This window comes from Noviherbaspirillum autotrophicum (assembly GCF_000818395.1).
Classification (GTDB): Bacteria; Pseudomonadota; Gammaproteobacteria; order Burkholderiales; family Burkholderiaceae_D; genus Noviherbaspirillum; species Noviherbaspirillum autotrophicum.
Window position 1 is genome coordinate 484,853 of the sequence record NZ_JWJG01000028.1, and the last position, 56,341, is coordinate 541,193.

Genomic DNA, 56,341 nt, shown 5'->3' on the forward strand with positions numbered 1-56,341 from the left:
AGCTGAGCATTTTCGTGAAAATTTCTTCGCGATTAAGCTCATTGAAATTCTCATGGTAATTGTCCGGATAAAAATGATATTCGAGCAGATCCGGATTGATGGTCTTTAGCATGGTCTCGGTTGCGCCTGCATCGGCCAGCTTGTCATTGCCTGCGACGACTGCGAACAGCGGATAACGCCACGCTGAAAGCTTACCGACCAGTGCGGCCTGCGCCTGTTGCAGGGCATGGGCGAAGCGGAAGGTGACTTCGGTCGCACGCACATGGTCTTTCTCGTCCGCGAAATGGCGCGCCGTGATAATCGGATCGTGGGTCAGCACATTGGTCATGGACGCCAAGGGCACTTTCATCTTCGGAAAGAGCGCGGCCAAGACGGTGGAGAGTGAAACCAGCAGCTGGGGCACCTTGATTGCGTTCACGTAGTAGGGCGAGGAAATGATGAAACCCTTGATGTCGTGATCACCGGCAAAACGATCCAGGCCGAGATGGGTCGCGATCAGTGCGCCCATCGAGTGGCCCATCACGAAGATCGGCAGACCCGTGTAGTTACGCTTTACCCATTGCAAAAACAGCTCCGCATCATTCAGAAAACTGTCGAAGCCGGCAATGTCGACACGCTTCTTGCGATCGTGGCCGATCATGTCATAGCTTACTGTCGCGATGCCTTTTTCGCGGAAATACAACGCCGGCGTCACATAGTCGCCGGCATGCGCCATCCCTCCGTGCAGTGCGAGGATGACCGCTCGCGGCTGTTTGGGCTCCCAAATATGAATGCAGCGTTCAACATGGTCGCTGCATTTGAGTGTCGCTAGCCTGTTCTCGGAAAATCTCATCGCATACTCCAAATTATGCATTCACACCGACGTCCCAACCGTGGGCCGGGCGCCTAATACTTGATGCTATGATAATGCCAAGAGCCTGCCCATCATGGAAGGCTGACGTACGAAGCCAAATGCTTATCCTCGGAGGGCACGAGCTCAGGCACATCGAAAAACTATCCTGAATCAAGGTTTTTCATCGTTCCTGATGCCGGGCATTGGCTTCTTGCGAAAGCGCGATTTAATTATCGCGCGTGGCTCTCGTATGCGTCCCGCTCCGCACTCGGAACCGGCTCATCAAACAGCTTCGCTATGTAAGAACGGTGCGGCTGCGACAACGAGCCGAAGAGCGAGGGGCCATGAAAGCGAACAGAACGCGCCATAGGCGCTCATGGCACATCGGCCATGCGCGCCTTACTGCGTGAATTCAATCATTCCAAGGAAAACAATGAAACTTGAAACTCTTGCAGTGCACGCCGGCTACACACCTGACCCTACAACGAAGTCGGTGGCAGTGCCGATTTACCAGACCGTGGCCTATGCCTTTGATAGCGCGCAGCACGGTGCCGACTTGTTCGATCTGAAAGTCCCGGGCAATATCTACACGCGCATCATGAACCCGACCCAGGATATTCTGGAAAAGCGCGTTGCAGCTCTCGAGGGCGGTATTGGTGCGCTCGCCGTCGCGTCGGGCATGGCCGCCATCACCTACGCCGTACAGACCATCTGTGAAGCCGGCGACAACATCGTTTCGGCCAGCACGCTATACGGCGGCACGTATAACTTGTTTGCCCACACACTGCCGCAAATGGGCATCCAGGCGCGCTTCGCCGACTCGCGCAAGCCGGAAAGCTTCGCACCGCTGATCGACAGCCGCACCAAGGCGATCTTCTGCGAATCGGTTGGCAACCCGCTGGGCAACGTTACCGACATCGCCAAGCTGGCCGACATCGCGCATGCGCACGGCATTCCCCTCATCGTCGACAATACCGTGCCGAGCCCCTATCTGTGCCGTCCGTTCGAGCACGGCGCCGACATCGTCGTGCATGCGCTGACCAAATACCTGGGCGGCCACGGCAACAGCATTGGCGGCGCGATCGTCGACAGCGGCAAATTCCCCTGGGCCGAACACAAGGAGCGCTTCAAGCGGCTCAACGAACCCGACGTTTCCTATCATGGCGTGGTCTATACCGAGGCGCTCGGGCCGGCCGCCTATATCGGCCGCGCGCGCGTTGTACCGCTGCGCAATATGGGCGCAGCGATCTCGCCGATGAATTCCTTCCTCATCCTGCAGGGTATCGAAACGCTGGCACTGCGCATGGACCGCATCTGCGACAACTCGCTGGCGATCGCACGGCACCTCAAGTCGCATCCCAAGGTCGCATGGGTGAACTACGCCGGGCTGGAAGACCATCCGGACCATGCGCTGGTGCAGAAGTACATGGACGGCAAGGCATCCGGCATCTTGTCCTTCGGCCTGAAAACGGTGGACAAGGCCGATCCGCGCGCGGCCGGCGCACGGGTGCTCGATGCGATGAAGTTGTTTACGCGACTGGTGAACATCGGCGACGCAAAGTCCCTGGTCACCCACCCGGCATCGACCACGCACCGCCAGCTCAACGCGGAAGAACTGGCGAAAGCGGGCGTGTCGGAAGACATGCTGCGCCTGTCTATCGGAATTGAGCATATCGATGATCTGATTTCTGATTTGGATCAGGCACTGGCAGCGGCATAAAATAACGTCGTACCAACAAAGGCGCCGGCTCAGGCAGGGCCGCGCGCCGACGCCGCTCGTATCGTCACAAGGAGATTTCATGTCGCAATGGTTCGAAGATAACTCGCTGTCCATCGGCCGCACTCCGCTGGTGCGCCTGAATCGCATCACGGAAGGCGCTGGCGCCACCGTGCTGGCCAAGATTGAGGGCCGCAATCCGGCATATTCCGTCAAATGCCGGATTGGCGCGGCCATGGTGTGGGATGCGGAAAAGCGTGGCTTGCTCGGGCCGGGCAAGGAGCTGGTCGAGCCGACCAGCGGCAATACAGGCATCGCACTGGCATTCGTCGCGGCCGCGCGCGGCATTCCGCTCACGCTCACCATGCCGGAAACGATGAGTATCGAACGCCGCAAGCTGCTGTTGGGTTACGGCGCCAAGCTGGTGTTGACCGAGGGGCCGAAGGGCATGAATGGCGCTATCGCCAAGGCGGAGGAAATCGTCGCTTCCGACCCGGACAAGTACGTGATGCTGCAGCAGTTCAAGAACCCGGCCAACCCAGCCATCCATGAGGCCACCACCGGCCCGGAAATCTGGGAAGACACGGACGGCAAGGTCGACGTCTTCGTGTCCGGAGTGGGTACCGGCGGCACCATCACCGGCGTGTCGCGCTACCTGAAGAAAACCCGGGGCGCCAATGTGGTGTCGATTGCGGTGGAACCCAGCGCTTCTCCGGTGCTGACCCAGACCCGCGCCGGCGAACCCTTGAAACCGGCGCCGCATAAAATTCAGGGCTTGGGTGCCGGCTTCGTGCCAGAGGTGCTGGACATGAGCCTGGTGGATGTGATCGAAACTGTCAGCAATGAGGAAGCGATCGAGTGCGCACGCCGCCTGATCCGCGAGGAAGGCATCCTGTGCGGGATTTCCAGCGGCGCGGCAGTGGCGGCAGCATTGCGCTGGGCCAAGCGGGACGAGAACGCAGGCAAGAACATTGTGGTGGTGTTGCCGGACTCGGGCGAGCGTTATCTGAGCTCGGTGCTGTTTGAAGGCATGTTCGACGCCAGCGGCATGCCGCTGTAAGACTGATGTGGGGCACTTGGTGCCCCACATGGCAGCGCAGTCATGTTGTTCTTATGCAGTAGTTTTGGAAGGGTGCAACTTACATCCTGATGTCCGCGCGCCGCAAATTGATCTGGATCGCCATTGCGAAAAGGATTTCGGTAATTCATGCGCACCTCGCGCCTTGCCATAAGTGCAGCGATGTATCATGACGATATCGTCGGAACGTGCAATGCAGAACGCGGAGGTATTCAATGGACATTGAAAGCCGGACCCCGGTCCACTATGACGAAAAATCGATACGGCTGCACTGGATCACGGCGGCACTGGTGATCCTGCTGTGGTGTATCGGCATGACCATCGACTGGTTCGCGCGCGGTACGCCGCGCGTGACGATGCGCAGCCTGCACATCGTGCTGGGCGTGACCCTCGGCGCGGTGATCCTGTACCGGATCTGGTGGCGCAGCAGTGGCGGCGTGCGCCTGCCGCCGGCCGAGACCGGGAGGCTGCAGACCCTGGCGTCCGCCGTGCATTTCTTGCTGTATGTCAGCGTGCTCGCCGCCGTCTTGCTCGGCCTCGCCAATGTCTGGGTGCGCGGCGATACCATCTTCAACCTGTTCACCGTGCCGAAATTCGATCCGACCAACAAGCCCCTGCGTGAAACGGTGGAAGAGTTGCACGAACTGGCGGCGCATTCGGTCATCGTGCTCGCCGCCGTGCATGCTGGCGCCGCGCTGGTGCATCACTACCTGTGGAAGGATCAGGTGCTGCGGCGCATGCTGCCCGCACGCCACTAAGTGCCGGCAGGGGCGCTCATGCCGCCTTGCCCACGGCGAGGCCGTCGTCGTGGAAATGATCCGCCTGCGTGATCAGGCGGTCGGCATCGACCAGCTTGAGCAGGGTCGGCAGCGACGGATCGGCCAGGCAGGCAAACAGCTGCGCTACATCGATCGACTGGATCAGCAGCCGCCCGTCATTGGCCTTGATTACCTGCTTAACCAGCAAGCCGTCCGCGAGCGCGGCAAACGGCGTTGCCACGATGTGCGCCAGCGGGAATTCCGGTACGCCGTGCAAATCGTCCACCAACAAGCCCACGCACTGCGCGCCGTCGCGCACCACCACGACCTGGCAGCCATTGGCAAGCGGTGTCGGCTTGCCATGCATTAGATAAGCCAGGTCGAACACCCACACAAAACGCTTGTCCTCGCCTTGCTCCTCCAGCGCTAGCAGTCCGACGCGCTCGCGCCGTCCACCCATCGATACCGGCGAGATGGCCGATGCCGGGAAGGCCTGCTGCACGTGCTTGGCAGGTAGCGCGAACAGCGCGCCGTCGCTGAAGAAGGTGGCGTATTCCTGTCCGCCGGTCATTGCCAGGTCGGTTGCGATGGCGGTATCGGCGCGGTTCGCGCTGCTGCGTTCGCGCACTTCGCCAAACGGCGAAAACACCACGGCCAGCACGTCTTCCCGATAACCGTCGGACACCTTGAACTCGCGATAGCCATGGGACACCGTGCATCCCATCACGCAATAATGCCCGTCGTGCGCGACGATGCGCGACGCGCTGCTGCCGTTGGCGCGCTTGAGTAGCGCCGGGTCGACCTCGAGCTGCGATCCGGCCGGACGCGCCGGATCGGTGGACGACAGCACGCGGCCGGCGCGGTCGATAAAAAACGCCGTGGCTCCCGCCTTGTCGTGCAGCGCGCCGCGCAGCATCGCCGCAAATTCCGGCTCGGCATCGAACACGATGCCGATGCCGCCCACCACGCTGGTGTCGCGTGCCGGGTCGCGAATCGCCGCGTGGTAAACATAGGTCGGGCGGCCGCCGTACAAGGGCGTCGGCGCAAACGGCGTGACGTAGTACTCTTGCTCGCAGCGCAAGGCGCGCACCTTCGACAGCGTGTCGGCGTCGATGCTGCTGCCGATGACCGATACGCCGTTTTCGATCGGATTGGTGCTGGCAATGATCTCGCCGTTTTCGTCGTACACGAAAATGCGGGTGTACACGGTGTACAGCATGTGGATGTACTCCAGCACCTCGGTGACTTCGGCCAGCGTCTTGCTGCCGCGCTCGCGCGAAGACAGCGCGTTGCGCAGCTCCGGTGTCAACGCCCACCAGCGGCAGTCGTCCGAGCGTTCGTACAGGTTGCGGTCGAGCAGATCGACCAGCAGATGCGATTCGAATTCCGCATCGCGCAGCCTCGAGGCGAGCACCGTCTCATACAGATCGCGGATCGATTGCGAAAACAATTCGTTGCTGCGGTTACCTGTCTCGCTGATCTGGTCGAGGATGGTTTTCAGCTTCAGCAGCTCGCCGCGCTGCCCGGCGGTCATCACTTGTCCGTTCCACACCACGCGGCGGATGGTGTCGGCCGCAGTCATGATCTCGAACAGCGGCGGGCAGAACGAACGCGCATGCGACAGCAGGCCGTCGGCGAGGTCGCTGTCAAGTTCTGTGAGCGTGCACGCGTCGCCGTGGAAAGCGACATTGACCGGTACCATCACCTGCCCCTGCCAGCCGCGCGGCCCCAGGTAGCCCTGGTAGCCTGCGGCGCAAGAGGTGCTCACCAGGTATTCGCGCCCGCCATACAGCATCAACTGCGGCTGCGCTGCGCGGTTTACCGGCACGGTGGCGCCGAGCGGGATCCAGCGCTCGTCGGCGCTGGCGATCACGCGGTTGTCTGCATCCAGCAGCAGCATGTTGGAGCGGCCTTCCGGGTCGCGGTGCGAGCGGAAAATGCCCGCCATCTCTTCTTCGAAATGGAAGCACAGGCATAGCACGCCGACCGGCACGCCGCTGTCGGGATGGAGCATGCGGCGCGAATAGATCAACGCCTCCTTCTTGCCCGGCCGCAGGTCGCTGTGGCGGAAGGTTTCGACATAGGTGTCGGACGCGAGCGAGGCGGCGATCAGCGGGTCGGTGCTGCCTTCGAGCGGCGTGTCTTCATTGATCTGCACCAGCACATTGCCTGCGGTATCGAGCAGGATGATTTCGTCGTACACCGTATACTTGCTGCGATACGAGCGCAGCCGCAGCCGGATTGCGTCGGCGTCGTCGCGCAGGCCGGCGACGAACGCGCACAGCTCGCGGTCGGTTGCGAGAAAGCCGACGTCGGCGGTGCGCTCGTACAGGTTGCGCACCACGATGTCGATCACGTACTGCGCCTTGGTGCCGATCTCATCGAGCACATTGCCGACCTTTTCGCGCACCAGGCTGTTGACCAGTTCCTGCTCCAGCCGGGTGAAGCCGGCGCGGGTGGCGGCCATGGTCGGCAGGATCGCCTTGGCTTCGACCGGGCAGTTCATCTTGGCTGACGCTTCGATCATGCGCCACATCAGGTTCAGTTCGCGCAGCGATTGTTCGCAGCGCATCACGTCGCGCATGTAGGGGAGGAAGGTATCGACCGGGAGGGCGGCGGTATCGCTCATCGTCGTTTTTCTTGGTAAAGGGTGACATGCAGTGGCATTGCCGCTGTCCGGGTCGGACGGCGACTTGCCCCCTGAGCGGCACAAATTAGTGCGCTGCAGCAATATTGCAATTAGCACGCCAGCCAATCCACTGGCGCGCTTCGACAAGACTTTCTGTTCAGTCTCGGCAAGCGGCGGCGGGGCTCTGAGCCTTTCAAAAATACAACTTTTTCTTTGTAAATCAAGGGCGATGGCTTACTGCATGGTTGTCACCGTCGATCGTGCAGGAGTTGCGCCAACCGTATCGCAACGGTGTTTTTCATGGCGAACAGCGTAGGGCACACGGCTGCTTGCGCACAAAAATAGTGCTTCATTGCAACTTTTTAGGGCGCGCCGCAGGTGCCAACCTGCCGTGCAATGCAGAGCACAACGAAAATTCCTAAAAGATATATTTTGTTTGCATCTTTTAATCCACATGCTTAAAATTGCTCTTTATCAACGATTGCCAAACCGGTGCGCCTACCGGCGGACAGGGGGATGTCTTTCGCTTGAGCCCTTTTCAAACAGATCAGTAGGGAGTGTTCATGAACATCGACAAGTTCAAGCAGCAGCATATCGAAATCCTCACGTGCATCGCGACATTGCGGGATCTGGTCAAGAGCGGGATCCGCGACAATGCCGCCGACATCTCCCGCATGATCATTGGGATGAGTTCGACGATCAAGCTGCACCTCGCGGTCGAGGATACGATCCTGTATCCGGCGCTGCAGGCGACGAAAAATCCTGCGCTGGCCCGCATGGGAAAACGGTTTCAGGATGAAATGACGAGCATCGCGCTGTCTTACCTCGACTTTGCGCGCCGCTGGAACACGCCGGCGACCGTGGCCGGCAACCCGGAAGAATTCCGCGCCGACGCCAACAGCGTGCTCAAGGTGCTGTACGAGCGCATGCGCAAGGAAGACACCGACTTTTACCCGGTCATCGAGGCCAGCTGATTTCTCCCGCCTGGAACGACCGTGCCTACCCCCGCCGAGGAAATCGAGGTCAGCCCGTTTGACATGGTGCTTTGCCTGGCGCGCGCCATCGATTTCCTGCACCCGGCCGTGTCGGAACATCACCTGCGGGTCGCCTACGCGGCGTCCTGCGTGGCCGAGGAACTCGGCCTGAGCGGCGTGCAGATCGAGGATGTGCTGATCGCCGGCGCCCTGCACGACTTGGCGGCCGTCAGTTCGCCGGCCTGGGCCGGATTGCTGGAGGAAGCCCTGACGCAGGATTTGCTCAGCCGTACCCAGATAGCGCAGGAAGTGCACCGGCACGGCATGCAGGGCTATCTGATGCTGCGCGACTGCGTGCCGTTTGCCCAGGCCGCGCACGCCATTCGCTTTCATCATGTCGACTGGGATTTTGGCCGCGGCAGCGAATTCGGCGGCATCCCGGTTCCGCTATCAAGCCATATCCTGCGCCTGGCCGATCGCGTCGCGGTGCTGCCCGGCGACAGCGCCAATGTGCTGGCGCAGGTCGCGGACATGCGCGCGGCGGTGGCGGCGGGGCGCGACCGCCTGTTCCATCCGGACGTGGCGGACGCGTTCGACGTGATTTCGCACAAGGAGTCGTTCTGGCTCGACCTGACCAGCCGCCACAAGGAACGCATTCTCATGCGCCGCTTTGGCGGCGCCACCGTGCCGCTCGACCTGGAGGGCCTGCGTGCGCTGTCCAGAATATTCGGCAAGATCATCGACTACCGCAGCTCCTTCACCGCCACGCATTCGAGCGGCGTGGCCGCTGCCAGCGAAGGCCTGGCGACATACCTGGGCCTGGCACCGCAGCAGCGCGGGATGATCGGCGTAGCCGGGTATTTGCACGACATCGGCAAGCTGGCTGTGCCGCCCGCGCTGCTGGACAAGCCGGGCCGGCTGACGGCGCAGGAGATGTTCGTCATCAAGCAGCATCCGTACTACACGCACCAGATTTTGTCGGCGGTGCCCGGGCTGGAGCAGGTTAATATCTGGGCCTCGCTGCACCACGAGCGTCTCGACGGCACCGGCTACCCGTTCCGCACGCGCGACATTCCGCTTGGCGCACGCATCATCGCCGTGGCCGACGTGTTTACTGCCATCTCCGAGGATCGCCCTTACCGGCGCGGCATGACGCGCGCCGAATGCCTCGCCATTCTCGACAAGCAGGTGTGCGACGGTGCGCTCGACGGCGATATCGTGTCGATCCTGCGCCGCGAGTTCGACGAAATCCAGCAGATCCGTAACCTTTCGCAGCAGATAGCCATCGCTTAGGAATAGGCGAGCATGACGCGGTCTCGCCCGTCGGACTTGGCGCGGTACAACGCCTGGTCGGCCCGGCGGATACCGGCGGCGACTCCTTCGCCCGGCAACATGGCGACCAGCCCGGCGGAGAACGTCACCGTTTTCAGGTGTGGCAATTCGGCGGCGCAGGCAATCGCGATGCGGTCGCGCACGCGGTTGAGCACCTGGGCGGCGGCGTCGATGTTCGTATCGCGCATCAGGAGCAGGAATTCCTCGCCGCCCCAGCGCGCCAGCACATCGGTTGCGCGCAGCGCGGCTTGCGCCTGCCAGGCAAACATGCGCAGCACGGCGTCGCCGACGTCATGGCCGTGCTTGTCATTGATCTGCTTGAACCAGTCGATATCGAGCAGCGCCAGGCAGGTCGGCTGGCCGGACGCGCACAGCCGGCGCTCTTCGTCGGCCAGCACCTCGCTCATGTGGCGCCGGTTGGCCAACGAGGTCAATTCGTCCTGCGTGGCCAGAATCCGGATGCGCGCCAGCGCATCGGCCAGTTCCGCCTTCTGCGCTTTCAGATGGGAGCGCAATTGGCTCAGCTTGCCGGTCAAGAACGAAACCACCAGCAGCGTCGCCGCCGCGATGAAAAAGTGGATCATTTCCAAGCGTGGGGAGAAGCGGGCCGGATCGATGTGCGGCAGCGCGAACATCGCCAGGCCGAGCAAGCCGATGGCAAACACGCTGAGGCTGTGGCTTTTTTCCGCCTCCAGCGTAAATGTGCAAAACACCAGCACCACCAGCAGAATGCTGAGCGTCGCGCCGCGCGCCGGGCCGCTCAGCGCATAGTCGGCAACCGTGCAAATAATGGCCAGAATGCCCTGGGCGAGCGCCAGCTGCGATGGCCGCAGCGCCAGCCGCGTGCTCAGGCGGATGAGCAGGAAAAACGGCAGCAGCCCGCCGATCATCACGATCGATAGCCATAGCGTTGCCGACCGGGGCGCATCGCCGAAACTGACTTCCAGCCACAGCAAGCCGGTGCAAAGCAAATACATCCCGGCGGTAACCGCCCAATAGCCGAGCTGTCGCCGGATCTTTTCATCGGTACTGACGAGAAGGGACCAAACGGAGGAAAGCGAGCGCATGCAAGAACCTTTCGGTGGGCGCGGTGCCGGCCAGCTAAGGCTGGGGCGGCAGCCTGTTATTTCCATATGGTAACTAAATGTAACGGCTTTCCATATCAAAGGAAAGCGCCGCCGAAAGGATGCGCCAATTTTCCGGGCACGCGCAGGCGTCATTTACGCTGTCGGCAAACGTCAGGCGGGGCAGGGCGGAAGGGAAGGGAGGGGATTAATGGACGAGGAACACGCCGCCGAATGCGCCGAGCGTGATGAGGCGGCCATCGACCTCGGTATAGGACGCCACGCCCAGCGAGTGATAGGTCGACACGAAGGCGGTCACGGCGCCTATCCCAAGCACGCCGGCCAGCGGGCTGCGCTCGGCCATGGCTTGCGTGATCGTCGTTCTGTGCCTGTCCGGCGACGGGTTTAGCAGGAGCGCCAGCGCCACGGCGGCGGCAACGACCAGGTAGGTTTTCTTTGGCATGGCAGGCGCGCCGTCAATTAGCAGCGGCCTTTCTTCGCCTGGCCCGGCGGGCAATGATAGCCGCCCTGTTCAGAGGAAATCACGACGTGGGCTGCCGGCACGTCGGGTACCACAATGCAGCCGGACAAGCTAACGCACAGGAGGCAAAGCAGGGAAAGGATCTTTTTCATGTTGTCGGGCGAGGAGGACGAGGTGCATCAACATATCGGGGCGATTTCCTAACGTCAATTATGGATAACGACTGTTACAAAAGCTTCGCGGGAAAAATTGTTATTGAACGCGATCAAGCCACGGATATTCGCCTTGGCGTTTCCATTGGGTACTCGATTTTTATCAAGCACCATCCATATTCCAGTTCTGCGCCTCGGCATTGCGCGGCAAACTGCGCAGCGGACACGACTTTTTATGTCCCCCAACAACAAGCGGCGGCCTGCCGGACAAGGCGCGCTGGCTGCCGGATGAAAAGAAGACGGATCACGTACCATGGCCACACCAAAGAAAACCAAACCGGCGCGCGCGCGCAGCGCGGCGCAACCTGTTCGTCCCATGCGCAAGAAGCCCGGCCGGAAAACGGCGCTCGCCGCGCCGCCGCCATCCGATTCGGCCGTGTTCCGCCTGGTGCGACAGGTGCGGGAATGGACCGATTCCCTGCTCAACATATCGGTGGCCGCGACCGACATCACGATCACGCTGGCCCGGCAACGCATCAGCAGTCCCGAACAAAAGGACATGCTGAAAAAAACCGGCGACCTGCTGCGCAACGCGCGCAAGACGGCAGGGCTGAGCCTGGAGGAACTGGGCAAGGCAGTGGACTTGCAGGATCCAGTCTTGCTGGACCTGGCTGAAAACGGCAAGGCGGCGCTGCCCTTCGAAATCATCCTGCGCCTGACCTCGATCCTCGGGCGCAAGGATCCGGTCGTGTTTTTCCTGAACCTGACGCGCAGCTACAACCCGAAGCTGTGGAAGATCATCGAAGACCTCGGCTTTGGCCGGCTGCTGGTGCAGGCCGGGCGCGAGCGCGAGTTCGCCAACATCTACCGTGCCTGCGACGACGCGCGCGAACTGAGCGACCAGGAATTCGCCCGCGTGCTGGCCTTCGTGCAGTCGGCGTTCAGCATGGCGATGGCGTTCAGCGCGCGGGAACAGGCGGAGGCCTGACGCGCTGATTGTTGCAAGGATATTGCAGGCCGATCGAACTTCCTTTTCCACGCCGCGCTCCAATCCTTCATGCGGGGGCCGCTTCCATCGTGGAGGCGTTTCGCCTAAGCATGAAGGAGATCGCGATGCGTACACCGATTGGGTTGCTGGCTGCGATGGCGTTGCTCGCGGCTTGCTCTACCGCCGAACAGCGAGCCGCATACGATGCCGACCCGGCCATCGCGATGGCGCCGCAGTACGGCCCCGGATGCGAAAAGGTTGGCTATGCCAAGGGCAGTGAACAGTGGCGCGCTTGCATCTTGAAATCGAGCAAGCGAGATGACCTGGGACGCTGGGGGCAGTTCTGGGACCGGTATCCGCAACAGCAATCCTGGAATCTCACCCGCTAACATTCCTGTCCCCATCTTGCCGCCCTTACTGTGCCGCAAAGCGCAGCAAGGGCGGCTCGGTCGGCCCGGCCAGTTTTTCCCATGCCGCTTTCGCATCCGAGAAGCGGCCGTGGCCGATCAGCGGCTGGAAATCCGCGTCGTAGCGGATTGTCTGGTTGGGCACGTCGTCGGCCAGCCAGGCATTGCAGAATCGCTCGATCAGTTTGACTTCCCCTTGTTCCACCGCATCGATATCCAGATGGACCAGCTGCTGGAATTGCAGCGGCGTGAGGCCTTTGGGCAAGCACCACGCCGGCGTGCCTGCGTGCCGTCCCAGGATGGGCTGGATCATCGGATTGAGGCGGATCAGGGGACTGTCTTTAACGGGGGCGTCGGGGGAAACGGACACGGCGCCGCCGAGCATGAGATGGGTGGTATAGCTTGCCGCATCGGGCGGGTCGCTGATGATGCTCCTGGCCAGATTGTCGAGATCCTTGGCCAGGCAGGGGGCGCCGCGCGCCAGTTCCAGCACCGGGGACTGCGCCGGTCGAATGCCGGACATGGGCAGGTTGACCGACCCGGTGCCGATGCTGAGCACGCGGATGCCATGCGGCGTGCAATGGTAGCGTGCGCGATTGGCGAGCGCCTCCACCACGGCGGCCAGCACCGGGTTGTTGTAGCCGCCGATCGCCCCGTCCCAGTAGCGCCGGTCGGCCATGCGCAGGTCGTCGGAAAATTGCGCCGGCAGGTCGAAATAATTGACCGGCGCATTGGTCGATGCATGAATCGCATGCGCGAGCGTCGGCGCGGCCTTGCCCGGCTTGCCGTCAGCCAGGCTGGCGCGGTCGGAACGGAAGAAGGTCGCCCGCTTGAGGTCGTAATCGAAGCCGCAGATCAGCAGGTGCGGCGCCGCACGCGGCCCGAGCGTCAGCTGGTCCAGCGGCGTGTCGGCCAGCTCGTCGAGGATGACGCGCAATCCTTCCAGCTTGCGCGCCGTCGAATATTGGGGCCCGAGCTTCAGTGTCCGCTGCAGGAGGCGGTCGAGCAGGTGGTCCAGCCCCAGGCGGGAAAACAGCAGCTCGCGGGTTGCCTGGTCCTTGAACAGGGAGACGATCTCGGCGAGCGTCATGTCCTTGAGCAGGCCGCCAAGCACCAGGCTGCCGGCTGAATTGGCTGCCACCAGATCGAAGCGGGACAGGATGTGATGACCGCGCGCCTGTTGACCGAACAGCGCTTGCAGCGCGCGCGCCTGGATCAGCGCCCAGGAGCCGCCGCCGTCGAGCGAGAGAATCCTGAAAAATTTCCTGGTCGTGGACATCACTCCTCCAGACTTTCATATCGCGGCCGGCATGCTATGCAGAGCAAGAATGCGCCGCCGCCCGCATGGATCGGCGCCGCCCCGCGCTTTTCCTGCGCTGCGGGCGCGGCGCACCTGCCTCGTGCGGCCCGCTCAGTCCTGCACCGCCTGCTCCGGCTGTTCGGCGCGGCGCACCGATTGCGGCAGCACGCTGGCGACCACCTGGCCGACGCTGTCGCTCATGCCGATCACGACTTCCTTGACCGTCTTGACCGCCAGGCTGCTGATCTTGCCGGCTTCGACAATGGCGCCTTCGGCCGCGCGCTTTGCCAAGTGGGCGGCGTTGCCGCCGGTGTCGGCAGCGCCTTCGATGATGCCGTTGACCGCGTGCTTGGCGGCGCGGCCGGCGTCGTGGCCGACCATCGAAGCATGCTTGATGACGGCGTGCGCGGTTTCGGCCGCGGCGGTGATGACATCGCCGCCGACTTCATGCACGCCCAGCACCACGCCCTTTGCCACGCCCTTGACGCTGGCAGTCAGGTCCATGCCGACTTGCTCGGCCGCCTGGATGGCGCCGGTGGCCACGTCGTGGATGACTTTCGTGAGCTCGGCGGCCGCGCCGCCGCCGGCCTTGAGCGCATCCGACACCGTCGCCCTGACCACGATGACGATGTCGGCATCGGCCGCCTTGCCACCGGTGAGCCGGCTGACCATGCTTTCCTTGAGCGCTGCCGCATCCTCATTGCCGGCGGCGGCTTGCACCTCGGTGTGGCTGTCGACATCGGTGACATCGACGTCATGCAGTTGCGCTGTGCTTTCCTTTGCCTGAAATCCGATCATGGGTGATTCCTTTTTGATGGTTGAGGGGCCGGCTCCGGACCGTCGTGCCGTCAGCGGCGATGATTGTTGGAATGAGTTGGGCCGCCTTGCGGTCGTCGAGCCGGGTTAACTTTCGTCTGCCGGGTCGTTGCAGACGTTGATCCACATCACGCGGCCCGGCGCCGGTGCGGCGTGCACGCCACAACTTTCGCCCAGGAACATGCGCATCGGAAAACCATTGGCAAAGCCTTGAGGCGATTCAAATCCTGCGCCTGATGCGGCGCAAGGTGCGGTCAGCAAGGTCAATGCACCGTATGTTCATCGAGGACAACCCCTGCGCGGGACATCGAAGGAGCAATGGCAATGCACCCCTGGTTATGCAACGGCAGAGCGGCACATGAGCGCATGCGCTGACTGCAAGGCGCTCGCCGACCGGAATGTCACCGTGTCGCCGCACGCCGAACTGCTGCTGCATTCGCAGGCCGGCATCAATTTCGGCGCCACCGCGACCGGCCACGTCGAGTATTACGTCTGCCATGCATGCGGCACGCAATGGGAGCGCATCGTCGCCAGGAGCGAGCCGAACGCCGTATGGCGCCATACCGACCGGCAGCTGGATCGCTAACAGCACGCCGCGGCGCGCTTGCGCGGGCCGGAATTGGAATAGCAGCGCTTGCCGCCTTTTTCCTTCCACTGGAACCTGAACTTCACTTCGCCGGAGCGGATCAGTTCGCAGCTCGACTGTCCCTCCGTGCGCAGGGAAGTGCGCCAGGCAGCGGCCGCTTCCCGGTCGCGCAGCTGCAGCTCGGTGCCGCTCATGGCGCGGCAGAATTCGTGCCACTGTTGCAGCCTGTTGAGCCAGTCGCTGTAGCGCAGGTATTCGTGGCGCCGGGCATCGCCGGACATGCACTCCGGGCCACACGCCTTGTATTGCCGCGCATAGCTGGCGAATTCATCGTCCCAATGCATCCGGCATTCGGCGGCAGTGGCGAACTGGCTTGCCTGGGCATAGGCGGCAACGGAAAACAGGGCAATGCCGGCGCAGCAAAACAGGCGGACGGCGACGGGACATGCGGCATGCTGCATATCACTCTCCTTCGCGGAGTTTGATTGATGGGTGGACAAGCTGCCGGCGATTACACGGCGGCGAGCGCGGACGCAGTACTACTCAAGATATTTCGCCTTCCTGCGTGCGGTTTGTAGAAGCTCAATGTGCCCATCAAAAGTAGCGAAGTTTGGGCGGCAGCATCGGCATGGCAGCCGCAGGCGCGGCAAATCGATGCTTGCCGGCGTTATTGCACGCGGTGCGCGCAAGCCATCATTTTTTCAGGGCAAAGGGGAGTGAAGGAACAGGCCGGCGCGGCAGGAAATGTTGTCTTGCGCCGCCCGGCACGAAGGCGCGGCCGGCGGCGCCTTCGTTGCAGGGATGCAGTGCGGTCAGGCGTTCGGGCTGCGCTTGACGAAGAACAGCGCTGCGCCCACGGCCATCAGGATGCTGCCGAAAAAGGCGTTTTGCATCTTCACCGCGCGGGCATCGCGGAAAAAGCGTTGCATCGACGATGCGGCGAAGGCATAACTGTGCATCACCACCAGGTCCACCGTGCACATGGTCGCGGCCAGGATCAGCAATTGCGGCAGCACCGGCGCTTCATGCGTGATGAATTGGGGCAGTACCGCCACCATGAAGATGATGCCTTTCGGATTGGTGGCATTCGTGAGAAAGCCGACCAGCACGCGGCGGCGCAGCGGCGGCACGGACGCGTGCGCCGATTCCTGCGCCGGCAGATCGGAGCGCACCTGCACCTTGGCGCGCCATTGGGCAAAGCCGAGATAGATCAGGTACAGCGCGCCGACAGTCTTGACGACGTGGAAGGCGACTTCGGATGCCAGCAGCAGCGAGCCGACGCCGGCGCCGGCGATGAACAGCACCAGCAACAGGCCGAGCTGCAGCCCGAGGATGGTGCCGGTGGTCTTGCGCACGCCGTAGGACAGGCCATGCGACATCGACAGCACGGCGCCCGAACCGGGAGAGATGGCGATGATGCAGGCGGCGAAGAAAAAGGTGATCCAGGCGGTGAAAGTCATGCGTAATCCTTGTGGCAATCTGTCAAAAAGGCGTTGAACAGAATCTAAAACAAGGATTATGCAACGTCGCGCCCGAGTGCGCTTGGCAGCGCCGCGCCGGGCGCCGCCAAAGTCAGTGCGACATCAATACCGGCACCGTCATCGAGCGCAGGATGGTTTGCGTGACGCCGCCCAGCAGCACTTCGCGAAAGCGCGCATGGCCGTAGCCGCCCATCACGATCAGGTCGGCGCCGATGTCGGCCGCATGCGACAGCATCGCATTGCCGATGTCGATCTGGTGGCCGACGTGCTGGCGCGATACCTCGACCTCGATGCCGTGCCGTTCCAGGTAGAGCGCGATATCGGCGCCGGGCTCTTCGCCGTGCGCGTTGGGGCCGACCTCGGGATTGAATACGGTGACCTGCACCAGTCTTGCGTTGCGCAGCAGCGGAAGGGCGGCGGAAACCGCATGCGCCGCTTCCAGGCTGCCGTCCCACGCCACCATCACGGTCTTGCCGATGGCGCTGGCCTTCCATGCATAGGGCACCAGCAGCAGCGGCCGGCCGCTGTGCATCAGCACATATTCGACCATGTCGGCGCGTTGCGCCGGCGGCGCTTCGTCCGGGTCGGGCTGGCCGACGACCAGCAGGTCGCTGTAGCGCGCCTGCAGGCACAGCGCGATGCCGGCTTCATCCTCGATCACGCGCTTTTCGAAAAACGGCACCCCGGCCTTGTCGGCCGCCGCTTCGAAGGACGCGAGATTGGTGGCGCACTGTTCCTGCATGAAGTCGCGGTAGATGCTCAGTCCGGCCGCCCCGGCGCCGAGCAGGTCGGCCATATAGTAGTTGTCGGCAGGGCCGCTGCAGGCCACGCCGACCAGGTGCGCATTGGCGTCGCGCGCCACCTGCGCTGCGAGGTTGACGCGTTCGATCAGATGACGCGATTCGTTGACGTGCACGGCGACGATGCGGTAACTCATTTGAATTCTCCCTTGTGGGTAAAAAGGCACCGGCATGGCCTGCGGCCGGCATCCGTGTGCGACGGTAGTGCGGAAAAGGCCGATACGATCAGCCCATGGTAAGACGCTGGTCAGGAAAATTTCATGACTCAGGTCAATAATTTCCCGGCCGTGCGCCCAAGGGATTTTTTGATCTCAGTCATTTAAATCGCCTGGCATTGATCCTAGTATCTTTTTAATAACTGGTTGCAACATAATATGACTCGGTCGACGGGAGGACTGGCATGGCTCAGGGGTACAGCACAATCGGGGTTTATATCGACGAAGCGCCGCAGGCCCAGGCGCGCATCGCGCTGGCCGCGCAATATGCGGCGGATTGCGGCGCTCATCTGGTAGGCGTGGCGGCAACCGGCTTGCCGGCGTATTTTCACCTCGGCGGATTGACCGGCGTCGGCGCGGCGGCGATGCCCGCCTACCTGGATCAGCTCAAGGAACAGGCATACGCCGCGCTGGGGCGGTTCGCGCGCGCCGCCGAGCAGGCCGGCGTGCCGTCGTTCGAGAAGCGCGTGATCGAAGACGATGCGGGCGCCGCGCTGTGCCTGCAGGCGCGCTACAGCGACCTGCTGATCATCGGCCAGCACGATTCCGCCGATTACCTGCGCGGACAGGGACCGACGCTGACGGAATACGTGATGATGAATTCGGTTTGTCCGGTGCTGATCGTGCCCGACGAGGGGACCTGCGCGCTGAACGCGCCGCGCGTGCTGCTGGCCTGGGATGGCGGCATGCAGGCCGCGCGCACGGTGCACGCCGCCATTCCCCTGCTGCGGCAGGCCGCCCTGGTCCAGGTCGCGGTATTCGATGCGGAAATCGGGCCGCAGGCGCATGGCGAGGAGCCGGGCGCCGACATTGCGCTGTTCCTGGCCCGCCACGGCGTCAAGGTGGAGGTGAGCCTGCTGTCGTCCGGCGGCGATGTCGGCGGCGCGATCCTGTCGCATGCCGGGTATTTCGGTGCCGACCTGATCGTGATGGGCGGCTACGGGCACTCGCGCTTTCGCGAAGTGCTGCTGGGCGGCGCCACGCGCGCGGTGCTCGATGCAATGACGGTGCCGGTATTGATGGCGCATTAAGGCGCCGCACAACGTATCCCGGCGCGATACCGGATGCGGCAATACGCATGCCGCGCCAGCGGGCGGCGTCACAACAAGGAGAACAAGAATTGGACAAGCCACAGGTGGACATGAGCGTAGCGGCGCTGTCGGAAAAGGCGGCGCTGGTGCCCGGCGCGGCGCCGGATATCGAGCCGCCGGAAGCGATCGACCGCGTGCTGCATGCCGCGCAGGGGCGCGCCACGTTGGGCATTTCGCCGGCCAGCCTGGCGCTGGCCTACACCGACTGGGCGTTCCATCTGGCGCAGTCGCCGGGGAAGTGGCAAAAGCTGGTGGAGAAGGCATGGCGCAAGTCGCTGCGCCTGAACCGCTATGTCCAGCACAGAATGAGGGGTGAGCCGTTCGCCTCGTGCATCGAGCCGCTGTTCCAGGACCGCCGCTTTCGCGATCCGAAATGGCAGCAATGGCCGTTCGACCTGATCTACCAGAGCTTTCTACTGAACCAGCAATGGTGGCATAACGTCACCACCGGCATCGGCGGCGTGTCGCGGCACCACGAGCAGGTGGTGTCCTTCGTGGCGCGCCAGCTGCTCGACATGGTCTCGCCCGTCAATTTCATCGCCACCAACCCGGAAGCGCTGGATGTGACGGTACGCGAAGGCGGGCAAAACCTGGCGCGCGGCGCGATGAATTTTCTGGAAGACATGGAGCGCGCCCTTGGCGGCAAGCCGCCGGTCGGCACGGAAAACTTCGAGGTCGGCCGCGACGTCGCCGTCACGCCCGGCTCGGTGGTGTTGCGCAACCGCCTGATCGAGCTGATCCAGTACGCGCCGAAAACCAAGAACGTGCATGCCGAGCCGATCCTGATCGTGCCGGCATGGATCATGAAGTACTACATCCTCGACCTGTCGCCGGTCAACTCGCTGGTGAACTTCCTGGTGAACCAGGGGCACACCGTATTCATGATCTCCTGGCATAACCCCGGCCCGGACGACCGCGACCTCGGGCTGGAGGATTACCTGCGGCTGGGCGTGCTCGATGCGCTCGATGCGGTCAGCGCCATCGTGCCGGGCCGCAAGGTGAACGCGGCCGGTTACTGCCTGGGCGGCACGCTGCTGGCGATCGCGGCCGCCTACCTGGCGCAGCGCGGGGATGACCGCCTGCACTCGATGTCGATGCTGGCGGCGCAGACCGATTTCACCGAGGCGGGCGAGCTGACGCTGTTCATCGACGACAGCCAGCTGAACTACCTGGAAGACATCATGTGGAACCAGGGCTATCTCGACACCAAGCAGATGGCCGGCGCCTTCCAGCTGTTGCGCTCGAACGACCTGATCTGGTCGCGCATGGTGCAGCAATACCTGCTCGGCCGGCGCGAGACGATGACCGACATGATGGCCTGGAACGCCGACGCCACGCGCATGCCCTACCGCATGCACAGCGATTACCTGCGCAAGCTGTTTTTGAACAACGACCTGTTCGAAGGCCGCTTCCGGGTGAACGGCAAGCCGCTCGCCCTGGCCGACATCCATGTGCCGCTGTTTGCGGTCGGCACCGAATCGGACCATGTCGCGCCGTGGCGGTCGGTCTACAAGATCAACCTGGCGGCTGACACCGACATCACGTTCGCGCTTACCACCGCCGGGCACAATGCGGGCATCGTCAGTGAGCCGGGCAAGCTCGGGCGGCGCTACCGCGTGTCGCGCCGCCGCCGCGGCGAGAACTACATCGATCCGGAAACCTGGTATCTCACCACGCCCAGCCAGGACGGTTCCTGGTGGCTGGCCTGGGCCGAGTGGCTGGCGCAGCAGTCCAGCGGCAAGGCCGCGCCGCCGCCGATGGGTTCAAAGGCCTATCCGGTGGTGGGCGCGGCGCCGGGGACCTACGTGTTCGAGCGCTGAGGTGCCGACAATCGGCCAGCCTACAACCATGCCGTCCGATAGTCGCGCGCATACTGCGCAAAGCCAATCGGCGCGCGGCCGGTGATTTTTTCCACCGCGTCGGTGCGGCGCTCCGCCGCGCCCTGCTTGAGGAAGCCGAGGATCATGACCAGGAACTGCGCGTAATCGGCGGGTACGCCGGCCTGGAGCAAGCCGTCGAGCATGGCTTGCGGCGTGATGTCCTGGAAACGGATCTGCTTTCCCGTGGCTTGGCTGATCAACGCGGCGGCCTCGTCGTGGCTGATTGACTCGCCGCCGGTGAGATCGAAGTCCTGGTTGTCGAACCGGTTAGTATCGAGCAGTTCTGCCGCGACTGCGGCAATATCGCGCGCATCGATGAAGCTGGCCCGGGCGTCGCCCACCGGCAGGAACACCGTATTGGCCTGCAGGATGCCCTGCAGCCAGAAGGAGTTGAAGTTCTGCATGAACCAATTGGGGCGGATGATGTTGTAGCGCAGCCCGGAGCGTTCCAGCCTGATTTCCGCCTGGCGTAATGGTGCGGCCTCGACTGCATTCGCGCCCATCGCCGTCATTAGCACGACTTTCTGCAGCTGCCTTTCCTCGGCCTTGCCGATCAGCGGGCCAAGCAGTTCATGCTGGTTAGTGTAGCCGGGCGGGCACAGGAAGAACGCCTTTTCCACTCCCTGGAATGCCTCGTTGATCCCTTCGCCGGTGGCAAGATTCACGTGCACTTGATCGGGCTGAAGCTGTGCCTTGCTGGTGGCGCGCACTACGTCATGCCCCTTGGCACGCAGCTGCTTGACCAGTTCGGACCCGACCGTGCCGCTGGCACCGACCACTAGAATCTTGCTCATGATTTACCTCCATAAAAATGTCAGGCGTCTAGCTTAAGCGTGGTTGCCGATATTTTTAATGGTTAAAAATCGATTTTTAATGTTTAAAAGTCCAAGCGAGTAAAAATAAATCTGGATTCGCCTATAATCCGGCCATGGATCTTCTCGCCGATGTCTTGCGCCAGGCCGGGCTGCAAACCCGGATTCTCCAGCAGCGCGTTTTCGCAACGCCCGCAGCATTGGCGTTTCCCTGTGAAAAAAGCTTTGGTTTCCATGTCGTCACCCAAGGGCAGGGCTTTATCCATACGCCTGAGCACGAAGTGCCGCTGGCGCTGGGCAGCGGCGACGTGGCATTGATGGCGCGCGGCTGCAGCCACATCGTCTCCACCCAGGAAAAGCTGCCGCCCACGATTTTGCGAATGGCCGACGCGGCGCTGCCCGCAATACCCGACGGCGGCAAGCCCCTGCTGACCATCGTCAGCGGCGCCTACCAGGTCTGGAATACCCCGGTTCACCCCTTTTTCAACGAAATGCCGCGATGGTATGTGCTGCGCGCGCATGATATCGAGCGCTTTGACCAGGTGGAGCTGGCAATCAGCATGCTGGCCGCCGAAACGGCCAGGCATGAGATCGGTTCGGAAACGGTCACACAGGCGCTGCTCGACATTCTCTTCACGCAGATCATCCGCAAGATCATTGCCCAGCGCAATGCGACGCCGCAGACCTGGAGTCACGCGCTGCACAATGCACACATCAAGTCGGCGCTCGAACTGATGCATGGCGATTGCGGCCATGACTGGACCCTCGATGAACTGGCGCGGCGCGTCGGATTGTCGCGCGCGGGCTTCGCACAGAAATTCAAGCATGCGCTGGGCACGCCGCCGCTGCAGTACCTGACGACCGTGCGGGTGCAGAAAGCGATGGAACTGCTGTCGAACACGTCCGACAAGATGGAAGCCGTGTCGCAGGCGGTCGGCTACAAGGACGCCTTCAGCTTTTCAAAGGCATTCAAGAAAGTCGCCGGCATCCCGCCCAGAGAATTCCGCGCGCGCGACCGCGAGGACAAGGCGCTCGACTGGCGCTTTTCGTAGCACTGCCACGCTAGCGCATCTGGAACAGCTCCTGGTGAAAGTCGTCTTGCCGCAGGCCCCGGCCGACGAAATCCCGGCGCAGCGCGCTGCCGAAGGCGGCTGGTCCGCAAAACCAGATGCTGGCCTTTTGCCAGTCGGGCACGGCGGCGCGGATCGCGGCCGCATCCAGCACGCCGTCGCGCGGGCTGCGCAGCAGGTGCAGGCGCACTCCGGCCGCGCGCGCGTCCGCGGTCAGCTTGTCGATCGCGGCCTGGTCGAAGTCCGCCGTCGGGTGGAACAGGTCGATCGCGTGGGATGCGCGCTGTTGTGCCAGCTGCTTCATGCGCGCGATAAACGGCGTAATGCCGATGCCGGCGCCAATCCAGATCTGGCGCGCATGGCGGTCGCGAAAATCAAAACAGCCGTAAGGCCCCTCGACGGTCACCGCGTCGCCCGCTTTCAGTTGGCCGAGCAACGCGCCGGTATGGTCTCCCAGTGCCTTGATGATGAAGACGATGCGGCGCGCGGCGGGATCCCACGACGAGGCGATCGTGTAGGGGTGCGCGCCTTCCTTCGGGTTGAAGGTGACGAAGGCAAACTGCCCGGCGGCGTGTCCCCGCCAGCCTTCCTGCAAGCGCACGGCGGCTTCGATGACGCGCAGTTCCGGATACAGGGTGACCGACTCGATCGTGCCTTGCGTCTTGCGGCGCGCGCCTACGCGCCCGGACAGCACGAGCGCGGCGGAGGCCGTGCCGGCCAGCAGCAGCGCCGCCATGGCCCAGCCCAGCGGCTGCGGCCAGTAGCTGAACTTGAAGAGTATGGCGGCGTGGTACGCCAGCACGAGGTAGACGGCCGCGATCCAGCGATGGGTCTTGACGAAGAGACGGTAGGGGAAGCGCTTGATCAATGCCAGCGCGATCAGGATGACGACGGCATAAAACGCCCACTCGCCCAGGCTCTCGGCGATGCCGCGCTGGCTGCGCAGCCAGCCCTCGATGAGGCCGAGGTCGGCGCCGGCGCCGGCGCCGCGCCTGCGCTGCGGCCTGACCAGCCATCCCCAGTGCACCATCCACTTGGTGCCCTGCGCCCACCACCAGTGGACGATGGCAATGACCAGCCCGGCGATGCCGAGCCACTTGTGCAAGCGGTACATCTTGTCCAGTCCGCCCCAGCGCCGCTCCAGCCATCCCGGGCGGGTCGCGATCAGCATCGCCACGCTCATGACGCCGATGCCCAGCACGCCGCTGTACTGCATGAACACGTTGCGGAACGAAAAATAGGTGAAGGGTTCGGGAAAGAACGAATCGGCCAGCAGCCATAGCACGGTAAGCGCCAGCAATAATCCCCAAAAGCGGTATTTGATCTTATTCATATGAGAAATCGCGGCAAAGAAAAGGCGTCAGATCGGCGGTGATCTGATCCGATTGCCGGCAATGCCGATCGGGCCGATCACTTCTGGATGATATTAGAACCGAAGCCTGTGTCCGATATATTTCGACAACTTGCTGAAATGTAGGAAATTGTATCGGCGGCCTCATCGGCGGCGCCGCGCCGCAATCCCCCTGGGACAGGCGCTTAACAAAACAGCAGGGCGATCATGGCCGCGTCGTCGGCCAACAGCAGCGCGCCGTGCACCAGTCCCATCAGGATGAATGCTTGAATCGTGGAGCAGGCTTGGCGGAACATGCGCATGGAGGAAGGAGACGGACTGGTTATGTTACCGCAGGTATGGCGATGGGGGGAACACGACGGCGGCAAGGGTGTTATCAAGCTGATGGCCCAAAGTTTGGATTCCTGGTTGTTTCTGCTGCATTGCAGCACGAAAACTCCATAACTACCGTTCCTTCACGTCGGTATTGTCCCTTTCATGAGATACCGAAGTGCGAACACATACCCCTCCCGATTTGAAGTGGCTGCTTGTCGAACGAGCGACGGTGGCCGGCGATATCGACCGCCTCAAAGTACGCCAACTTCAGCTGGCAGGCGAACTTGCCCAGCGCGAACTTACGCTCAAAGCTCTCGACCGCTCCATCAGTGTTGCTTACAAGATGGTCGACTGTCGGGCCGCAGGAAAGGTATTTCGGCACACGCAGGAGTACGGACGGCGCGGCGCCCTGACGGAATACGTCTTGTCTCTGCTGGAATCTGCGCCGAAAGGCCTGACACTGCAAGAAGTTACCGACCGGGCAGCTCAGCACTTCGGCCTGGTGTTTTACAGCAAAGCCGAAAGAAGACGTTTTTCGTTGAAAACCGTGCATTCAATGTTACGGCGCCTTTGCGCGCAAGGCCGGGTCGAAAATGCTCCTATGGAGGGCAGCCGGGTAAAGCTTTGGCGCTTGAAATCTCACCTCCCAACAGTCGAACAACTTATCGTCTTGGCTGCGAGCACCAACGCGAGGTCGAATAATGCGAACGGTGACCCCGCCTGACGTTAAATGGCTCATCAACGAGGCTGCTGCGCTTGCCGGAGAACTGGAACGTATTGACCGAGAGATTAGCGATTTGGCCGCCCGGAGAGAGCGTGAGTTGGCAACGTTAGCGCGCCAACGCGAAAAAGTTCGACGGGCACGAGATGCCTGTCTGGCGACGTTGGAATTGTCTACGACGCCAATGGCAACGGAAGTGAGTCTGCCCGTAGTCCATGCGCATCGCCCTTATGACCGCCGCGGCGGACTGCTGGCGTTTCTGAGAGATGCAATTACTCAAGCTGCGCCGGCCGCCGTTAATACAGAGCTCTTGGCGCGCATGGCGATTGAGCATATGGGATTGCAGATTTTGTCGCCGAAGGAATATTCGCGCTTTAAGCACAATACGATTGGCCGGGCATTGCGGAAATTTGAACAAGACGGATTCGTCGAGCGCATCTTGACACGTTCTGCGGGCGTATCTCGCTTTTCGGTGTGGCGTTTGAAGCCGGACATTCCGACCTTGGTGGAATTGAAGGGGCGAGCTGGGGCGGCCGATGGGGACAAAATGGAAGTAAAGGGAGGTTGAGGTGGCGTTGACCATGACGCGTAGCTTTGGGCATTCCGCAGATATGCCTCTAAGGCACCTGGTGTTGCGGGCTTTTCAGCAAACGCGTTTATGTTGATTAGGTTGTCGTATTCAAGCGGTCTCGGCATTAGGGAGAATCCTCACGATGGAGTCGGTGGAGATATGGCTAACGACAGGGTCATGAACCCTCAAGTCGGCCCATTCTTCGGGAGTATACATGTTCAAATGCACTGGACGCCCCAATACCTCCTCTGCCTTCGCCAATGTCTCCATTACTTCCATCATGGGCGCCGTGCCCACTACCATCAAATCAATATCGCTTTGATGCGTGTCTGCTCCCCTTGCCACAGAGCCGAAAACGAAAGCCTCTCCAATCTCTTCCTCAAACGGTCTGAGCGCGTCACGAATCGGCTCAATAAGGCCAAAGGACTTTCGACAGATGCTTTGAAGTTCGGGATAAAGTGGAAATTTTGTATTTGCGCTAATAGTTCGTTGGCGCCCTTGTCGAGGGCCTTCTTTGAGGACGCCGGCCGCAAGTAAGAGTTCGACGTGCCGTTGGCCATTACCTCGACCAGTGCCCGCCCGTTCAATGAGGTCCTTTAGCATGAACGACTTGTCCGGTGTCGCATAGACAACTCGAAGGATGTTTTGAACCGGCGGCGGAAACAAGCAATCGGCAATACTCACGTTAATCCCCAAATTAGGTCTTTGAATACCCATTATAGGGATTATTTGTTAAATCCTCAAATTGGGGATTAAAATACCCAAAATAGGGATTTAAATTTGCAAGGTCCAAGGCAATTGATTTGCTACGCTTCGCCGGAGGAAGTTTGGTAAGGGGGAGACGAATGGTAATCGGGATGAAAGAAAAGCTCGCCGGTTGGCGAACTTTGAATTACAGCGGAAGCAGCCAACCTGTTTGGTTTGGTTCTGAGTCGACAAAAGTGCAACCGATTTTCGCAAAGAATGCTTTATGCGCCTCTTGGCCGTATTGCTCTTGAAAAAGAATTTCTGTGAAGCCACCTGCGCCCAAATGTTCCTTTAGTAGCTTGATGCACTTTGTTCCAATACCAATTCGGCACAGCTCGGCGGGGCGTACTGCAAAGTGATAAATGATAAATCGCGACGGGTGGTCGGCACTTTCAGTTCAATTTTGCGCATAGGCAATCGGGTCTTTGCCAGGAAAAAAGAATGCAAGTTCGCCGTAACGCTTCTGCGTCCCCAGAGGCATTTCGTTTCTGTCACACTTCAATGATTCGCCTGGAGGAATTTGGCGCAATGCCAGTTTTGCTTCCTTCGTTTTTGTGCCAAAAAGGCCGGAGAGGCTTTCGAGCATAGTGTCCTTTCAGTATTAATCGCGATATTGCGACGTTACATATAGGCACTTGTGGTTGTTGTCTCTTAAGCGATAGGAGGGGACATCTGGTTTCGGCATAACTTTTAATTTTCACAATCTTTACCGAAAACCTTTTAACGTCAAACACTTAAGTTAATCTTCGACTTAGCGAAACTGACTTTCCGAGTTCTCAACTAGCTTGCCTCCAATCGGGGAATAAGCCAAAATTACCGCGAGCGGCTCTTTAGAGCGCTTGATGGGCCAATACGAGTGACTCGATTGGTACCCGTGATGCTCTCAGGGCGAGCGGGGTTTCATTTTCCTATGGAGCCTCTTATGCCCAATTCTCTGAGTCGTTCCCGTTCTATTGCCCACACCTGCCAAGGCGGCCGCTGCTATTACTGTCACGTGCCCACTTGGCTCAACATCCCTGACCAATTTGCTTTCCAGTACCGGTTGTCTCCGAACGAAACTCGCCTTTTGCAAGCGACTGCAGAACACCTAACTGCACGGCAAGATGGTGGGAGTAACGCACGCCCCAATATTGTCGCTGCGTGCTACTTTTGTAACTCCCGTCGCCATCGTCGCAAAACCCCTCCGTCGCCGGAAGCGTACAAGCTTCGGGTGGAAAGACAGATTGCGAAGGGCCGCTGGCACTCGTCGCGGATACTTGAGCGAACCGCAACCACATGAGGTTCCAGGGCCAGTCTGTACTTAACAGACTCTTGGCCAGTGAAGCCAATTATTGCTTCTTGGGGCCCGCCCCGGGTTTCGGCGGGGCGTTTCCTCGTCCTGTGCCCGAACGGCTGCCTGTTTTGCTTGGCCAGTTCCCTCCCGGGTACCCGGTTAGCTGTTGACCGCTGTCCTTGCTTCCGCCTTTGCCAGTTCCTTTGCTCATGACAATTACCTCAAATTCAAAGTCACGATATGAGTCATGCTGACACAGTAGGTCTGGCCGTGGAGAGATGTTTGAGGAATCGCAGAGGAAGCGGGTTTGTTGGTGCGATGCGGCAAAAGACGGTATTTTAGAAATGATGAAGAATAGATTCTCTGAACGCGGGGCGCACTTACGTATTTCCTGCAGGCTCTGGTAGGCTTCTCTGCTATAAATTTCAGCATTTACTAAATCAGTTAATACCTTCTAATACCGCGTACTTGGACGATAGTCGTCGGGATTTCTGTACATGCTGATGAGGGCGGCATCAGATTACGCGGCTGCTAATTCTCGTGCTGCGACGCAACAAATGTTGTCTAACTTGCTGATTTTTATGGATTTGGGCCATCAGCGTAATAACACCCGGCGGCAACAAAAAAGCCCGCTAGCCTTGCGGTAGCGGGCGAACTCTTCTTTGGCATCAGCAGGGAGATGGCTGATGCACACACCTTACCTGAGGGCGCCGGGTTTCTCCTGTCTTATTACACTCGATTACCAGGAATACAGACAGATACATTTTATGCCTGCCGTGTAACAGCCTTCGGCCGCTCGCTTCGATAGGCGTGGTGCGTTGCCAGCATCGCAGACGCGATGGCGATCAAATGTTTTCCCGAAGAAGGCGGCTATAGTAAAAAGACCGAGTCGCGGATGAGCGCATCCTGGCCGACATTTTTTCATCCGATTCGGCTGGCACCAGCGTGCGGCGGCGCGACCGGACACCAATACCGGCTGGAATGCAACGCCCATGAGGACGAGGCGGCGTGATGGTTTCCCTCGAATCGAAGCTTGCTTTTTTACGGCAACCGGATAGTTTCCCGGAGGCTGGTGTGCGAGTGGAAACGGTCGAGACCCATATGTCTTGGGTGTTCCTGACCGCGCGGCATGCGTACAAGCTGAAAAAGCCGGTGCGCTATGGCTTGCTGGATTTCAGCACGGTGGAGGCGCGCCGCTTTTACTGCGAGGAAGAGCTCCGCCTGAACCGGCGTCTTGCGCCGGACGTTTACCTGGCTACCGTTGCCTTGGCGGTCAATGCGCAGGGGCATCTCGCGTTGTCGGACCAAGGCAGCATCGTCGACTGGTTGGTCAAGATGCGGCGCTTGCCGGCGGAGCGCATGCTCGATGCCATGATCAAGGCTGATGCCGCGCATGCCGCGCACATGCACAAGGTCGTGGCCTTGCTGGTGCGCTTTTATGGACATTGCGCAGCGGCCGACATTGGCCCGGCCGAATACCGTGCCCGCTTCGCGCGCGACATCGCGCTAAACCGCGCCGCGCTGTGCGATCCCCGTTACGGCTTGCCGGCGCCAAGAGTGGAACGGATTTGCGCCGCACAGCATGCGTGGCTGGCCGACAGAGGCGCGTGGCTCGATGCGCGCGTTGCCGCTGACCGAATCGTTGAGGGCCATGGCGATCTGCGGGCGGAGCATATCTGCCTGGAGGATGTGCCAGTCATTATCGATTGCCTGGAATTCTCGCGTGACTTGCGCCTCACCGACACCGCCGACGAGCTGGCGTTCCTGGCACTGGAATGCGAACGACTGGGCGCGGTCGCTCTGGGCGACGCGCTGCTGAGCGCCTATCGCGACCTTTCCGAGGACGCGTCCGATCCGGGCCTTATCCACTTTTACCAAAGCGTGCGCGCCTGCCTGCGGGCGCGCATCACGATTTCTCATCTGAACGAGGAACAGTTCCGCCATTCGTCAAAATGGCAACTCCGCGCCCTGGCCTATCTCGATTTGGCGGAGCGCCATGCGCAGGCAGGGGACGTCACTCCTGCAGCAACTCGGTGAGCGATCCGCCATCATGCAGCCTGCGAATCGCTTCCGCAAACAGAGCCGTGCTGTCGAGTACCGTCAATTTCGCTGTGAGTGGGCTGGCGCCGAGGCGAAACGGCGGTACCGTGTCGACCACGACCAGCCGCGCCAGCGCGCTGTCGGCCAGCACCGTGGCGGCATCGTCCATGAACAGGCCGTGGGTTGCCGCCGCCAGCACTTGGCGCGCACCGCGCTCGCGGCAGGCGCGGGCGGTACGCGCGATCGTGGCGCCGCTGCTGATGAGGTCGTCGACGATGATCGCGGTTCTTCCGCCGACCTCTCCCACCAGCAGCTCGCCGCTGACCTTGCCTTCGCTGCGGTGCTTCTCCGCGAACGCGGCGCCGACCGCCTTGCCCAAGGTGTCGGCCAGGCGCTGGCGGAACTGTTCGGCGCGCTTGATGCCGCCTGCATCGGGCGACACGACGACCACATCCTCGTCCTGCAACGAAGGCGCAAAATGATCGACAAACAGCCCGTTTGCCTCCAGGTGTTCGGTGCGGCAGCGGAACGCATTCTGGTAGGCGGCCAGGTTATGCACATCCATCGTCAGCACCGCATCACACCCCACCGCCTCGAACAGCGCGGCCACGTAGCGGGTGGTGACGGGGTCGCGCGGCTTGGTCTTCCTGTCCTTGCGCGCATAAGCGAGATAGGGCACGACCGCGGTCACCCTGGCCGCCGCCGCATCCTTGAGCGCGCCGACGAAAAACAGCAGGCGGCACAGCTTGTCGTTGCCGCTTTGCCGCTCGTCGCCGTACAGCGAGTGGATCACCATCACGTCGGCGCCGCGCACACTGGTCAGCGGCCTGGCCTTGTGCTCTCCATCTTCGAATTCGCGCTCTTCGTGCGGCGACAGCGCAAGGCCCAGATGGCCGGCAACCCGCTCGCCGAACGCCCGGCTTGCCTCCAGCGCGAAAACGCGCAGCTCAGGTTGTGCCGTGGACTGCATTGTGTGCGTGCTCATGGGTGTCGCTCCTGTCATGGCATATTTTGATGTGTTCAACGGCGATGCGGACGGCATGTGCGCGCTGCTGCAGCTGCGCCTGGCCGAGCCGCGCGACGCGCAGCGCATCACCGGGCTCAAGCGCGAAATCGCCCTGCTGCAGCGGGTGCGGGCGCAAGCGGGCGACACGGTCACGGTGCTCGACATCTCGCTCGACGCCAATCGTGCGGCACTCATGTCTTTGCTGCGGCGCGGTGTGGCGGTGGACTACTTCGATCATCACGGAAGCGGCGCGGTGTTGCGCCATCCCGCCCTGCACGCGCTGATCGATCTGGCGCCACAGACGTGCACCGCCATGATCGTGGACCGCTATCTGCATGGCAGATATCGCCGCTGGGCGGTCGTGGCAGCCTTCGGTGATAACTTCGCAGGCTCGGCCAGAAAGCTTGCCGATACGCTGGCACTCAGTGGGCAGCAGGTCGCCGCGCTGCAGGAACTGGGCGAATGCCTGAACTACAACGCCTACGGCGATACCGCTGCCGATCCATTGCTGCATCCTGCCGCGCTGTACGCGATCGTGCAGCGCTACGACGACCCATTCCGATTCATGCAGGCAGAGCCCGTGTTTCCGATGCTGCGGCAAGCGCGCCGGCAAGACATGGCGCTGGCCAGCCAGCTTGAACCGTATGCGCAGTTTGCCGGCGGGCGGATATACCTGCTTCCCGATGCGGCGTGGAGCCGCCGCGTGCGCGGCGAATTCGGCAACTGGCTTGCCAATGCACGGCCGCAGCTCGCGCACGCGATCGCCACGCCCAACCACGCGCTCGGATACACGGTCAGCGTGCGTGCGCCGCTGTCGGACCGGCGCGGCGCGCGCGGTCTGTGCGTCCAGTTTGAAACCGGCGGCGGGCGCGAGGCAGCTGCGGGCATCACGCATCTTCCCTGCGAGCGCTGGCCGGATTTCATTTACGCCTTTGCGCGTGCCTTTGCGCGGTAAGTTCCCCCGGATCTCGACGAAATGCGCTTCGTGCAAGGGGGTAGTCATGCGCTGCGGGAATTCCATGGCGGCCGGGCAGGAGGTGGACACGCCTTCAGTCTATGCCGCGCCAGAAGCGGTTGCCATCTTCTTGCGAAAAAATGCGGCGCACGCGCGGTATGAATGACAGGCGAGGCTACCTTTTCCCCGCGTTCTTCTTGTCCGGGCGCCGGGTGTGTCCCATGGACTCTCCTCAGGCACGGCTTTCGCTTCCACTATCCTCTTCCCGCCACAAGCCTTTATCTGTAGAAAGCGCGGAATGCCGCACGGTTTGTGCGCGGCCAACGCGATGCGCACGGCGCATGCATTTCGACCAAGACGAGGAGCACCAGCATGGCAACCATTCAGCAATCGATCGACGTTCGCGTGCCGATCCACACGGTATACAACCGGCTCACCCGGTTCGAGGACTATCCGTGCTTCATGGATGAAGTGAAAAACGTGCAGCAGCTCGATGACACCCATCTGCACTGGACCAGCATCATGGCGAACCGCTCCGTGGAGTGGGATGCGGAAATCACCGAGCAGGAAACCGACCGCTGCATCGCCTGGCACAACACCAGCGGCCCGACCAACGACGGCAGGGTCGAGCTGCAACCCGTCGGACCGGACGCTGCGCGCGTGATCTTCACGCTGCACAATGAACCGGAACAAGTGCCGGGCTCGATGGCTGGCAACAGCGAGCAGGCGCTGGCGTTGCAGCTCAAGCTGGACATGGCACGCCTGAAGGATTTCATCGAAGCGCAAGACATGCATGCCGCCGTGCCAAGCCGCGCCAGCGGGCACAGTGCCGGGCAGCAGGAGGGCCTGGCCGAATCGACGCAGGGCGAGCGTGGCAGCCCGCGCAATGCGCCGGTGCCGATGGAGAGTTATGCGGCCGGCTCCGAAGGTTTCAGCGGCGAGGAGCAAGCCGCGCAGCCGTTGGCATCATCCATGCGCAACGCGGCTGAACAGCGCAACGATTCGGCCGGCACATCGAGGCCGGACATGAGTGGCCGCACTTCGGCTGGTTCCGGCAAGGGCGACGCCAAAGCGTGACCCATGTGCGGCGCGCCGCAGGAGGACCTGCAGCGCGCCGCCCAACTGAGGGATGACTTGAACGTGGGGCGTTCCCCGCTTCAGATCGCAGCTCGTTGTCGCGCTGTGGCGCTTCTGTGACAGCGCCGCCATGCATTACTTAATGACAGTTTGCCGGTGGCAGGCGATGCCTGTCTCGCAAAATACGGCAGGCCAAGTGATTTTTATCGCAACACTCCCGCCAATATTCCCCTCTGATTTTCGCTTCCAGGAAACTTCTTGTAAGCAATCCTGTCTTTCTCACGGTTAATACGCTCCACGGCTTTGCATATTGATATCGGCATTCCGGTGGTCGCCCCGGCGCTCTGGCGCGGGCAGGACGCACCGGGCCGCGCCAACAGGCAATTGCCGCCGGACCCATCCACCGTTTTTGAAATTTGACATGAAACTATCCTCACTCCTCGCCGTCGTTCCATTCCTGCTCGCCGCCTGTGGCGGAGGAAGCAGCAGTCCCGAGCAAGCCGGCGCGAGCCAGCCGGCCGCCACGGTCTTGTCCGCAGAGCCGAGCGCACCGGCGCCCGCGCAGGCCGCTGCCGTACCGGCAGATGCCGCCCAGAGCGCCTCGACGCCAGCCGCTTCCACGCAACCTGCCGCATCGGCGAACACATCCGCGCAAAGCAGCCCTACGCCGACCTCCACGGCCACGCCGACGCCGACTGCAACCGATTCAACGCCCGCGTCGGGCGCGCCGGTGCTGGTCGAGTACTATGGTGACTCGATCATCTGGGGCTGGCTGCCGAACAATGACTGGGTGCGCGTCGACCAGCCGGAACCTGCCGTGGTCGGCGCCGATACCGGCCTGAACGTGCAGAACATGGGCAGTCCGGGCCGCCTGGCCGAGCATGCGCTCGCCGGCGACAGCGTCTATCCGGCCTGGGACCAGCAGATGGCCAATTCCAAGGCGACCCATGTCGTGATCGAATATCACTCGCACGACACCGTGGCCGACACGACTGCGCGCGTGCGCAAGCTGATCCAGGTCGCCAAGGCCAGCGGCAAGAAAGTGATCGTCGAGACGATCGGGCCGGGCAACCACTCCGGCAACCTGAGCTGGGAACAGATTTCGCAGGCGCAGCGCGATGCGGCAACCGCCGAGAACGTGCCGGTGATCGACCAGTCGGCTTACCTGAAAGACTACCTGACGAGCAGCGGCAAGACGGTGTGGGATATCTGTGCCGACGGCTTGCATCCCAATCCGGACATCTACGTGATGAAAGGGCATTACGCGGCCAAACAGCTCACTGTCCTGAAGTAATCGCATGAATGCAAACGGCATGTGCTCCCATGTCTTAGCCGCCTTGCCGTGCGTATTTGAGAAGAGTCAATTTGCCGAAAGGCGATTGGCTCTCGCCATCGCATAGTTGACCTTGATTAAACGGCAATCTTTCTGCGCAATCTACTCTCCCCTCTTATTACTTGAATTTCATTAATAAAAAAGGGGGGAATGGTTATGCGCAATGTGGCAGCAACAACTGCTGTCGTATGGGTTCTGGCCGCATGCGGTGGCGGCGGTACAAACAGCCCGGCCTCTACGACGCAAAACACCAATACCAGCCAATCCACGAACACAAGCTTGCCGGCGACAAGCACCGTCAACGGAACCAGCTCGCCCTCCGGCACCGCGGCGAACACGCTCGTCGGTTCCAATGGCGATCTCGGCAAATATGTGGGAACGTGGAAGTCCGGATGTGAAGTCCGCGGATCTAGCGCTGCGGCGGCGTCAACCAGCGCGTCCGATTCCACCACTTCCACCACTTCGGGCAACGCGAGTAGTGTGATCTACTATTACGGCATCACCAGCATTGATTTTCTCTCGGTAAGCGGCAACACGCTGGCGGGGCAATCGACGGTCCAGTCGTACGAGGATAGCGCTTGCGCCAAGCCCATGTCGAATCCCAATGACGGCACGGTAGCTATTACGCTGGCCTATCAGGGGAACACGACGCTCGCACCCAATGCGACTTACTCGGGCAGCGCGGACAACGTCTCGATCAGCGTGGCGGGCGAGACGTCGCCCTCGACCGGATATATGGCGTTTGACCCAGGCTATGGCAAGCTCTATACAAACCAGAGCACGACGTTTGACAACGATTCATTTGTGTTCACGAAGCAGTAGCGCAACGCTTTTGCGAGAAAGAGCTTGCGGACAGGGTGTTTCTCGCGCTCGCCACCAATATGGCGGACGCAAAAAAACGGCTGGCGGACAGGGTGCCCGGCAGCCGTTTTGTCATGACGGAATTACCCGATGATCAATGCGCCCCTTTCGCATTATCGATGGAAGAATCGGGAAACTTGGCCAGCCGCTGCTCCAGGCCGGCTGCCATCCGGTCCAGCACGCGCAGCCGCGAATGCGCCGTATAGTCTTCCAGCAGCTTTGCCTGGGTTGCTTCCCTCAATACCGATATCTCGGCGCGTACTTTATTCAATCTCCACTCGTAATACCACTTCATCACAATCCTCACCTGTCCTCGTAACAAACACTATACAAAGCCTTACATTGGCTATAGACCAACAGGTTGGAAAATTTGTTCCGTACGGAAAATAAATTTCGTCGGCGACTAAGATGGGATTTGTAACGGTTGTTGCTTTCACCGATGCGATGATGTATTTCAGGCAGCCTCCCGGCGCGCGTCATCGTCCGGAGCGCCCGTGTCGGTGTCGGCCCGCGCCATGTGCAGGATCGCCTGCCGCACGTCGATCGGCAGCACGAAGCGCGCTTCGCCCGAAGCCTTCTGCAGCGCCTCGCCGAAGTGGATCTTGCCGTCCTCGCGCAGTTCGGCGCGGCCGTTCTGCGTGAGCGTGTCAATGAAGATGCGGAAGATCGCCTTGTCGAAGAATTCGGGCGCATTGAATTCGCGCAGCAGCGACAGGCGCTGCGCCTGCAGATGGCACAGCGCTTCCAGCTCGGCCGGCGTGATCACTCCGGAGCCCTTCTGGTGCAGGGTGGCGAGCGTGATGAAATAGCGGATCAGGGTCGGGCGCAGCGCCTGGCCCAACAGCGCCAGCTGCGCATATTCGTCGCTGAGGATGTCGGGCGCCGCATACACGTCGTCGCGCTCGGACCTGACAAGCCATCCCATGTCGGACAACGCGTGCAGGCAGACCCCGATCGCCGCATCGATTTCGTCGTCGCTCCAGCGCAGGCGCAGCTCGGCGCGCAAGAACGGATACACCGCGTGCGCCAGGCGCAGCAGGTGCTTGTGGTTCAGGGTGCGGTTCTGCGTCAGCAGGCTGGCGATCAGCGCCGGCAGCGCATACAGGTGCAGGATATTGTTGCGCATGTAGGTCGTCAGCACCGCGTCGTCCGGCGTGAAGTACAGTACGTCGCCCAGCGCATGCGTCTGGCGCTGCAGCAGCTTGAGCTTTTCGCAATAGGCGATGATGTCCGTGCCCGGCAAGGCGGTGACCTGTACCCGCCCGGCATACGGCGCGGCTTGCGCCAGCCGGCGGCAGGCGTCGAGCTGGCGCGCCAGCTGCTGGGCGTCGAGCGCATGGCGCGGCGCGGCCAGGAGCACCAGGCTTACCAGGTTGACCGGGTCGACCACCGCCGCGGCATTGATGCCGTTGGCGATGCGCGCCTTGAGCTCGTCGATGCCGGCCGCCAGCCACGCCGGGCGCGCGTCTTCGGCGACTTCCTCGGCGCGCCAGTCCGCATGCTGGGCCGCCAGCACATCGGCCAGCCTGATCGGCTCGCCGAAATTCACGTGCACCTTGCCGAAATTGTGTTTCAGTTCGCGCAGCGACGACAGCAGGTCGAACAGCGACTCCTTCTTCTTCGGCCGTCCCATCAGCTCGCCGACGTAGGTGCGGCCCTCGAACAGCTTTTCGTAGCCGATATACACCGGCAGGAAAGCAATCGGGCGCGACGAGTCGCGCAAGAAGCTCTGCACCGTCATCGACAGCATGCCGCCCATCGGCGGCAAGAGGCGTCCGGTGCGGCTTCTGCCGCCCTCGACGAAATACTCGATCGGATAGCCCTTGGCGATCATCATGTGCAGATATTCGTTCAAGACCGCCGCATACAGCTTGTTGCCCTTGAACGAACGGCGCAGGAAGAACGCGCCGCCGCGCCGCAGGAAGCCACCCAGGAGCGGCAGGTTCAGGTTCACGCCGGCGGCGATGTGCGGCACCATCAGGCCGTGGTTGAACACCACGTACGACAGCAGCAGGTAATCGATGTGGCTGCGATGGCAGGGCACGTAGATGATTTCATGGTCGACTGCGGCGCTCGTGACGGTGTCGAAGTTGCTGACCTCGACGCCATCGTACAGCCGCGTCCACAGCCAGGTCAGAAAGCGCCGGAAGATCAGGATCACCGGATACGAATAGTCGGACGCGATTTCCCACGCATAGCTGCGCGCCTGCGCCTGGGCGCGCCGCAGTACGGCCGGCCCGCCGCCCTGGTCCTGCGCCAGCGCATCGATGGCGGCGCGCACGCGCGGCGCTTCCAGCAAGCCGCCGAGCTGAGTGCGGCGGTGCGACAGGTCGGGGCCGATGGCGATTTCGCGCTGGTGGCGGAAATGCGCGCGCAACACCCGCGCCAGCTTGCGCAGCGTGACTTCGCGGTCCCGGTCTTCGTCAGCGATCGCCCGCAGCGACAGCGGCGCGGAAAAGCGCACCAGCGTGTTACGGCCATGCAGCAGCACCGTGAACAGCCGCCTGAACGCGCGCTGCCGCCCCCAGCTCTCGGCGAAGATCAGCTTCCAGATCGAGTGTTCCTTGTCCGGCGCGCGCCCCCACAGGATCGACACCGGCACGATCTGCACGTCGAACGTGGGATCGCTGTGGGCGGCCGCCACCAAGCGGCGCATCAGGCTGGAATAGGCCGGCGCACCCCGTGCGAACAACCACGGGCGCGGGCGCGACAGGAAGAAGAACGAGCGCGAGTCGCGCACGCGGCGCGCCGCCAGCGGCTTGAGTGCCGCAGGCAGGCCGCCGGCATCCGTCTCGCGCGACAGCACCAGCAGGTTCGACAGGAAGCGGCGCTGCAGCACGTACACGACCGGCTTGTCGGGATCGAGTTCCAGCGATGCCGGCTCTTGCGGCAGGACGTGTGTGCGAACCCAGAGATAAAGCAGCTTGCGTGCTGCGTGCAGGAGGGGGCGGTCAATGCCGAGGATATTAAGCATTCCATTCGGGCAAGTTTTGGGCCTTCATTCTAGCCGGTTTGACTGCGCGAAATGGCGAAAACGCTCCCGGTAACTGTAGAGCTTTACCTCTGAAAAATGGATCGGTGCCCGCCGCCAGTCCTTCATGCGTGCGATGCGCAGCCCGTTCGCGGGCAGGGGACGCACGGCGCTGTCGGCACGCATGCCGTTAGCCTTCCGGCAGCATCTCCTGCTGCGCGCCGTGGCCGCTGCGCGGCGCCGGATGCGCCACCAGTTGCTCGGCCGGATAGCGTTCGAAAAAGCGTGCTGCATCCTGCGTGTCGCAGGTCAGCCAGGCGTCATACTGGTCCGGCCGCAGGATGACGAGCATGCGCTTTTCATCGCCGGGTTTGTGGAACCGCTGCATCAGCGGATGGCCGTCGGCATTGATCGTCAACATGGAAAACGACAGCAGCGCCAGCCCGCCGTCCTGCGCCGGGCGATATTCCCAGATGCCGGCGATGCCGAGCGGGCCGCCCTCGGCGTCGGCGATCTCGTAGCGTTCAGCCTTGCCCGATTCATAGGAGGGTTCGTAAAAGGAGGCGACCGGCACGATGCAGAATTGCTGGTGCTTGTAGGCATGACGAAATGCGGGCTTGCTCGCCACCGTTTCCGTGCGGGCGTTGTAGGTCTGGCGCGCCAGCTTCAGGTCGGCCCAGTGCGGCACCAGGCCGAACATGCCGAGCGCGCAGGCGCGGTCGCCGGCCACGGCATCGGCGCGCGGCAAGCGGATCAGCGGCGCCATGGATGCCGGAAAAGCTTCAGCCTTGTATGCCGAATCCGGCGGCGCCACGCCGAAATGCTGTTGCAGCTGATCCCGCGTGGAAGGACGGTAATTGGCGCACATGGCTATGTCTGGATAGTGCAAGGGGCAAGGCAAGGAAAGTGGGCGTCGGGATGCGTTGGCGGGTAATGCCGACGCATCCCGAGTGCAGCAATCACACCATCGGCAGCCGCAGCGTGTCGGTCACGCTGCGAATCATGCGGCGCTTGGCCTTGGTAAAGGGCGGAAAGAACATCTTGACGAGCATGAGCGGCGTTGAGCGCAGCACCGCGCGCTCATGCGAGAACGCCATGAAGCCGTAGTGGCCGTGCGCGCTGCCGATGCCGGAATTGTTGACGCCGCCGAACGGCAGCGCGCCATGGGCGAAGTGCATCACGCAATGATTCACGCAGGCGCCGCCGGAGGTGGTGCGTGCCAGCACCAGGTCGATTTCCTGTTGCTTGCGGCTCCAGATGTACAGCGCCAGCGGCTTGGGGCGGGCATTGATATCGGCGATCACCTGGTCGAGCTGGGCATAGCCGAGGATCGGCAGCACTGGCCCGAAAATTTCCTCTTCCATGATGTGCGAATCCATCGGCACGTGGTCGAGCAGGGTGGGCGCGACGTAGCATTGCGCCACATCGATTTCGCCGCCGGCCTCGACCTGTGCGCCGCGCGCAGTTGCATCCGACAGCAGGGCGGCGACGCGCTGGGTGTGGCGTTGGTTGACGATGCGCGTGAAGTCCGGGCTGCGCTTTTGCTCTCCCGCGCTCGCGCCGTAACGCTGCTGCAGCACCTTGCGGCACTGCGCGACAAAGGCTTCCTTGACCGAGTCATGCACGTACACATAGTCGGGAGCGATGCAGGTCTGGCCGGCGTTGAGGAACTTGCCCCACATGAGCGTTTCCGCCGCCAGCTTCAGGTCAGCGTGCTCGGTGACGATGGTCGGCGACTTGCCGCCAAGTTCGAGCGTCACGCTCGTCAAGTTTTTCGCAGCCGCGGCCATCACGACTTTTCCGATGGCTGGCGAGCCGGTGAAGAAGATATGGTCGAACGGCAGCGCCAGCAGCGCCTGCGACGTGGCGGGTCCGCCCTCGAACAGCGCCACTTCGCAGGCCGGGAAAACCTCGGCGATGATGCGCGCCATGAGCGCCGACACGGCCGGCGTCATTTCGGATGGCTTGATGATGGCCGTGTTGCCGGCGGCCAGCGCCGACACCAGCGGGCCGAAGCACAGGGAGAGCGGATAGTTCCACGGCGCGACGATCAATACCCGGCCGCGCGGCTGGTACTGCATCCAGGCCGAAGTGCCGAGCATGGTGGACGTCGGCCAGACGCGCTTCGGTTTCATCCAGCGCTTGACGCGGCCGATCGCGTGGCGCATCTCGTCCATCACCGGCAGCAGTTCGGACGCCTCGACCTCGGACGGCGACTTGCGGTAATCCTGCATGAACGCTTCATAAAATTCCTCGCGCCGCGCCATCATGGCGCTGCGCAGCTTCTTGATGCGCGCAATGCGTTCGGCGGCGGTGGATTGGCGCCAGCGCAATGCCGTCTCCAGCTGGCTGTCGAACACCGCACCAATCTGTGCGGGGTCGCTTTCGGCCAGCGGCGGGACCGGGACAAGGGGCTGGCTGGAGAGGTTCATGCTCATCATCGTGCTCCATAAGAAAATGGGGCTGGTTGTCGCTAGCCCATTGAGGGGGGATGGCTGCAGTGTCGCGTTCGTTTCGTACGAATCTTCCATACTGCCGGCGCGCGCGGCTTGCGATTTCTCAAGTGGCCAATCGCAAAATACGCATGCAAATTTGCTGGGCCGCTACGTTGCAACGGAGATGCCCGGCATGACGGCCAGGAATAGGATGGTAATCAGCGCAGCATCGGCACGCAACAGAGCAACATTGACCCGGGAAGCCGTGCCGTCACGGCACCGTCTCCCCTTCCAGCGCCGCAATCTGTCGCTCGCGCTCGCGCTGGATCAGGTAGGCGGCGGCGCCTTCGGAGATGCCCAGCGTCTGCAGCACGAAGGACGACAATTGCAGGCTCGACTCCAGCGTTTCCGGGATGACGACGGTGGCGCCGGCCTGCTTCAATGCGCGCGCATGCTTTTCGTCGCGCGAGCGGGCAAAGATTTGCACGTGCGGCAATTCGCGCCGGATGCCGCGCACCGCGTTGAGCGCGGAGGCGGGATGGTCCATGGTCAGGACGATCGCCGGCGCGAGATCGGCATGCGCCTTGCGCAACAGTTCGGCACGCGCGGCGTCGCCGAAGTAAATCGGGAATCCTGCCGCGCGCAGGCGCGCGACCAGCCGCGCGTCGTTTTCAAAGGCGATATACGGAATCTTTTGCGCGCTCAGCAGCTGCGCCAGCATCTGGCCGACGCGGCCGAAACCGGCGATGATGACCCGCCCGCCGGCCGCATCGGGCACCGCTTCACCTAACGCCTGCTCATGGTGGCGCTGTTCCCAGTGCTCGCCGATGGTGTGGCCGATGCGCGCGGCCAGCGGCGTCAGGAACATGCTCAGGCTGACCACCAGCATGATGAACTGCCCGACCGGCGGCGCCACCAGATGCGTGGTCATGGCATAGCCGACCACGATGAACGCGAACTCGCCGCCTTGTCCCAGCAGCAGGCCGCCTTCGAAGGCGCGCGCCCAGCCAAAGCCGCCGATGCGAAACAGCGCGGCCAGCACGCATGCCTTGATGGCGAACAGGCCGATCACCGACAGCGGAAGCCACAGCGGCGAGGCGATCACTTCGCGCACATCGATGGCCATGCCGACCGACATGAAGAACAGCCCCATCAACAGGCCGCGGAACGGCTCGATCGTGATTTCGACCTCGTGCTTGAATTCGGTTTCGGCCAGCAGCAGCCCGGCCAGGAAGGCACCCAGCGCCATCGACAGGCCGGCCGAGGCGGTCAGGCTGGCGATGCCCAGCGTGCTCAGCAGCGTGAGCGCCATGAATACGTCCGGCTGGCGCTGCCGGGCAAACGAGCGGAACAGCGGGCGGATCACGCGCCGGCCGATCAGGTAGATGAGCACGATGGCGCCGATCGACTTGGCTACGGTGACGGTCACCAGCGACGCCAGACCTTCGCTTTGCCCGCTCGTGAGCACGCCGATCAGGATCAGCAGCGGCACCACCGCCAGGTCCTGCATCATCAGGATCGAAAAGCCGGCCTGGCCGAGCGGCGAACTCATCGAGCGCTGTTCCGCCATCAATTGCATCACGACTGCAGTCGACGACAGCGACAGCACGAAGCCGAGCACCAGCGCCGCTTCCAGCGAGTTGCCGAAGAAATAGGCAATGCAGCCGATGATCACGGCGGACAGGCAGACCTGGGCGGTGCCGGCGCCGAAGACCCAGCGGCGCAGCGTCCACAGGCGTTCGGCCGACAGTTCGAGTCCGATCATGAACATCAGGAACAGCACGCCCAGTTCGGCCAGTGCCTCGACGCCTTCCACGCGCGAGACGGTCAGATAGCCGAGCCAGGGCACCGCCTTGGCCCACAGGCCGAGTCCGAACGGGCCGAGCAGTGCGCCCACTGCCAGAAATCCGAGCACCTGGTTGACGCGCCAGCGCTGCAAAAGCGGAATGAGGATGCCGGCGAGCGAAAGGAACAGGAGCGTTTCGCGCAAATAGGGTAGGGCGTGTTGTTCTTGCACGGTTGACTGACGGATGAGTGGGCCGCTGCGCCGGGCATACCCGGCACAGTCCGACGTGCATTTTATAACGCCCGTCCCGCCATGCGCGCTGCGCTTGATGCCGGATAAGAGGTGTTTTCAGTGCGGCTTGGGCTGGGGGATCGCCTCGGTCCAGATCGCGATGTCGCGTTCCGACATGTTCCCAAGCGGGGTGGCCCGCCCATCCTGCAAGCCGTCCTGCCCGACATCGTTGAGGTACTGCTCGCGCGACAGCAGCGTGCCCAGGCAGATGTCGTGCTGCGGCGGCGCGCTGTGGGTTTCGCGGCGCAGGCGCTCGATCAGCTCGTCCATGATCGCCGCCGGCACCAGCGCGCGCTGCGCCGGATAGACGAAACCGAACAGGGCCAGGTGGACGAGCAGGATGCGCCAGTGCGGCTCGAAGCGGCGGAACAGGCGCTGCCAGTCGAGCTGGGCGCCGCGCGCGCGCAGCAGGTGCAGGATGTCGGCGCCATCGAACCGTTCGCGCTCCATGATGAAGGCCTTGGACCAGATCATTTCCTCGGCCGGGCAGATGCGCATCGGCAGGCCCAACACCTCTTCGTCGCTGGCATGCTCGAACCACGCGTCGTCGACTTCCGCGACGGCGTTGCCCGAGCTGAAGATCAGGTCGATATAGACGCCGTTGGCATGCACCTTCGCCAGCCAGTGGGGAAACGGCAGCTCGGTTTCATAGCCGACCTGGCGCAGCGCTTCGCTGACCGCCGGCAGGTCGCGGCGGCGAATGAAGATGTCGAGATCCCTGGTGTGGCGGTTGACCCCGGTATAGCGGTGCAGCGCGTAGGCGCCGCCAACCAGAAACGGGATCGTCGAGGCATTCAGCGTTTCCAGGACATGGCGGTAAAACGCTGCCGTATCGGCGACGGGTTCGTCACCGGGCCGTGATGGCGAAATGGCGCTTTCCATATCGAACCCCCAAGGACATGACAGAAGGAATCAGCAAAACTTATGCCACACAGTCACGGTCATTAGAGGATGGGTTGGACAGGCTGGTGCGCCTGTCAGCCATTCGTGGGCGGTTCCTGGCAAAACATTTTCCCGACGAGGAGCATATCGTGATCTCACAAGAATCGATTCGTTTTGCAGCCGTGGGCGATCTGCATTGCAGAAAAGAATCGGCAGGCAGCCTGCGCAATTTGTTTACCCAAGCGGCCGAAGCGGCCGATGCATTATTGCTGTGCGGCGATTTGACCGATTATGGCTTGCCCGAAGAAACGCATGTGCTGGTGGAAGAAATGGCAGCGGCCAGGATTCCGATCGTTGCCGTGCTGGGCAATCATGATTTCGAATCCGGCAGGCAGGAAGAGGTGCAGCGCATCCTGATCGACGCCGGGGTGCGCGTGCTCGACGGCGAGGCGTGCGAGATCCACGGCGTGGGCATCGTCGGCGTCAAGGGATTCGCCGGCGGATACGGGCGCGGCACGCTTGGCCCATGGGGGGAAGGCGCAATCAAGCAGTTCGTCAACGAAGCGCTGCACGAAGCGCTGAAGCTGGAATCGGCGCTGGCCAAGCTGCGCACCAGCCAGCGCATCGCGATGTTGCACTATTCGCCGATCGAAGCGACGGTCAAGGGCGAGCCGGTGGAAATCTATGCCTTCCTCGGCACCAGCCGGCTGGAGGAACCCCTGATCCGCTATCCGGTGAACGCCGTCTTCCACGGCCATGCGCACCGTGGCACGCCGGAGGGAAAAACAGTCAATAACATTCCCGTCTATAACGTTGCCAAGCCGCTGCTGCAGCGCAGCTTCCCCGATCGGCCGCCATTCCGGATTATAGAAATTCCAAAAACCGAGGCCGGCACCGTGTAAGTTTGACTCGTGAAGTTTGTTAGACGCAATTCTCGGTCGCAGCCAGCACCCGCGAACTGCGGAAGCAGTTTTTTCCGGCGCGCTTGGCCTGGTACATCAGGCGGTCGGTTTCTTCCATGATGGCCGAGGAATTGGTAAAGCGCTCGTCCGGCAACAGGCAGATGCCGATGCTCGCACCGAGCCGCAGGCCGGCATCGGCCGGGATGCGGATGGCGGCGATGGCTTCGATCAATTCCTGCGCCAGTTGCTCCACTGCCTCGTGCGAGGCGGTATCGACCAGCGCGATGCCGAATTCGTCGCCGCCGATGCGCGCCACGCGGTCGCCGTTGGACAGGTAGCGCATTAGGCGCATACCGATTTCCTTCAGCGCCGCATCGCCCGCGCTGTGCCCGCAGGTATCGTTGATCGCCTTGAAGCCATCCAGGTCGAGCAGCATCACCGCGCCGCGGATGGACTTGGTCTCGATATCGGCCAGCAGGTTTTCCAGCGCTACAAAGAAGCCCGAGCGGTTGAGCAACCCAGTCAGGGAATCGGTCTTGGAGGCGAATTCGAACTGGGCTGCGCGCAGCTTGAACTTGCGCTTGGCTTGGGCGATCTGTTTCGACAGCACCTGCGTATACCAAGGCAGGATCAGCACCGACAGCACGAGCCCTTCCGCTATCAGTGGCAGCTTGTGCCAGAACGGTGAAAACCACATCGCGGCGCTCAGGAAGACGGCACCGGACAGGGCGGAAAGCCTGGAAAACGACGGCCCGTTGCGCATCCCGTTGCCGATGGCCATGAGCACCGGCCCCCATATTGCCGGCGCCAGCGCCGGCCCACCCAGATAGAGCGCATAGGCAAAGAGCGCCTGGTCGAGCAGGATCGAAATGATGCGGCGTATCTTGAACGTAAACAGGGAAGCGCCGACGACACCGAGCCATGCCAGCCCGAATGCGTTAAAGGTTGCCGCAGCAAGCATCGCGCTGCGCAAATCGTCGATCTGGCCCAAAGCATAGGTTAGCGCTATGAATCCCGAAAGAACTATCCCGCAGAATACGCGAAAGCAGGCATGTCCCATCTCGTTGCCGAGATTCAGGCGCGGTATGCGCGTCATGGACTTCCTCAACAAAACCTTCATGAATACCTGCCTTATGCAGAGAAGCGCCTTGTCAACCGGACTGAATCCCGGCAATTCCTGGCGATACGACCTTGCGTGGAGATAGAGGCAACCAGGAGTAGTTTCTTTAGAGAAATTTATTGTAACCGCTTCAACCTTGAAATGGAACAAGCGTTCGATTCGGGACGGGAGGCCTGGCGTCGGCGGCTACTGCTCGGCCGCTTCTTCGTCGGGCGCTGCCGGTGCTTGCACGGCCGGTTCGTCTGGCGTGTCCTTGGCAAACAGGGCGCGATGCAGGCGCCCCCCCAAGTCGCAGCTGACCATGGCCACCACAAAAGTCGGAAACCACACGCCCGCCGCCAGGAAGGCGAACCAGGCATAAGCCTGGGGCGTGCCGGTGGCGAGCAGGTCGACCTCGGTTTGTCCGAGGCGCACGCCCCACACGGCAAGCACGGCAATGAGCACCGCCTTCCACCGACTGGTCTTTAGCAGGCCCAGCACAAAAGACGCGGCGAACGCGTATGCCAACAATGCCGGAAAACCATAACCCATATCGCTGCCCAAGCTCAGAGACCATCGAGGCTGCTATTTTAAACAGCAGGCGGGAAGGAAAGAAACTTGTACACAGGCGGCGCGCCGTACCTGTGGCAAAAACGTTGATTTGGCGCGATGCCTTACACGGCGCAGACGACGCGGTTTTTGCCGGCACGCTTGGCCCGATACAGGGCTGCGTCGGCGCGCGCGACAACTGTAGCCTGATCTTCGTCCGCCCGGCACAGCGCTACGCCGGCGCTGAAGGCGACCGGCACGCCTGTACCGCCATGCATGAATTGCTGAAGGCGCAATGCGCTTTGCACGCGCGTCATTGTCAGCATCGCATCGGCGAGCGGGGTGTCGGGCAGCACGATCATGAATTCCTCGCCGCCGAAGCGCCCGACCACATCGGTCTTGCGCAGCGCGGCTTTCGCCACGCGCACCAGGTGGATTAAGGCTGCGTCGCCGGCGCAGTGGCCGTGGGTGTCGTTGAGTTTCTTGAAATCGTCCAGATCGAGCAGCACCACGCACAGCGGCGCGCCGCTCCGCGCGGCACGCGCCAGTTCGCGTTCGAGCACGGCCGCTAGGCCGCGCCGGTTGAGGCTGCCGGTCAACTGATCCTCGCACACCAGTTCGCGCATGCGCGCCAGTTCGGCTTCGAGTTCCTGAATGCGGCTTTGCGCAGCCCGTACCTCGGCGTGCGCCAGCAGCATGTCGACGCGCGACTGCAGCACCGGTACGCCGGCACTAGGCACGTCGCGCAGGAAGTCGTCCAGTATCTGGCGCAGGCTGCCGGCCAGCGGCGTGGCGGCAGAAAGCCCCTGCAGCCAGGCGCTGAAAGAGGGCGCGGGCGGCATCGGGCTGCGCTGTACGGCAGGCAACGGGGCATGATTATTGAATACTGCACTCATCTTTTCTCCTTCAAGCGGAATCCGCCGCCATGCAGCGCGCTCTCTTGCATAGGTTATCGGGCGCTTTCAGGAAAAATTGAGGACGGCACTATTTTGTTGTGTTTCATGCAAGGGCCGCCTGACGGTCCGCGATGCCGGCCTCGTCCCGGAAGGGATCAGGCGTGTGCGGCGAGGGCGCCGTTGCGCACGCGCACGCGTTCACCAGCCACCCAGCGGCTGGCGCCGCGTTCGGTGAACGTGCGCACCGCGCCATTGCTCATGCGTACCCGCACCTGCGTGACGGTAGTCGAGTGGGCGCGCTTTTCAATCGCGTTGCCGGCGTAACCGCCGCCGACGGCGCCGGCAACGGTTGCCAGCGTGCGGCCATTGCCGCCGCCGATTTGGTTGCCGAGCAAGCCGCCGACCACCGCGCCGCCCACCATGCCCACGCCGCTGCCGTGGGCGGCCGGTTTTTGGTACGTATGGGCGGAAATCACCGTGCCGCAATTTGCGCAGTGCGCAGCCTGCGCGGCAGGCGCGGCGGCGGTGAAGACGCCGAAGAACAGGAGGGATAAGGAGGCATGGCGTGCCACGGTGGAAAATCCTTGCAGCAGTAACTTCATTTTTCTCAACTACGAACAAACGCCGGACATACGGTATGACAACAGGGTAAGGCCGTATGCGGAGTTCGTGTGATGAGGAAATGTTTCAAGGGCAAGCACTTGTAACAAGAGGGGCACCGCATGGCATACTCACGGCCTCAATCCCACTTTGCCTGCCCGCCATGAAATGCGCGATCGTTCCGGTCACTCCCTATCAGCAGAATTGCAGCATCCTGGTCTGTGAAACGACGCGCCGCGCCGCGCTGGTCGATCCGGGCGGCGAAGTGCCGCGCCTGCGGGCTGCGCTCGAGCAGCTGGACGTGACGCTGGAAAAGGTGTTTTTGACGCACGCGCATCTCGACCATTGCGCGGCCGCTGATATCGTCCGGCAAGAATTCGGTGTGCCGATCGAAGGCCCGCATCGCGACGACCAGTTCTGGCTCGACCAGCTCGGCGCGGCGACCAGGCGCTCCGGCTTTCCGCCAGCCGAGCCGTTCGAGCCGGACCGCTGGCTGAACGACGGCGACACCGTGTCGTTCGGCAGCCAGACGCTGGAAGTGATCCATTGCCCCGGCCACACGCCCGGCCACGTCGTCTTTTTCCATCGCGGCGTGCGCTTGGCGCTGGTGGGGGACGTGCTGTTCCGCGGCTCGATCGGCCGCACCGATTTCCCGCGTGGCGACTACGACACGCTGATCCATTCCATCCGCGAAAAACTGTGGCCGCTCGGCGACGATGTCAGCTTCGTGCCCGGGCATGGCCCGATGTCCACCTTTGGCGAAGAGCGCGCCAGCAACCCGTTCGTCGCCGACACCCGTTTCGGCTAGTTCGCTTCCCGCCCCGTCGTTATTGCCCGGCACGCTGGCCGAAATGCGGTGTGGTTGAGCAATCATGCAACCGCATCGCCGTTGCTATGTCCAACTTGAACGTCATGCCGCAACGGCACGGTCGCGCCATGCGCGCTGGCCGGTTCGCTGCTGCTTGCCAGAACAAGAACCCGGGACGAGATGAGACCGCACATCACACACGCGCATTTTCATGCCCGGCTGGTCATGGTGGGATTCGGCAGCATCGGTCAGGCCATCTTGCCGTTGCTGCTGCGCCATCTCGACATCGCTCCGCAACAGATCACCATTCTTTCCGCCACGGAGCAGGGCGAGCGCATCGCGCGCGAATATCATGTCGCGCTGCGCGCGCAGCCGCTGACCCGGGAAAATTATCGCGCGCTGCTCGCGCCGCTGCTGGGCGAGGGCGATTTCCTGCTCAACCTGTCGGTCGACGTATCGAGCCGCGCCCTGATCGAATACTGCCAGCGTTGCGGCGCGCTGTACCTCGATACCTGCATCGAGCCGTGGGCCGGCGGCTACGTCGACGCGTCGCAAGCCGCCGCGCAGCGTTCCAACTACGCGCTGCGCGAAGAAGCGCTGGCGCTGCGCACCCGGCAGCAAGGCCCGACCGCCATCCTGACGCTGGGCGCCAATCCCGGGCTGGCGTCGATCTTCGTCAAGCAGGCGCTGCTGAAAATCGCCGCCGATACCGGCGCGCAGATGGACAGCCCGCGCAGCCACGCCGGCTGGGCCGAACTCGCCTGGCGCCTGGGCATCAAGGCCATCCATATCGCCGAGCGCGACACGCAGGTCGCCGCGCGGCGCAAGCGGCGCGACGAGTTCGTCAATACCTGGTCGGTCGACGGCTTCATCGCCGAAGGACTGCAGCCGGCCGAGCTCGGCTGGGGCACCCACGAGCGCCACTGGCCGCACGACGGCGCGCGCCACATCGATGGCTGCGGCTCGGCGATCTATCTCAACCGGCCGGGCGCCGCCACCCGCGTGCGCAGCTGGACGCCGCGGGAAGGCCCTTACCACGGCTTCATGATCACGCACAGCGAATCGATCTCGATCGCCGACCACTTGACGCTGCGCCGCGACGGCGAGGTGGTGTATCGGCCGACCGTGCATTACGCCTACCATCCCTGTGACGATGCCGTGCTGTCGCTGCACGAGCTGGCGGGACGCAACTGGCGCGCGCAGGCGCAGCGCCGCATCATCCGCGACGATATCGTGGCGGGCGCGGACGAGCTCGGCGTTCTGCTCATGGGCAATCCAAAGGGCGTATTCTGGTATGGCTCGCACCTGACGATTGCGCAGGCGCGCGAACTGGCGCCCTTCAACAACGCGACCAGCCTGCAGGTGGCCGCCGGCGTGCTGGCGGGCGTGGTCTGGGCATTGCACAACCCGCATGCCGGCATCGTCGAGCCGGATGACCTCGATCACGAGGCCATCATGCAGATCGCGCGGCCCTATCTGGGCGAAGTGGTGGGCGTATACGGCGACTGGACGCCGCTCGATGACCGGGAATGGCTGTTCGGCGAAGACCTCGACCGCGCCGATCCCTGGCAGTTCAAGAATATTCGTGTGGCGTAGATGTGTTGCTGAAAAAAGAAGCCACGCTCAACGACAACTCGTACTACGAAGCGAGCGTGGTGCGCCCGCCCGTGGCCGCTGCACTGCAAGGGCGCGTCACGGCAGACGTCGGTGTGGTCGGCGGCGGCTACGCCGGCTTGTCGGCGGCGCTGGAGCTGGCCGCGCGCGGTTATGCCGTCGCGCTGCTGGACGCCAAGCGTATCGGCTGGGGTGCCTCCGGCAGAAACGGCGGGCAGGTGATCGTCGGCTACGCCGGCCAGAGCGCGATGGAACGGCAACTGCCGCCCGACGATGCGCGCCATGCCTGGGACATTTCGGTGGAAGCGTTGCAATTGCTGCAAGCGCGCATCGCCGCCCATGCGATCGCTTGCGATTACACGCCCGGCTATATCTACCTCGCCGTCACGCCCAGAAAAGCGCGCGCGCTCGACGCGTGGGTCCATCACCTGGAACGCGCCTACGGCTATGCGATGCGGTGGGTGGGGGCGGCCGACGTGCGCAACTGGGTCGCGAGCGAACAGTTCCACGCCGGCGCATTCGATCCGCAATCCGGCCACCTGCACCCCTTGAAATACTGCATCGGCCTGGCCGCTGCCGCGCGCGACGCCGGCGTACGCATTTTCGAGGAGTCCGCCGTCATCGACGTCCTGCGCGGCGACCAGCCGCTGTTGAAAACGGCGCAAGGCGAAGTGGCTTGCCGATTCGTGGTCCTGGCCGGTAACGTCTATCTCGACCAGTTCGGCGGTGTGATCGCGCCGGAACTCATGCGCCGCATCATCCCGGTCGGCACCTACCTCATCGCCACCGAACCGATGTTAAAGCAGCGCGCCGATAGCCTGATCCGGCATCGCGCGGCGGTCAGCGACACCAATTTCGTGCTCGACTATTTTCGCCTCTCCGCCGATCACCGCCTGCTGTTTGGCGGCGCCGACGCATTCAGCGGCGCCACGCCGCCCGACCTGGTCGAGCATGTGCGCCAGCGCATGCTGGCTGTATTTCCGCAACTGGCCGACTTGTCCGTGCCGTATGCCTGGGGCGGATTCGTCGATGTGACGATCAACCACGCGCCGGACTTCGGGCGCATCGGCAACAATATCTATTACTTGCAAGGATTTTCCGGGCACGGCTTGGCGCTGGCGGGCATGGCGGGCAAGCTGGTGGCCGAAGCGCTGGCCGGGCAAGCTGAACGCTTCGACTTGCTCACCCGCATCCGGCACGCGCCATTCCCGCGCGGCGCATGGATACGCACGCCGGCAATCGCGCTCGGCGTACTGTATTACCGGCTGCGCGACCTGCTCTAACGCCAGCGCTGCACGCCTTATCCCGGGCGGCCTTCGCCGCAGCACCAGCGGCATCCAGTCGATCGTCCGTAATGGGATTTCGCCTGGCGCACCGCGTCGCCGCAATTGCTGAAGGCTCCCAGATAAATTCTGTCATTGGCCTCGGGCAGATACTCGCACCGCGGGACATGGACTTCGTGGTCGCCGTTTGATGTTTCCTTCTTGTCGACGTAGTAATGCTGCATATGCACCTCCTGCCGAGGATGTCGGAAAACCGTGTCTGGAAATCTTAATTATGTCTGTGCGAAATTTCCTTAACCCATAATAGCTATTGCGGATTTCTCTTTGCTCCCTGGGGAGCACTGCCGGCATTTCCTTTCTGCACCGCCTCCTGTATGCCGCGCATGAAGGCAGGAACTATCGCCACGCCTCGTCGCTCAATCATGTCCTGCATGCTCAACCGCCAAGGAGGCCATATGCAACCGAGCCAGGTGAAAGAGTTTTTCTCCAGTGTGAAACGATCGATCGATCATGCGGCGCAACTGTGCCAGATCACGAGCGACGTGCCCGATAGTGTGCGCGATCGCATGAGCGAGCTGGATCGCGAATCGGGCCAGGCGGCGCAAATCCTGGAGCAAGAGAATAACGACAACCGCATCGTGCAGTGCGTCGACCGCCTGGGCAAGCTGGGAGAACGCGCATGGCAGGCGTGCGAACAGGCCGGGCACATCGACAAGCAAGTCTACGGCGCGGTGCAGCAGGCGCATCATGCGATTTCAACGCTCAAGCACCGGCTGCACTGAATCCGCCATCGATCTCGCGCTATTCCCGGAACCACACCAGCTGGTGCGTGGTCGCCAACAGCGTGCCGTCTTCCGCCCAGAGCTGACCTTCCTGATCGTAATAGCCGCCGTTGAAGGCATTGGCCCGGGCCTTGCCGAATGCGTGCCGGCCGTGTTGCTGCGCCAGCGCTGCGCTGTCGACATGGAAGTTGATGCTCAGGGTGACGGTCGAAATGGGGCGTGCGCCGCCTTTGCGCACGAACAGGCGCGGTACGAAGGAATCGCAGTAAGCGGCGATGGAGGGGAAATCGAGCCGGCGCGGCGGCACGTCGCTGATCCAGCATTGCGTCGTGCTGTCAGCCCCACCGGCGAGCGGGTCGCAGTCGGCATAGCGCATGTCGTACATCTGCAGGAACGGCACCTTGGTCGGCGGCTCGTACCGGGCAAGCGCGGTCGGCGGCGCGGCGTCGGGCAATGTCGCTTCGGTATCCGACCAGGTGTCGCGGCGCACGGCGAACACGGCGGTGCCGGTGACGACCGGCTGCTCGTCGCCGGCTTGGCGGATTTCCATTTGCCAGTGCTGGGTCGAGCGGCCCGAGCGCGCCACCGTCGCTTGCACCGTAAATTCGCCTTGCCGGATCGGCCCGGCGAAATTGACCGTCATCGAAAGCGGATCGCCCAGGCGGTGTGGATGCTGAAGCATCGCCTGCAGCAGCGTGGCCACCGTCGTGCCGCCAAATGGGGAAATCGCATTCCAGTAATGCTCGGAGGTGTGGCCGGAGTAGGTGCCGCTCTCGGCAGGGACAAGCAGGATGGCCTGGTCGAAGGGATGGTCGGAAGAGATCATGGGGCGCCAAAAAAGAACAGTCGTTCTATTTTAAGGGAAAATGCATGTGCCCATCGGACCGCAGATAAAAAAGGCGCGCAGCCGTTGCCCGCTGCGCGCCCGGGGGATTTGCGTCGCTGGCGTGCTTACTTGTAGATGCCGCAGCCGATCATGACATCGCCGACGCGTTCGATGTACGTCGTTTTTTCCTCGATGGCCTTGGTCACCGGATTTGGCCACTTGTAATCGACCCAGCCCTTGCCCTTGGTTTTGGCCAGTTCGCTCATTTCCTTGATGAACAGCTTGCCGTCGGCGTCCTTGAGCTCGATGACATTCTTGCCGATCAGTTTCGGATTGCCGCCATGTGCCATCGTGTTGCCATTTAAATCGTTTACGAATACATACAAGTCGCGCTCGACGAACTGCCCTTTGGGATTACTGAACTCGGCCAGCGCTTTTTCCTTGCCGTTGGCATTCAGGTAAGCCGCCGCTTTCTTGACCAGCGCGACTGCTTCTTCCTGTTTGGTTTTGTCGGCTGCGCCAGCGCTGCCGAGAACCAGAACACCGAGACTGAGCAGAAGGGCGTTGAATAGTTTTTGCATGATGATCTTTCTTCAAATTAATATTGAACCGTAGAAACCCCATGAAATGCAGGGGAATTCTGCGAGTCAGGGGGTATGAAATCCTTGATTTGAATCAAGCTTGCAAAAACGGCATGCGAGGGCAACGAGCTTACGGGCATCAAAAAAAAGCGCGCGTCCGTTGCCAGACGCGCGCTGCGCAGGGTGCGCTTGTTTCAGCTTTCGTCCGGTTCCTGCTCGGACGGCCTCAACTTCTGCATGTCTTCCCGGTTCAAGCGATGCGGCCGGTGCGGATCCTCCATCGGTTCATCCTCGGGCAGCAGGTGCTGGTCGCCGGATTTCTTTTGATTCATATGGCGCTCGGCGGACTGGACTCTGATCCTGTTCGGCGTGGTTTGGGTCATTGCAAACTCCTTGGCTGACATCAAAAGGATCGGTGCAGGCCCTGGGCTCGCACCGCGTCGCCGTCCCAACCGCTTGCATGCATGGCCCGCAGTGGCGCGGCGTCGAATCGATGCGCGAAACCGCATCGCTGTCACTGCATTGGCAGCTCGCTGGTTAGAGGGTTTGCACTGTAGCGAGTTCGGCATTTTCCCTGCCTCTTGAGGCCCAAGCTGGTCTCACCGGGCGTCGTGCCTGAGCCGTTTCACGAGCAAGGCGCCGCCGAGAACAAGCGGGAGCAGAGGGATCCATTGCCAGAGCGTGTGGCGATCAAGCACACCGCTTCTTTCCAGCAATAAAACAATGCCGACCACGATCAGGATGAGCGGCCCGAGCAAGCCTTTGCTGCGCCGCGTTTGTGGATTTTCCATGCCGGTTCTCCCTGTTCAACGATATGCCGCAGCATAAGCGCCTGCGTGCAGCGGCGGAAACGCAATGCGACGAAGCGTTGGATCGAGGAAGCGAAATACCGCTTTCGCGGCGCGAAGCGGTGGCACAGTGATCGAAAACATCGACATACATGTCAGCAACTCCCTCACCCGATGCCATGCCGTAATGCGGCAAATTTCTGTGCAGGCTGGCGTCCGCCAACATCCTTGTCGTTCAGAAAACGCTCTCCCGGCCTGTCAAAACGGTGCGACGATTGCCGCAAAATTCTGTTGTTGCGCCGCAGCAAATGCTAGAATCTGCGCAGTTTCAACCATCAGGGGAATGCCGCATGAAGCGCGTGATTTTCAATCAAAAGGGCGGAGTCGGGAAATCGACGATTGCGGTGAACCTGGCTGCGATCGCCGCGCAGCACGGCAAGAAGACGCTGCTCATCGACCTCGATCCGCAATGCAACTCCAGCCGCTATCTGCTGGGCGACGCGACCAAGGATGCCAGTCCGACCCTGGCCGACTACTTCGAGCAGACACTCAACTTCATCTTTTATCCGAAACCGGCTGCTGCCTTCGTGCATGCCACGGATTTCGACAATTTGGCGCTCATTCCCTCGCACCCGGCCATCGGCGAGCTGCAATCCAAGCTGGAGTCGCGCCACAAGATTTACAAGCTGCGCGACATGCTCAACGAACTGGCCAAGGAATACGACGAGATCTATCTGGACACGCCGCCGGCCTACAACATCTTCACCCAGTCGGCGCTGATTGCGGCCGACAGCTGCCTGATCCCGTTCGACTGCGACGACTTCTCGCGCCAGGCGCTCTACACGCTGATGCAGAACGTGCAGGAGATCAAGTCGGATCACAATCCGAAGCTGGAAGTCGAAGGCATCGTGGTCAACCAGTTCGTCGCGCGCGCCAGCCTGCCACAGCGGCTGGTCGACGCGCTGAAGGCAGAAGGATTGCCGGTCTTCGACAGCAAGATCTCCAGCTCGGTCAAGATCCGCGAATCGCACGAGCGCGGCTTGCCGATGATTCACCTCGACGCGCGCCACAAGCTGAGCCAGGAATATCTCGCGCTGTACGAGGAACTGCAGGCGCCGTAATCCGCGCTCCCCGCCGCGCTCTTTTTCATGCCTTCCCGGACCGAACCGGCAGATGTCTGTGCCATGTCATTCATCGATTGTTATCATTCGATTAATTTCATGGACTGCACATTGACATCAGCCTTGGGAGGGGCGTTTCATGGAGAAAAGAATGCCGGTGAGTGCTTGCCTGCTTGCCGCGACACTGGCCGCATGCGGTGGAGGCGGCGATACGCCAGCCGACACGATGGCGGCCCGTGCCGAATTTGTGGCGCGCACGACCAGGCAGGGCGATGAGCGCGTGTACGAAATTGTCGAAAAATATAACGACAACGCAACGCTGACGTATACGAGAAAAACGGTGCAGACCGCGCTGAACGCGGACAACTCTGGGGAAAGGCAGACGCTCGACGCCAACAACGTCCTGCTGCAAAGCCTGCGCTACGATGCCAATGGAATTCGTTCCGTCACCTCTTACCCATCGGGCGTGACGTGTAGTCCCAATGTGGCGCTCAACCATTTTCCCGACGTCCTCAGAACGGGCCAGACGGTCGACAACAACTACACGGACAGCTGTTCCAACGGGTATGCGTACAAGACGGAAGAGAAGGCAGCCGTCGCCGGCGCCGAGCCGGTCGAGGTGAACGGGGTCACCTATAACGCCGTCAAGGAAACGGCCACGGTCAGCATCGAAACCATCCCGCCTGCTCCCGGTGAAAGCACCAAGTACGCCGTCAACGAGGCCATCTGGATCGACCCCGTGCTGGGGCTGACTGTGAAGGAAACGATGACCTTTAGCTATCCGGTGCCGCCTGCCGGGCACTATCGAGTGTCGTCGACCAGGTCGCTGGTGAGCTACGTGAACAAATAATCCGGCAGTGCCAGGGCATGATGCCCTGGCCGCGCGTTTTTACAGTGCCCGCACGCACAACCTGAAGTCTGGATCGTCCTCGTAGCGCTTGATCTCGAAATCGAGGCTCTTCATCAGCTTGAGCATGGTGGTGTTATTGGTGAGCACCAGCCCTTCGATATGCGCCAGGCCCTTGCTGCGGGCCACATCCATGATTGACAGCATCAGGCGCGAGCCCATGCCCTGGCCGCTGAAATCGTCGGCGATCGCCAGCGAAAACTCGCAGGTGCTCAAGTCCGGATTGGTTACGTAGCGCGACACGCCGATGATGCGCTCGGTTTCGGTGAAGCCGCCGTCCTCGTTCGGCACGCGGTGGCGGTGCACGGCCACCAGCGCCATTTCGCGGTCGTAGTCGATCAGCGTGAAGCGCGCCAGCATCTTCACCGACAGTTCCCGCATCGACGACACGAAGCGGAAGTAGCGGCTTTGCGGCGACATGGCGCGCACGAAATCCTGCAGCATTTGCGCGTCGTCGGGGCGGATCGGACGCACGTTGTAATGGCCGCCGCCGCGCAGCGGCCATTC

At 62.1% G+C, this 56,341-nt stretch carries 58 protein-coding genes (1 of these 58 only partly in view); 26 read left to right on the forward strand and 32 right to left on the reverse strand.

The genetic code is table 11. The annotated features are described in order from the left end of the window. A partial coding sequence (locus tag TSA66_RS03455; protein ID WP_232429399.1) for an alpha/beta fold hydrolase occupies positions 1-715 on the reverse strand: 715 nt, incomplete at its 3' end. 550 nt (positions 716-1,265) lie between these two features. Here TSA66_RS03455 and TSA66_RS03460 point away from each other — a divergent pair. The 3 genes from TSA66_RS03460 (at position 1,266) to TSA66_RS03470 (ending at position 4,385) form a co-directional block, all read left to right on the forward strand. Beyond that, a complete protein-coding gene (locus tag TSA66_RS03460) occupies positions 1,266-2,552 on the forward strand; it encodes an O-acetylhomoserine aminocarboxypropyltransferase/cysteine synthase family protein (RefSeq protein WP_040038994.1) in 1,287 nt (428 codons plus the stop codon). A gap of 79 nt (positions 2,553-2,631) precedes the next feature. Then, entirely contained in the window at positions 2,632-3,609 is a 978-nt protein-coding gene (gene cysK, locus TSA66_RS03465) for a cysteine synthase A (RefSeq protein ID WP_040038995.1), read from the forward strand. 233 nt (positions 3,610-3,842) lie between these two features. Next, positions 3,843-4,385 (forward strand): cytochrome b, encoded by a 543-nt coding sequence (locus TSA66_RS03470; protein ID WP_040038996.1) that lies wholly within the window; start codon positions 3,843-3,845, stop codon positions 4,383-4,385. 16 nt (positions 4,386-4,401) lie between these two features. Here the strand turns inward: TSA66_RS03470 and TSA66_RS03475 are convergent, their stop codons facing one another. Then, positions 4,402-7,014, reverse strand: a complete 2,613-nt coding sequence (locus TSA66_RS03475) for a chemotaxis protein CheW (protein WP_084199258.1) — start codon at positions 7,012-7,014, stop codon at positions 4,402-4,404. A 563-nt stretch (positions 7,015-7,577) separates the two neighbouring features. Between TSA66_RS03475 and TSA66_RS03480 the strand changes: the two genes are divergently transcribed. Continuing rightward, entirely contained in the window at positions 7,578-7,988 is a 411-nt protein-coding gene (locus tag TSA66_RS03480) for a hemerythrin domain-containing protein (RefSeq protein WP_040038997.1), read from the forward strand. Positions 7,989-8,009: 21 nt separating this feature from the next. Next, complete coding sequence (locus TSA66_RS03485; protein WP_157691587.1) at positions 8,010-9,281, forward strand: HD-GYP domain-containing protein; 1,272 nt, start codon at positions 8,010-8,012, stop codon at positions 9,279-9,281. Here the strand turns inward: TSA66_RS03485 and TSA66_RS03490 are convergent. After that, complete coding sequence (locus TSA66_RS03490) at positions 9,278-10,387, reverse strand: diguanylate cyclase (RefSeq protein WP_040038999.1); 1,110 nt, start codon at positions 10,385-10,387, stop codon at positions 9,278-9,280. The genes TSA66_RS03485 and TSA66_RS03490 overlap by 4 nt on opposite strands. A 205-nt stretch (positions 10,388-10,592) precedes the next feature. Next, positions 10,593-10,847, reverse strand: a complete 255-nt coding sequence (locus tag TSA66_RS03495) for a hypothetical protein (RefSeq protein ID WP_040039000.1) — start codon at positions 10,845-10,847, stop codon at positions 10,593-10,595. A gap of 483 nt (positions 10,848-11,330) precedes the next feature. On the opposite strand from TSA66_RS03495, the gene TSA66_RS03500 reads away from it, so the two are divergent. Both TSA66_RS03500 and TSA66_RS03505 read left to right on the forward strand, forming a co-directional pair. After that, positions 11,331-12,005 carry a helix-turn-helix domain-containing protein gene (locus TSA66_RS03500; RefSeq protein WP_052452080.1) on the forward strand — a complete coding sequence of 225 codons (675 nt, stop codon included), beginning with the start codon at positions 11,331-11,333 and terminating at the stop codon, positions 12,003-12,005. A gap of 125 nt (positions 12,006-12,130) precedes the next feature. Beyond that, entirely contained in the window at positions 12,131-12,394 is a 264-nt protein-coding gene (locus tag TSA66_RS03505; protein WP_157691588.1) for a hypothetical protein, read from the forward strand. Between the two features lie 25 nt (positions 12,395-12,419). On the opposite strand, the gene TSA66_RS03510 is transcribed toward TSA66_RS03505, so the two are convergent. From TSA66_RS03510 to TSA66_RS03520, 3 genes are all read right to left on the reverse strand, one after another. Then, on the reverse strand, positions 12,420-13,691 hold the full coding sequence (locus tag TSA66_RS03510; RefSeq protein ID WP_052452082.1) for a patatin-like phospholipase family protein: 1,272 nt from the start codon (positions 13,689-13,691) through the stop codon (positions 12,420-12,422). A 132-nt stretch (positions 13,692-13,823) separates the two neighbouring features. Beyond that, positions 13,824-14,510 (reverse strand): hypothetical protein, encoded by a 687-nt coding sequence (locus tag TSA66_RS03515; protein WP_052452083.1) that lies wholly within the window; start codon positions 14,508-14,510, stop codon positions 13,824-13,826. Positions 14,511-14,615: 105 nt separating this feature from the next. Then, positions 14,616-14,795: a hypothetical protein gene (locus TSA66_RS03520; RefSeq protein WP_040039001.1), complete on the reverse strand. Its 180-nt coding sequence runs from the start codon at positions 14,793-14,795 to the stop codon at positions 14,616-14,618. A gap of 91 nt (positions 14,796-14,886) precedes the next feature. Between TSA66_RS03520 and TSA66_RS03525 the strand changes: the two genes are divergently transcribed. Further along, positions 14,887-15,114, forward strand: coding sequence for a hypothetical protein (locus TSA66_RS03525; RefSeq protein WP_040039002.1), 228 nt, complete (start codon positions 14,887-14,889; stop codon positions 15,112-15,114). On the opposite strand, the gene TSA66_RS03530 is transcribed toward TSA66_RS03525, so the two are convergent. The 3 genes from TSA66_RS03530 to TSA66_RS03540 form a co-directional block, all read right to left on the reverse strand. Next, positions 15,111-15,575, reverse strand: coding sequence for a hypothetical protein (locus TSA66_RS03530; RefSeq protein ID WP_040039003.1), 465 nt, complete (start codon positions 15,573-15,575; stop codon positions 15,111-15,113). The two genes, TSA66_RS03525 and TSA66_RS03530, sit on opposite strands and share 4 nt — an antisense overlap. 351 nt (positions 15,576-15,926) lie before the next feature. Next, the gene (locus TSA66_RS03535; RefSeq protein WP_040039004.1) at positions 15,927-16,574 is read right to left on the reverse strand and encodes a LysE family transporter; all 648 of its coding nucleotides are present in this window, start codon (positions 16,572-16,574) and stop codon (positions 15,927-15,929) included. 112 nt (positions 16,575-16,686) lie between these two features. After that, positions 16,687-17,532: a universal stress protein gene (locus TSA66_RS03540; protein ID WP_040039005.1), complete on the reverse strand. Its 846-nt coding sequence runs from the start codon at positions 17,530-17,532 to the stop codon at positions 16,687-16,689. Positions 17,533-17,795: 263 nt separating this feature from the next. Here TSA66_RS03540 and TSA66_RS03545 point away from each other — a divergent pair, with 263 nt between their 5' ends. Next, positions 17,796-18,641, forward strand: a complete 846-nt coding sequence (locus TSA66_RS03545; RefSeq protein ID WP_040039006.1) for a universal stress protein — start codon at positions 17,796-17,798, stop codon at positions 18,639-18,641. 110 nt (positions 18,642-18,751) lie between these two features. Next, complete coding sequence (locus TSA66_RS03550; protein WP_040042156.1) at positions 18,752-20,521, forward strand: PHA/PHB synthase family protein; 1,770 nt, start codon at positions 18,752-18,754, stop codon at positions 20,519-20,521. A 20-nt stretch (positions 20,522-20,541) separates the two neighbouring features. On the opposite strand, the gene TSA66_RS03555 is transcribed toward TSA66_RS03550, so the two are convergent. Next, complete coding sequence (locus TSA66_RS03555; protein WP_040039007.1) at positions 20,542-21,375, reverse strand: NmrA family NAD(P)-binding protein; 834 nt, start codon at positions 21,373-21,375, stop codon at positions 20,542-20,544. 134 nt (positions 21,376-21,509) lie between these two features. On the opposite strand from TSA66_RS03555, the gene TSA66_RS03560 reads away from it, so the two are divergent. Further along, on the forward strand, positions 21,510-22,445 hold the full coding sequence (locus tag TSA66_RS03560) for an AraC family transcriptional regulator (protein ID WP_040039008.1): 936 nt from the start codon (positions 21,510-21,512) through the stop codon (positions 22,443-22,445). Positions 22,446-22,455: 10 nt separating this feature from the next. Here the strand turns inward: TSA66_RS03560 and TSA66_RS03565 are convergent, their stop codons facing one another. Further along, positions 22,456-23,796 (reverse strand): ferredoxin reductase family protein, encoded by a 1,341-nt coding sequence (locus tag TSA66_RS03565; RefSeq protein WP_040039009.1) that lies wholly within the window; start codon positions 23,794-23,796, stop codon positions 22,456-22,458. Between the two features lie 562 nt (positions 23,797-24,358). On the opposite strand from TSA66_RS03565, the gene TSA66_RS03570 reads away from it, so the two are divergent. Together TSA66_RS03570 and TSA66_RS03575 are read left to right on the forward strand one after the other, a co-directional pair. Further along, a complete protein-coding gene (locus TSA66_RS03570; RefSeq protein ID WP_198358702.1) occupies positions 24,359-24,853 on the forward strand; it encodes a hypothetical protein in 495 nt (164 codons plus the stop codon). Then, positions 24,831-25,418, forward strand: coding sequence for a hypothetical protein (locus TSA66_RS03575; RefSeq protein ID WP_040039011.1), 588 nt, complete (start codon positions 24,831-24,833; stop codon positions 25,416-25,418). Before TSA66_RS03570 ends, TSA66_RS03575 begins: the two co-directional genes overlap by 23 nt. A gap of 111 nt (positions 25,419-25,529) precedes the next feature. On the opposite strand, the gene TSA66_RS03580 is transcribed toward TSA66_RS03575, so the two are convergent. Both TSA66_RS03580 and TSA66_RS03585 read right to left on the reverse strand, forming a co-directional pair. Further along, entirely contained in the window at positions 25,530-26,105 is a 576-nt protein-coding gene (locus TSA66_RS03580; RefSeq protein WP_040042157.1) for a nucleotidyltransferase domain-containing protein, read from the reverse strand. A gap of 460 nt (positions 26,106-26,565) precedes the next feature. Continuing rightward, the gene (locus tag TSA66_RS03585; RefSeq protein WP_040039012.1) at positions 26,566-26,754 is read right to left on the reverse strand and encodes a hypothetical protein; all 189 of its coding nucleotides are present in this window, start codon (positions 26,752-26,754) and stop codon (positions 26,566-26,568) included. Between the two features lie 336 nt (positions 26,755-27,090). Here TSA66_RS03585 and TSA66_RS28175 point away from each other — a divergent pair, with 336 nt between their 5' ends. Next, on the forward strand, positions 27,091-27,447 hold the full coding sequence (locus tag TSA66_RS28175) for an HNH endonuclease (protein ID WP_084199262.1): 357 nt from the start codon (positions 27,091-27,093) through the stop codon (positions 27,445-27,447). Between the two features lie 1,005 nt (positions 27,448-28,452). Continuing rightward, a complete protein-coding gene (locus tag TSA66_RS03590) occupies positions 28,453-29,478 on the forward strand; it encodes a hypothetical protein (RefSeq protein ID WP_040039013.1) in 1,026 nt (341 codons plus the stop codon). Here the strand turns inward: TSA66_RS03590 and TSA66_RS03595 are convergent. Continuing rightward, positions 29,456-30,466, reverse strand: a complete 1,011-nt coding sequence (locus tag TSA66_RS03595) for a ribose-phosphate diphosphokinase (protein ID WP_232429400.1) — start codon at positions 30,464-30,466, stop codon at positions 29,456-29,458. The genes TSA66_RS03590 and TSA66_RS03595 overlap by 23 nt on opposite strands. 16 nt (positions 30,467-30,482) lie before the next feature. On the opposite strand from TSA66_RS03595, the gene TSA66_RS03600 reads away from it, so the two are divergent. The 4 genes from TSA66_RS03600 to TSA66_RS25340 all read left to right on the forward strand — a co-directional run bounded on the left by TSA66_RS03600 (position 30,483) and on the right by TSA66_RS25340 (position 34,674). Next, a complete protein-coding gene (locus TSA66_RS03600) occupies positions 30,483-31,442 on the forward strand; it encodes a hypothetical protein (protein ID WP_040039015.1) in 960 nt (319 codons plus the stop codon). Positions 31,443-31,814: 372 nt separating this feature from the next. Beyond that, positions 31,815-32,519, forward strand: a complete 705-nt coding sequence (locus tag TSA66_RS25335) for an SRPBCC family protein (protein ID WP_052452084.1) — start codon at positions 31,815-31,817, stop codon at positions 32,517-32,519. Between the two features lie 421 nt (positions 32,520-32,940). Then, entirely contained in the window at positions 32,941-33,813 is an 873-nt protein-coding gene (locus TSA66_RS03610; RefSeq protein ID WP_040039016.1) for an SGNH/GDSL hydrolase family protein, read from the forward strand. A gap of 189 nt (positions 33,814-34,002) precedes the next feature. Then, positions 34,003-34,674, forward strand: coding sequence for a hypothetical protein (locus tag TSA66_RS25340; protein WP_198358704.1), 672 nt, complete (start codon positions 34,003-34,005; stop codon positions 34,672-34,674). A 133-nt stretch (positions 34,675-34,807) separates the two neighbouring features. Here the strand turns inward: TSA66_RS25340 and TSA66_RS03625 are convergent, their stop codons facing one another. The 7 genes from TSA66_RS03625 to TSA66_RS03650 all read right to left on the reverse strand — a co-directional run bounded on the left by TSA66_RS03625 (position 34,808) and on the right by TSA66_RS03650 (position 43,078). Then, positions 34,808-34,984, reverse strand: coding sequence for a hypothetical protein (locus TSA66_RS03625; RefSeq protein ID WP_157691590.1), 177 nt, complete (start codon positions 34,982-34,984; stop codon positions 34,808-34,810). A gap of 183 nt (positions 34,985-35,167) precedes the next feature. Further along, positions 35,168-37,687, reverse strand: a complete 2,520-nt coding sequence (gene plsB / locus TSA66_RS03630; protein WP_052452086.1) for a glycerol-3-phosphate 1-O-acyltransferase PlsB — start codon at positions 37,685-37,687, stop codon at positions 35,168-35,170. A gap of 24 nt (positions 37,688-37,711) precedes the next feature. Beyond that, positions 37,712-37,870, reverse strand: a complete 159-nt coding sequence (locus TSA66_RS26745) for a hypothetical protein (protein WP_157691591.1) — start codon at positions 37,868-37,870, stop codon at positions 37,712-37,714. A gap of 4 nt (positions 37,871-37,874) precedes the next feature. Next, a complete protein-coding gene (locus tag TSA66_RS03635) occupies positions 37,875-38,552 on the reverse strand; it encodes an SOS response-associated peptidase (protein WP_040039020.1) in 678 nt (225 codons plus the stop codon). A 91-nt stretch (positions 38,553-38,643) separates the two neighbouring features. After that, the gene (locus TSA66_RS03640) at positions 38,644-40,125 is read right to left on the reverse strand and encodes an aldehyde dehydrogenase family protein (RefSeq protein WP_232429401.1); all 1,482 of its coding nucleotides are present in this window, start codon (positions 40,123-40,125) and stop codon (positions 38,644-38,646) included. Between the two features lie 265 nt (positions 40,126-40,390). Beyond that, entirely contained in the window at positions 40,391-42,136 is a 1,746-nt protein-coding gene (locus TSA66_RS03645; RefSeq protein WP_040039021.1) for a cation:proton antiporter domain-containing protein, read from the reverse strand. A gap of 117 nt (positions 42,137-42,253) precedes the next feature. Further along, positions 42,254-43,078, reverse strand: coding sequence for a nucleotidyltransferase (locus TSA66_RS03650; RefSeq protein ID WP_040039022.1), 825 nt, complete (start codon positions 43,076-43,078; stop codon positions 42,254-42,256). A gap of 149 nt (positions 43,079-43,227) precedes the next feature. Here TSA66_RS03650 and TSA66_RS03655 point away from each other — a divergent pair, with 149 nt between their 5' ends. Then, a complete protein-coding gene (locus TSA66_RS03655; RefSeq protein WP_232429402.1) occupies positions 43,228-43,980 on the forward strand; it encodes a metallophosphoesterase family protein in 753 nt (250 codons plus the stop codon). A 19-nt stretch (positions 43,981-43,999) separates the two neighbouring features. On the opposite strand, the gene TSA66_RS03660 is transcribed toward TSA66_RS03655, so the two are convergent. The 4 genes from TSA66_RS03660 to TSA66_RS03675 form a co-directional block, all read right to left on the reverse strand. Continuing rightward, positions 44,000-45,076 carry a GGDEF domain-containing protein gene (locus TSA66_RS03660; protein ID WP_040039023.1) on the reverse strand — a complete coding sequence of 359 codons (1,077 nt, stop codon included), beginning with the start codon at positions 45,074-45,076 and terminating at the stop codon, positions 44,000-44,002. Between the two features lie 210 nt (positions 45,077-45,286). After that, positions 45,287-45,631, reverse strand: coding sequence for a hypothetical protein (locus TSA66_RS03665; RefSeq protein ID WP_040039024.1), 345 nt, complete (start codon positions 45,629-45,631; stop codon positions 45,287-45,289). Between the two features lie 122 nt (positions 45,632-45,753). Then, positions 45,754-46,524, reverse strand: coding sequence for a GGDEF domain-containing protein (locus TSA66_RS03670; protein ID WP_052452087.1), 771 nt, complete (start codon positions 46,522-46,524; stop codon positions 45,754-45,756). Positions 46,525-46,679: 155 nt separating this feature from the next. After that, positions 46,680-47,126 (reverse strand): glycine zipper 2TM domain-containing protein, encoded by a 447-nt coding sequence (locus tag TSA66_RS03675; RefSeq protein WP_052452088.1) that lies wholly within the window; start codon positions 47,124-47,126, stop codon positions 46,680-46,682. Positions 47,127-47,287: 161 nt separating this feature from the next. Between TSA66_RS03675 and TSA66_RS03680 the strand changes: the two genes are divergently transcribed. The 3 genes from TSA66_RS03680 to TSA66_RS03690 all read left to right on the forward strand — a co-directional run bounded on the left by TSA66_RS03680 (position 47,288) and on the right by TSA66_RS03690 (position 50,829). Further along, positions 47,288-47,932 carry an MBL fold metallo-hydrolase gene (locus TSA66_RS03680; protein WP_040039025.1) on the forward strand — a complete coding sequence of 215 codons (645 nt, stop codon included), beginning with the start codon at positions 47,288-47,290 and terminating at the stop codon, positions 47,930-47,932. Positions 47,933-48,112: 180 nt separating this feature from the next. After that, positions 48,113-49,528, forward strand: a complete 1,416-nt coding sequence (locus TSA66_RS03685; RefSeq protein WP_040039026.1) for a homospermidine synthase — start codon at positions 48,113-48,115, stop codon at positions 49,526-49,528. A 2-nt stretch (positions 49,529-49,530) separates the two neighbouring features. Further along, a complete protein-coding gene (locus TSA66_RS03690) occupies positions 49,531-50,829 on the forward strand; it encodes an NAD(P)/FAD-dependent oxidoreductase (RefSeq protein WP_040039027.1) in 1,299 nt (432 codons plus the stop codon). Between the two features lie 17 nt (positions 50,830-50,846). Here the strand turns inward: TSA66_RS03690 and TSA66_RS03695 are convergent, their stop codons facing one another. Further along, the gene (locus TSA66_RS03695; protein ID WP_040039028.1) at positions 50,847-51,053 is read right to left on the reverse strand and encodes a hypothetical protein; all 207 of its coding nucleotides are present in this window, start codon (positions 51,051-51,053) and stop codon (positions 50,847-50,849) included. 231 nt (positions 51,054-51,284) lie between these two features. On the opposite strand from TSA66_RS03695, the gene TSA66_RS03700 reads away from it, so the two are divergent. Beyond that, complete coding sequence (locus TSA66_RS03700; protein WP_040039029.1) at positions 51,285-51,611, forward strand: hypothetical protein; 327 nt, start codon at positions 51,285-51,287, stop codon at positions 51,609-51,611. 19 nt (positions 51,612-51,630) lie between these two features. On the opposite strand, the gene TSA66_RS03705 is transcribed toward TSA66_RS03700, so the two are convergent. From TSA66_RS03705 to TSA66_RS03720, 4 genes are all read right to left on the reverse strand, one after another. Further along, a complete protein-coding gene (locus TSA66_RS03705; RefSeq protein WP_040039030.1) occupies positions 51,631-52,437 on the reverse strand; it encodes an acyl-CoA thioesterase in 807 nt (268 codons plus the stop codon). 125 nt (positions 52,438-52,562) lie between these two features. After that, positions 52,563-53,018, reverse strand: coding sequence for a cache domain-containing protein (locus TSA66_RS03710; protein ID WP_040039031.1), 456 nt, complete (start codon positions 53,016-53,018; stop codon positions 52,563-52,565). 194 nt (positions 53,019-53,212) lie between these two features. Beyond that, complete coding sequence (locus tag TSA66_RS03715) at positions 53,213-53,401, reverse strand: hypothetical protein (protein ID WP_157691592.1); 189 nt, start codon at positions 53,399-53,401, stop codon at positions 53,213-53,215. Between the two features lie 216 nt (positions 53,402-53,617). Continuing rightward, entirely contained in the window at positions 53,618-53,809 is a 192-nt protein-coding gene (locus TSA66_RS03720) for a LiaI-LiaF-like domain-containing protein (RefSeq protein ID WP_040039033.1), read from the reverse strand. Positions 53,810-54,156: 347 nt separating this feature from the next. Here TSA66_RS03720 and TSA66_RS03725 point away from each other — a divergent pair, with 347 nt between their 5' ends. Both TSA66_RS03725 and TSA66_RS03730 read left to right on the forward strand, forming a co-directional pair. Continuing rightward, entirely contained in the window at positions 54,157-54,927 is a 771-nt protein-coding gene (locus tag TSA66_RS03725) for a ParA family protein (protein WP_040039034.1), read from the forward strand. Between the two features lie 139 nt (positions 54,928-55,066). Then, positions 55,067-55,777 (forward strand): hypothetical protein, encoded by a 711-nt coding sequence (locus TSA66_RS03730; protein WP_157691593.1) that lies wholly within the window; start codon positions 55,067-55,069, stop codon positions 55,775-55,777. A gap of 39 nt (positions 55,778-55,816) precedes the next feature. Here TSA66_RS03730 and TSA66_RS03735 read toward each other — a convergent pair whose 3' ends face one another. Then, positions 55,817-56,341: the 3' end of a bifunctional acetate--CoA ligase family protein/GNAT family N-acetyltransferase gene (locus TSA66_RS03735; RefSeq protein ID WP_040039036.1), read on the reverse strand. Its footprint extends 2,154 nt past the window's final position; the window shows 525 of its 2,679 coding nt (coding positions 2,155-2,679); the start codon falls outside the window, past its right edge; it ends in the stop codon at positions 55,817-55,819.

Coding starts and splice junctions, on each gene's coding strand:
- TSA66_RS03460 (WP_040038994.1), top strand. CDS start 1,266: ATGAAACTTGAAACTCTTGCAGTGCACGCCGGCTACACACCTGACCCT.
- cysK (WP_040038995.1), top strand. CDS start 2,632: ATGTCGCAATGGTTCGAAGATAACTCGCTGTCCATCGGCCGCACTCCG.
- TSA66_RS03470 (WP_040038996.1), top strand. CDS start 3,843: ATGGACATTGAAAGCCGGACCCCGGTCCACTATGACGAAAAATCGATA.
- TSA66_RS03475 (WP_084199258.1), bottom strand. CDS start 7,014: ATGAGCGATACCGCCGCCCTCCCGGTCGATACCTTCCTCCCCTACATG.
- TSA66_RS03480 (WP_040038997.1), top strand. CDS start 7,578: ATGAACATCGACAAGTTCAAGCAGCAGCATATCGAAATCCTCACGTGC.
- TSA66_RS03490 (WP_040038999.1), bottom strand. CDS start 10,387: ATGCGCTCGCTTTCCTCCGTTTGGTCCCTTCTCGTCAGTACCGATGAA.
- TSA66_RS03495 (WP_040039000.1), bottom strand. CDS start 10,847: ATGCCAAAGAAAACCTACCTGGTCGTTGCCGCCGCCGTGGCGCTGGCG.
- TSA66_RS03500 (WP_052452080.1), top strand. CDS start 11,331: ATGGCCACACCAAAGAAAACCAAACCGGCGCGCGCGCGCAGCGCGGCG.
- TSA66_RS03505 (WP_157691588.1), top strand. CDS start 12,131: ATGCGTACACCGATTGGGTTGCTGGCTGCGATGGCGTTGCTCGCGGCT.
- TSA66_RS03510 (WP_052452082.1), bottom strand. CDS start 13,691: ATGTCCACGACCAGGAAATTTTTCAGGATTCTCTCGCTCGACGGCGGC.
- TSA66_RS03515 (WP_052452083.1), bottom strand. CDS start 14,510: ATGATCGGATTTCAGGCAAAGGAAAGCACAGCGCAACTGCATGACGTC.
- TSA66_RS03525 (WP_040039002.1), top strand. CDS start 14,887: ATGAGCGCATGCGCTGACTGCAAGGCGCTCGCCGACCGGAATGTCACC.
- TSA66_RS03530 (WP_040039003.1), bottom strand. CDS start 15,575: ATGCAGCATGCCGCATGTCCCGTCGCCGTCCGCCTGTTTTGCTGCGCC.
- TSA66_RS03535 (WP_040039004.1), bottom strand. CDS start 16,574: ATGACTTTCACCGCCTGGATCACCTTTTTCTTCGCCGCCTGCATCATC.
- TSA66_RS03540 (WP_040039005.1), bottom strand. CDS start 17,532: ATGAGTTACCGCATCGTCGCCGTGCACGTCAACGAATCGCGTCATCTG.
- TSA66_RS03545 (WP_040039006.1), top strand. CDS start 17,796: ATGGCTCAGGGGTACAGCACAATCGGGGTTTATATCGACGAAGCGCCG.
- TSA66_RS03550 (WP_040042156.1), top strand. CDS start 18,752: ATGAGCGTAGCGGCGCTGTCGGAAAAGGCGGCGCTGGTGCCCGGCGCG.
- TSA66_RS03555 (WP_040039007.1), bottom strand. CDS start 21,375: ATGAGCAAGATTCTAGTGGTCGGTGCCAGCGGCACGGTCGGGTCCGAA.
- TSA66_RS03560 (WP_040039008.1), top strand. CDS start 21,510: ATGGATCTTCTCGCCGATGTCTTGCGCCAGGCCGGGCTGCAAACCCGG.
- TSA66_RS03565 (WP_040039009.1), bottom strand. CDS start 23,796: ATGAATAAGATCAAATACCGCTTTTGGGGATTATTGCTGGCGCTTACC.
- TSA66_RS03575 (WP_040039011.1), top strand. CDS start 24,831: ATGCGAACGGTGACCCCGCCTGACGTTAAATGGCTCATCAACGAGGCT.
- TSA66_RS03585 (WP_040039012.1), bottom strand. CDS start 26,754: ATGCTCGAAAGCCTCTCCGGCCTTTTTGGCACAAAAACGAAGGAAGCA.
- TSA66_RS28175 (WP_084199262.1), top strand. CDS start 27,091: ATGCCCAATTCTCTGAGTCGTTCCCGTTCTATTGCCCACACCTGCCAA.
- TSA66_RS03590 (WP_040039013.1), top strand. CDS start 28,453: ATGGTTTCCCTCGAATCGAAGCTTGCTTTTTTACGGCAACCGGATAGT.
- TSA66_RS03595 (WP_232429400.1), bottom strand. CDS start 30,466: ATGAGCACGCACACAATGCAGTCCACGGCACAACCTGAGCTGCGCGTT.
- TSA66_RS03600 (WP_040039015.1), top strand. CDS start 30,483: ATGGCATATTTTGATGTGTTCAACGGCGATGCGGACGGCATGTGCGCG.
- TSA66_RS25335 (WP_052452084.1), top strand. CDS start 31,815: ATGGCAACCATTCAGCAATCGATCGACGTTCGCGTGCCGATCCACACG.
- TSA66_RS03610 (WP_040039016.1), top strand. CDS start 32,941: ATGAAACTATCCTCACTCCTCGCCGTCGTTCCATTCCTGCTCGCCGCC.
- TSA66_RS25340 (WP_198358704.1), top strand. CDS start 34,003: ATGGTTATGCGCAATGTGGCAGCAACAACTGCTGTCGTATGGGTTCTG.
- plsB (WP_052452086.1), bottom strand. CDS start 37,687: ATGCTTAATATCCTCGGCATTGACCGCCCCCTCCTGCACGCAGCACGC.
- TSA66_RS26745 (WP_157691591.1), bottom strand. CDS start 37,870: ATGCGTGCCGACAGCGCCGTGCGTCCCCTGCCCGCGAACGGGCTGCGC.
- TSA66_RS03635 (WP_040039020.1), bottom strand. CDS start 38,552: ATGTGCGCCAATTACCGTCCTTCCACGCGGGATCAGCTGCAACAGCAT.
- TSA66_RS03640 (WP_232429401.1), bottom strand. CDS start 40,125: ATGATGAGCATGAACCTCTCCAGCCAGCCCCTTGTCCCGGTCCCGCCG.
- TSA66_RS03650 (WP_040039022.1), bottom strand. CDS start 43,078: ATGGAAAGCGCCATTTCGCCATCACGGCCCGGTGACGAACCCGTCGCC.
- TSA66_RS03660 (WP_040039023.1), bottom strand. CDS start 45,076: ATGACGCGCATACCGCGCCTGAATCTCGGCAACGAGATGGGACATGCC.
- TSA66_RS03665 (WP_040039024.1), bottom strand. CDS start 45,631: ATGGGTTATGGTTTTCCGGCATTGTTGGCATACGCGTTCGCCGCGTCT.
- TSA66_RS03670 (WP_052452087.1), bottom strand. CDS start 46,524: ATGAGTGCAGTATTCAATAATCATGCCCCGTTGCCTGCCGTACAGCGC.
- TSA66_RS03675 (WP_052452088.1), bottom strand. CDS start 47,126: ATGAAGTTACTGCTGCAAGGATTTTCCACCGTGGCACGCCATGCCTCC.
- TSA66_RS03680 (WP_040039025.1), top strand. CDS start 47,288: ATGAAATGCGCGATCGTTCCGGTCACTCCCTATCAGCAGAATTGCAGC.
- TSA66_RS03685 (WP_040039026.1), top strand. CDS start 48,113: ATGAGACCGCACATCACACACGCGCATTTTCATGCCCGGCTGGTCATG.
- TSA66_RS03695 (WP_040039028.1), bottom strand. CDS start 51,053: ATGCAGCATTACTACGTCGACAAGAAGGAAACATCAAACGGCGACCAC.
- TSA66_RS03700 (WP_040039029.1), top strand. CDS start 51,285: ATGCAACCGAGCCAGGTGAAAGAGTTTTTCTCCAGTGTGAAACGATCG.
- TSA66_RS03705 (WP_040039030.1), bottom strand. CDS start 52,437: ATGATCTCTTCCGACCATCCCTTCGACCAGGCCATCCTGCTTGTCCCT.
- TSA66_RS03710 (WP_040039031.1), bottom strand. CDS start 53,018: ATGCAAAAACTATTCAACGCCCTTCTGCTCAGTCTCGGTGTTCTGGTT.
- TSA66_RS03715 (WP_157691592.1), bottom strand. CDS start 53,401: ATGACCCAAACCACGCCGAACAGGATCAGAGTCCAGTCCGCCGAGCGC.
- TSA66_RS03720 (WP_040039033.1), bottom strand. CDS start 53,809: ATGGAAAATCCACAAACGCGGCGCAGCAAAGGCTTGCTCGGGCCGCTC.
- TSA66_RS03725 (WP_040039034.1), top strand. CDS start 54,157: ATGAAGCGCGTGATTTTCAATCAAAAGGGCGGAGTCGGGAAATCGACG.
- TSA66_RS03730 (WP_157691593.1), top strand. CDS start 55,067: ATGGAGAAAAGAATGCCGGTGAGTGCTTGCCTGCTTGCCGCGACACTG.